This is a genomic window from Rhodoferax lacus (assembly GCF_003415675.1).
GTDB classification, from domain to species: domain Bacteria; phylum Pseudomonadota; class Gammaproteobacteria; order Burkholderiales; family Burkholderiaceae_C; genus Allorhodoferax; species Allorhodoferax lacus.
In genome coordinates, this window is the sequence record NZ_QFZK01000001.1 from 626708 (window position 1) to 683086 (window position 56379).

The 56379-nt window shown below is 60.3% G+C and carries 53 protein-coding genes, 3 tRNA genes and 1 riboswitch (2 of these 57 only partly in view); of the genes, 18 read left to right on the forward strand and 38 right to left on the reverse strand.

The window, feature by feature from the left end; translation table 11 throughout:
• The 9 genes from DIC66_RS02855 to uvrC form a co-directional block, all read right to left on the reverse strand.
• Positions 1-664, reverse strand: partial view of a nitroreductase gene (locus DIC66_RS02855; RefSeq protein ID WP_117173804.1) — the 5' portion only. Its footprint begins 23 nt before the window's first position; the window shows 664 of its 687 coding nt (coding positions 1-664); it begins with the start codon at positions 662-664; its stop codon lies off the left edge, out of view.
• A complete protein-coding gene (locus tag DIC66_RS02860; RefSeq protein ID WP_199534645.1) occupies positions 661-2256 on the reverse strand; it encodes a methyl-accepting chemotaxis protein in 1596 nt (531 codons plus the stop codon). Before DIC66_RS02860 ends, DIC66_RS02855 begins: the two co-directional genes overlap by 4 nt.
• A 144-nt stretch (positions 2257-2400) precedes the next feature.
• A complete protein-coding gene (locus DIC66_RS02865) occupies positions 2401-3165 on the reverse strand; it encodes a ParA family protein (RefSeq protein WP_117173805.1) in 765 nt (254 codons plus the stop codon).
• An 86-nt stretch (positions 3166-3251) separates the two neighbouring features.
• Positions 3252-3327: transfer RNA gene (locus DIC66_RS02870), tRNA-His, on the reverse strand.
• A gap of 32 nt (positions 3328-3359) precedes the next feature.
• Positions 3360-5294: a peptidylprolyl isomerase gene (locus DIC66_RS02875; protein ID WP_117173807.1), complete on the reverse strand. Its 1935-nt coding sequence runs from the start codon at positions 5292-5294 to the stop codon at positions 3360-3362.
• Positions 5295-5405: 111 nt separating this feature from the next.
• Positions 5406-5481: transfer RNA gene (locus DIC66_RS02880), tRNA-Val, on the reverse strand.
• Positions 5482-5497: 16 nt separating this feature from the next.
• The gene (locus DIC66_RS02885; protein ID WP_007874140.1) at positions 5498-5770 is read right to left on the reverse strand and encodes an HU family DNA-binding protein; all 273 of its coding nucleotides are present in this window, start codon (positions 5768-5770) and stop codon (positions 5498-5500) included.
• A 168-nt stretch (positions 5771-5938) separates the two neighbouring features.
• Positions 5939-6514 (reverse strand): CDP-diacylglycerol--glycerol-3-phosphate 3-phosphatidyltransferase, encoded by a 576-nt coding sequence (pgsA, locus tag DIC66_RS02890; protein ID WP_117173809.1) that lies wholly within the window; start codon positions 6512-6514, stop codon positions 5939-5941.
• Positions 6515-6532: 18 nt separating this feature from the next.
• Positions 6533-8539 carry an excinuclease ABC subunit UvrC gene (uvrC, locus tag DIC66_RS02895; protein WP_117173811.1) on the reverse strand — a complete coding sequence of 669 codons (2007 nt, stop codon included), beginning with the start codon at positions 8537-8539 and terminating at the stop codon, positions 6533-6535.
• A gap of 31 nt (positions 8540-8570) precedes the next feature.
• Between uvrC and earP the strand changes: the two genes are divergently transcribed.
• The 3 genes from earP (at position 8571) to DIC66_RS02910 (ending at position 11382) form a co-directional block, all read left to right on the forward strand.
• Complete coding sequence (gene earP, locus DIC66_RS02900) at positions 8571-9704, forward strand: elongation factor P maturation arginine rhamnosyltransferase EarP (protein ID WP_117173813.1); 1134 nt, start codon at positions 8571-8573, stop codon at positions 9702-9704.
• Positions 9705-9827: 123 nt separating this feature from the next.
• A complete protein-coding gene (gene efp / locus DIC66_RS02905) occupies positions 9828-10382 on the forward strand; it encodes an elongation factor P (protein WP_117173815.1) in 555 nt (184 codons plus the stop codon).
• An 88-nt stretch (positions 10383-10470) separates the two neighbouring features.
• Positions 10471-11382, forward strand: coding sequence for a bestrophin family protein (locus tag DIC66_RS02910; protein WP_117174155.1), 912 nt, complete (start codon positions 10471-10473; stop codon positions 11380-11382).
• A gap of 31 nt (positions 11383-11413) precedes the next feature.
• On the opposite strand, the gene DIC66_RS02915 is transcribed toward DIC66_RS02910, so the two are convergent.
• Positions 11414-12367 (reverse strand): NAD-dependent epimerase/dehydratase family protein, encoded by a 954-nt coding sequence (locus DIC66_RS02915; RefSeq protein WP_117173817.1) that lies wholly within the window; start codon positions 12365-12367, stop codon positions 11414-11416.
• Entirely contained in the window at positions 12364-13590 is a 1227-nt protein-coding gene (gene kbl / locus DIC66_RS02920; RefSeq protein ID WP_117174157.1) for a glycine C-acetyltransferase, read from the reverse strand. Before kbl ends, DIC66_RS02915 begins: the two co-directional genes overlap by 4 nt.
• A 131-nt stretch (positions 13591-13721) precedes the next feature.
• Here kbl and DIC66_RS02925 point away from each other — a divergent pair, with 131 nt between their 5' ends.
• Positions 13722-14297 carry a helix-turn-helix domain-containing protein gene (locus tag DIC66_RS02925; RefSeq protein ID WP_420820476.1) on the forward strand — a complete coding sequence of 192 codons (576 nt, stop codon included), beginning with the start codon at positions 13722-13724 and terminating at the stop codon, positions 14295-14297.
• Between the two features lie 28 nt (positions 14298-14325).
• Positions 14326-15198 (forward strand): LOG family protein, encoded by an 873-nt coding sequence (locus DIC66_RS02930; RefSeq protein ID WP_117173821.1) that lies wholly within the window; start codon positions 14326-14328, stop codon positions 15196-15198.
• 21 nt (positions 15199-15219) lie between these two features.
• Here the strand turns inward: DIC66_RS02930 and DIC66_RS02935 are convergent, their stop codons facing one another.
• The 8 genes from DIC66_RS02935 to DIC66_RS02970 are packed head-to-tail and all read right to left on the reverse strand — an operon-like array spanning position 15220 to position 24163.
• Positions 15220-16425, reverse strand: a complete 1206-nt coding sequence (locus DIC66_RS02935) for an MFS transporter (RefSeq protein ID WP_117173823.1) — start codon at positions 16423-16425, stop codon at positions 15220-15222.
• 2 nt (positions 16426-16427) lie between these two features.
• The gene (locus tag DIC66_RS02940) at positions 16428-17855 is read right to left on the reverse strand and encodes a DNA recombination protein RmuC (RefSeq protein ID WP_117174159.1); all 1428 of its coding nucleotides are present in this window, start codon (positions 17853-17855) and stop codon (positions 16428-16430) included.
• Positions 17856-17864: 9 nt separating this feature from the next.
• Complete coding sequence (locus DIC66_RS02945; protein WP_117174161.1) at positions 17865-18857, reverse strand: 2-hydroxyacid dehydrogenase; 993 nt, start codon at positions 18855-18857, stop codon at positions 17865-17867.
• Positions 18858-18888: 31 nt separating this feature from the next.
• On the reverse strand, positions 18889-20097 hold the full coding sequence (pncB, locus tag DIC66_RS02950) for a nicotinate phosphoribosyltransferase (RefSeq protein ID WP_117173825.1): 1209 nt from the start codon (positions 20095-20097) through the stop codon (positions 18889-18891).
• Complete coding sequence (locus DIC66_RS02955; RefSeq protein ID WP_117173827.1) at positions 20094-20771, reverse strand: ABC transporter ATP-binding protein; 678 nt, start codon at positions 20769-20771, stop codon at positions 20094-20096. The genes pncB and DIC66_RS02955 overlap by 4 nt, the downstream gene beginning before the upstream one ends.
• The gene (locus DIC66_RS02960) at positions 20764-21600 is read right to left on the reverse strand and encodes an ABC transporter ATP-binding protein (RefSeq protein WP_117174163.1); all 837 of its coding nucleotides are present in this window, start codon (positions 21598-21600) and stop codon (positions 20764-20766) included. Before DIC66_RS02960 ends, DIC66_RS02955 begins: the two co-directional genes overlap by 8 nt.
• A complete protein-coding gene (locus DIC66_RS02965) occupies positions 21593-23458 on the reverse strand; it encodes an ABC transporter permease (RefSeq protein WP_117173828.1) in 1866 nt (621 codons plus the stop codon). Before DIC66_RS02965 ends, DIC66_RS02960 begins: the two co-directional genes overlap by 8 nt.
• A 9-nt stretch (positions 23459-23467) precedes the next feature.
• Positions 23468-24163 (reverse strand): nitroreductase, encoded by a 696-nt coding sequence (locus tag DIC66_RS02970; protein ID WP_117173830.1) that lies wholly within the window; start codon positions 24161-24163, stop codon positions 23468-23470.
• A gap of 280 nt (positions 24164-24443) precedes the next feature.
• Between DIC66_RS02970 and DIC66_RS02975 the strand changes: the two genes are divergently transcribed.
• The gene (locus DIC66_RS02975) at positions 24444-24992 is read left to right on the forward strand and encodes a phasin family protein (protein WP_117173832.1); all 549 of its coding nucleotides are present in this window, start codon (positions 24444-24446) and stop codon (positions 24990-24992) included.
• 217 nt (positions 24993-25209) lie between these two features.
• Here DIC66_RS02975 and DIC66_RS02980 read toward each other — a convergent pair whose 3' ends face one another.
• Positions 25210-25668 carry a DUF2076 family protein gene (locus DIC66_RS02980; protein WP_117173834.1) on the reverse strand — a complete coding sequence of 153 codons (459 nt, stop codon included), beginning with the start codon at positions 25666-25668 and terminating at the stop codon, positions 25210-25212.
• 85 nt (positions 25669-25753) lie between these two features.
• The gene (locus DIC66_RS02985) at positions 25754-26653 is read right to left on the reverse strand and encodes a patatin-like phospholipase family protein (protein ID WP_199534646.1); all 900 of its coding nucleotides are present in this window, start codon (positions 26651-26653) and stop codon (positions 25754-25756) included.
• Positions 26654-26748: 95 nt separating this feature from the next.
• On the opposite strand from DIC66_RS02985, the gene DIC66_RS02990 reads away from it, so the two are divergent.
• Entirely contained in the window at positions 26749-27237 is a 489-nt protein-coding gene (locus DIC66_RS02990) for a DUF1499 domain-containing protein (RefSeq protein WP_117173838.1), read from the forward strand.
• A gap of 30 nt (positions 27238-27267) precedes the next feature.
• On the opposite strand, the gene clpA is transcribed toward DIC66_RS02990, so the two are convergent.
• Positions 27268-29589: an ATP-dependent Clp protease ATP-binding subunit ClpA gene (gene clpA / locus DIC66_RS02995; RefSeq protein ID WP_117173840.1), complete on the reverse strand. Its 2322-nt coding sequence runs from the start codon at positions 29587-29589 to the stop codon at positions 27268-27270.
• 77 nt (positions 29590-29666) lie between these two features.
• Positions 29667-30038, reverse strand: coding sequence for an ATP-dependent Clp protease adapter ClpS (gene clpS / locus DIC66_RS03000; RefSeq protein WP_117173842.1), 372 nt, complete (start codon positions 30036-30038; stop codon positions 29667-29669).
• Positions 30039-30244: 206 nt separating this feature from the next.
• Between clpS and DIC66_RS03005 the strand changes: the two genes are divergently transcribed.
• On the forward strand, positions 30245-30697 hold the full coding sequence (locus DIC66_RS03005; protein ID WP_117173844.1) for a DUF192 domain-containing protein: 453 nt from the start codon (positions 30245-30247) through the stop codon (positions 30695-30697).
• Positions 30698-30711: 14 nt separating this feature from the next.
• Here DIC66_RS03005 and DIC66_RS03010 read toward each other — a convergent pair whose 3' ends face one another.
• From DIC66_RS03010 to cysS, 7 genes are all read right to left on the reverse strand, one after another.
• Positions 30712-31404 carry a DUF1345 domain-containing protein gene (locus tag DIC66_RS03010; RefSeq protein ID WP_117173846.1) on the reverse strand — a complete coding sequence of 231 codons (693 nt, stop codon included), beginning with the start codon at positions 31402-31404 and terminating at the stop codon, positions 30712-30714.
• Between the two features lie 100 nt (positions 31405-31504).
• Positions 31505-31597: transfer RNA gene (locus DIC66_RS03015), tRNA-Ser, on the reverse strand.
• A gap of 37 nt (positions 31598-31634) precedes the next feature.
• Positions 31635-32903, reverse strand: a complete 1269-nt coding sequence (locus tag DIC66_RS03020) for an aspartate kinase (RefSeq protein ID WP_117173848.1) — start codon at positions 32901-32903, stop codon at positions 31635-31637.
• Positions 32904-32907: 4 nt separating this feature from the next.
• The gene (gene tilS, locus DIC66_RS03025) at positions 32908-33900 is read right to left on the reverse strand and encodes a tRNA lysidine(34) synthetase TilS (RefSeq protein WP_117173850.1); all 993 of its coding nucleotides are present in this window, start codon (positions 33898-33900) and stop codon (positions 32908-32910) included.
• An 18-nt stretch (positions 33901-33918) separates the two neighbouring features.
• The gene (locus DIC66_RS03030) at positions 33919-34896 is read right to left on the reverse strand and encodes an acetyl-CoA carboxylase carboxyltransferase subunit alpha (protein ID WP_117173852.1); all 978 of its coding nucleotides are present in this window, start codon (positions 34894-34896) and stop codon (positions 33919-33921) included.
• Positions 34897-34945: 49 nt separating this feature from the next.
• A complete protein-coding gene (locus DIC66_RS03035; RefSeq protein WP_117173854.1) occupies positions 34946-35593 on the reverse strand; it encodes a DNA-3-methyladenine glycosylase family protein in 648 nt (215 codons plus the stop codon).
• A complete protein-coding gene (cysS, locus tag DIC66_RS03040; protein ID WP_117173856.1) occupies positions 35590-36984 on the reverse strand; it encodes a cysteine--tRNA ligase in 1395 nt (464 codons plus the stop codon). Before cysS ends, DIC66_RS03035 begins: the two co-directional genes overlap by 4 nt.
• A gap of 192 nt (positions 36985-37176) precedes the next feature.
• Here cysS and DIC66_RS03045 point away from each other — a divergent pair, with 192 nt between their 5' ends.
• The 5 genes from DIC66_RS03045 (at position 37177) to DIC66_RS03065 (ending at position 41457) form a co-directional block, all read left to right on the forward strand.
• Positions 37177-38280, forward strand: a complete 1104-nt coding sequence (locus tag DIC66_RS03045) for a tetratricopeptide repeat protein (protein ID WP_117173858.1) — start codon at positions 37177-37179, stop codon at positions 38278-38280.
• Positions 38281-38376: 96 nt separating this feature from the next.
• Entirely contained in the window at positions 38377-39585 is a 1209-nt protein-coding gene (locus DIC66_RS03050) for a L,D-transpeptidase family protein (RefSeq protein WP_233505756.1), read from the forward strand.
• Complete coding sequence (locus DIC66_RS03055; protein WP_117173862.1) at positions 39585-40151, forward strand: peptidylprolyl isomerase; 567 nt, start codon at positions 39585-39587, stop codon at positions 40149-40151. The genes DIC66_RS03050 and DIC66_RS03055 overlap by 1 nt, the downstream gene beginning before the upstream one ends.
• Positions 40152-40154: 3 nt before the next feature.
• Positions 40155-40661 carry a peptidylprolyl isomerase gene (locus DIC66_RS03060; RefSeq protein ID WP_117173864.1) on the forward strand — a complete coding sequence of 169 codons (507 nt, stop codon included), beginning with the start codon at positions 40155-40157 and terminating at the stop codon, positions 40659-40661.
• A gap of 16 nt (positions 40662-40677) precedes the next feature.
• Entirely contained in the window at positions 40678-41457 is a 780-nt protein-coding gene (locus DIC66_RS03065; RefSeq protein ID WP_117173866.1) for a UDP-2,3-diacylglucosamine diphosphatase, read from the forward strand.
• On the opposite strand, the gene DIC66_RS03070 is transcribed toward DIC66_RS03065, so the two are convergent.
• Entirely contained in the window at positions 41447-44167 is a 2721-nt protein-coding gene (locus DIC66_RS03070; protein WP_117173867.1) for a DUF349 domain-containing protein, read from the reverse strand. The two genes, DIC66_RS03065 and DIC66_RS03070, sit on opposite strands and share 11 nt — an antisense overlap.
• Before the next feature lie 697 nt (positions 44168-44864).
• Between DIC66_RS03070 and DIC66_RS03075 the strand changes: the two genes are divergently transcribed.
• The 3 genes from DIC66_RS03075 (at position 44865) to nrdR (ending at position 47570) form a co-directional block, all read left to right on the forward strand.
• Positions 44865-45674, forward strand: coding sequence for a lytic transglycosylase domain-containing protein (locus DIC66_RS03075; protein WP_117173869.1), 810 nt, complete (start codon positions 44865-44867; stop codon positions 45672-45674).
• A gap of 17 nt (positions 45675-45691) precedes the next feature.
• Positions 45692-45820, forward strand: a riboswitch (ZMP/ZTP riboswitch).
• Positions 45821-45862: 42 nt separating this feature from the next.
• Positions 45863-47107 carry a serine hydroxymethyltransferase gene (glyA, locus tag DIC66_RS03080; protein WP_117173871.1) on the forward strand — a complete coding sequence of 415 codons (1245 nt, stop codon included), beginning with the start codon at positions 45863-45865 and terminating at the stop codon, positions 47105-47107.
• Positions 47108-47120: 13 nt separating this feature from the next.
• Positions 47121-47570: a transcriptional regulator NrdR gene (gene nrdR, locus DIC66_RS03085; protein WP_117173873.1), complete on the forward strand. Its 450-nt coding sequence runs from the start codon at positions 47121-47123 to the stop codon at positions 47568-47570.
• 3 nt (positions 47571-47573) lie between these two features.
• Here nrdR and DIC66_RS03090 read toward each other — a convergent pair whose 3' ends face one another.
• The 7 genes from DIC66_RS03090 to DIC66_RS03120 all read right to left on the reverse strand — a co-directional run bounded on the left by DIC66_RS03090 (position 47574) and on the right by DIC66_RS03120 (position 54793).
• On the reverse strand, positions 47574-48137 hold the full coding sequence (locus tag DIC66_RS03090) for a GspH/FimT family pseudopilin (RefSeq protein ID WP_117173875.1): 564 nt from the start codon (positions 48135-48137) through the stop codon (positions 47574-47576).
• A gap of 122 nt (positions 48138-48259) precedes the next feature.
• Positions 48260-48784, reverse strand: a complete 525-nt coding sequence (locus DIC66_RS03095; protein ID WP_117173877.1) for a type IV pilin protein — start codon at positions 48782-48784, stop codon at positions 48260-48262.
• Positions 48781-52068 carry a pilus assembly protein gene (locus tag DIC66_RS03100; RefSeq protein ID WP_117173879.1) on the reverse strand — a complete coding sequence of 1096 codons (3288 nt, stop codon included), beginning with the start codon at positions 52066-52068 and terminating at the stop codon, positions 48781-48783. Before DIC66_RS03100 ends, DIC66_RS03095 begins: the two co-directional genes overlap by 4 nt.
• A 13-nt stretch (positions 52069-52081) precedes the next feature.
• Positions 52082-52636, reverse strand: coding sequence for a pilus assembly PilX family protein (locus DIC66_RS03105; RefSeq protein ID WP_158558826.1), 555 nt, complete (start codon positions 52634-52636; stop codon positions 52082-52084).
• A complete protein-coding gene (locus DIC66_RS03110) occupies positions 52633-53655 on the reverse strand; it encodes a PilW family protein (protein ID WP_117173883.1) in 1023 nt (340 codons plus the stop codon). The genes DIC66_RS03105 and DIC66_RS03110 overlap by 4 nt, the downstream gene beginning before the upstream one ends.
• 3 nt (positions 53656-53658) lie before the next feature.
• Positions 53659-54201, reverse strand: coding sequence for a type IV pilus modification protein PilV (pilV, locus tag DIC66_RS03115; protein ID WP_117173885.1), 543 nt, complete (start codon positions 54199-54201; stop codon positions 53659-53661).
• 10 nt (positions 54202-54211) lie between these two features.
• Positions 54212-54793, reverse strand: a complete 582-nt coding sequence (locus DIC66_RS03120; RefSeq protein WP_117173887.1) for a GspH/FimT family pseudopilin — start codon at positions 54791-54793, stop codon at positions 54212-54214.
• A 177-nt stretch (positions 54794-54970) separates the two neighbouring features.
• Here DIC66_RS03120 and ribD point away from each other — a divergent pair, with 177 nt between their 5' ends.
• On the forward strand, positions 54971-56092 hold the full coding sequence (gene ribD, locus DIC66_RS03125) for a bifunctional diaminohydroxyphosphoribosylaminopyrimidine deaminase/5-amino-6-(5-phosphoribosylamino)uracil reductase RibD (RefSeq protein WP_420820472.1): 1122 nt from the start codon (positions 54971-54973) through the stop codon (positions 56090-56092).
• Between the two features lie 58 nt (positions 56093-56150).
• Positions 56151-56379 carry the start of a riboflavin synthase gene (locus DIC66_RS03130; protein ID WP_117173891.1) on the forward strand. 419 nt of this gene lie beyond the right edge of the window, so 229 of the gene's 648 nt are visible here — the first part of the coding sequence; its start codon is at positions 56151-56153; the stop codon falls past the right edge of the window.

Below are 56379 nucleotides of genomic sequence, written 5' to 3' on the forward strand. Positions count from 1 at the left end.
CGTCCAGTTCGCAGCGCTCGGTCACGGTCTGGTTCACCGGAGCCAGAGGGTCGGCATAGCCCAACGCCATGCCGCACACAATGGTGCTGTCGGTCTCCAGACCCAGGTGGCGGCGCACCAGGCCGGGGTAGGACGCCAGCGCGCCTATGGCACAGGTGGAAAGGCCGCAGGACTGGGCCGCCAGCATCAGCCCATACAGCGCCATGCCCAGATCCATATAGCCGCCGCTGCCGAAATCGCTGCGGATGGTGACTACCAGCGCCACGGGCGCCTCAAAGAAGCAGAAGTTGCGCTCAAACTGCTGGTCCCGCGCGCCGCGGTCCTCCCGCGCTATGCCCAGTGCGCCATAGAGTGCGCGGGCCGCAGCCACCTGGCGGCGGCGCAGTACGCCAGGCATGGGCTTGGGAAAGTAAGCGTAGTCTTCCACCTCCTGCTGCCCTGCCTTGAAGGCTGCAATCAGCTCAGCGGACAAACGGGCCCTGGCATCACCCTGCACGGCAATAAAGGAGCCGGGTTGCAGGTTGGCACCGCTGGGCGCCTGCCGGGCCGTGCGCAGCACTTGCTGCAGCAAAACATCTGGCACTGGCGCGGCGCTGTAAGCGCGCACCGAGCGGCGCTGGCTGGAGAGAAGGAAAAAAGAATCCGGGTTGGGTGGCGTCGTCACTGCAGCATGGTAACGCGGGTACGCCCCAGTGCCAGACCTGCGGACTGGCCACCTTCCAGCTGGAACACCGCCACCGTGTCCACCAGCTCCCGCGCCTGGGACTTGAGGCTGCTGGCAGCGGCCGCCATTTCTTCCACCAGGGCGGCGTTTTGCTGGGTGGCCTGGTCCATCTGGGTTACGGCCTCTCCCACCTGGGCCACGCCCATGGCCTGCTCATTGCTGGCCGCGCTGATCTCGCCCATCAGGTCGGTCACGCGTTTGATGGAGCCCACCACCTCGCTCATGGTCTCACGGGCTTTTTCAACCTGTGCGCTGCCCTGCTCTACGCGCTCCACGCTGGCGCCAATCAGGCTCTTGATTTCGCGGGCTGCCTCGGCACTGCGTCCGGCCAGCGATCGCACCTCGGACGCCACCACGGCAAAGCCGCGGCCCTGGTCGCCCGCACGCGCGGCTTCCACTGCAGCATTAAGCGCCAGGATATTGGTCTGGAAGGCAATGCCGTCAATCACGCCGATGATGTCGGCAATCTTGCGTGACGATTCATTGATGCCCTTCATGGTGTCCACCACCTGGGCCACCACCTCGCCACCCTGCACGGCCACCGTGGAGGCACTCATTGCCAACTGGTTGGCCTGCCGCGCACCATCCGAATTCTGTTTGACGGTGGCACCGAGCTGCTCCATGGAGGCCGCGGTTTGCTCCAGCGCGCTGGCCTGCTGTTCGGTGCGGGCGCTCAGGTCGTTGTTGCCTTGGGCAATTTCAGCCGAAGCCGTGGCCACGCTTTCCGAGCCATAGCGCACATGCGTCACGGTCTTGATCAGGCTGGCCTGCATCTCCTGCAGGGAGCGCAGCATGTCGGCTGCCTCGTCTTTTCCGGTGCTGTGAATCTGCCCGGTCAGGTCACCCGCAGAGATGTGCTGTGCATGCAGGGTCGCCGAGCGGATCGGCTCCACAATGGAGCGGCTGAGCATGTAGCCCAAAAACCCGCCAACCAGCAAAGCCAGCACACCGCCACCTATCAAAATCTGGCGTCCGGTCTCTGCCTTTGCTTCGGCCACAGCTAGGCTACTTTCGAATAGCTCCTCCTGGCGCTGGTCCAGCTTGGCAATGGAGTCAATGTACACATCGGCCAATGGCTTCAGGTCTTTGCCCAGGGACTCCAGCACATCCTCACCCGCCGCTTTTCTTTTGAGCAGCTCCGCACGGGGCTTGCGGTAGTCTTCGCGGGCGGCATCAATCTTTGCCAGCAGGGCTTTGCCTTCTTCGGACTGCACCAGGTCAATCAGGCGTTTGCGGATGGTGTCTATGCGCGCGGAGGTCTTGTCCATTTCGGGCTTCCACACCTTGCTGGCTTCGGCGTTGGCATCGCGCAGTATGGCCTCGGTGCGCACCCAGTTCATCTCGGTAGTTTGACGCCACTCCTGGGCCAGCTTCGTTTTTTCGCTGTCGATGGTGCCCATGACACGGGTGGTGCCAGCGAGTTCCTGGAGTCGCCAGTAGCCAACCCCCACCATGACCAGCAGCAGCGCCAGCATGACGCCCATAACCAGGCTGATACGAAAGCCGATGCGCATCTTCTGCAGAGTGTTCATTTTTGTCTTCCTTCGCCACGCACCGCCGGGTATGTCATCCAGCGGCGTTGTCTTGTTTATGGCGTAAGTATGCGCCTGCGTGAGCCAGGCAAAAGTGAAAACATCGCTGAATTTTTGGCGCAGTTGCGGCCGGACCCGGCCCGCTCAGCCAATCGCGTCGTGCAATTCACACAAGGCCAGCGTGAGCTTGTGGTTGGGGTCCAGGTACACCATGGGCAGGGATTGCTCATGGGACTCGCGGATGCGCACCGACGACGGCAAATACGGTTGCAGCACCGGCAGGCCCTCGGCAATCAGTTCGCTCACCATGCGCTGGGGCAGGTTGGCACGTGGCTGGAACTGGTTGACCACGATGCCCTTCACTTCCAGGTCCGGGTTGTGGTCGGCGCGGATCTCCGCCACGTTCTCCAGCAGCGTGTAGAGCGCCTTGCGCGAGAAGTCGTCACAGTCAAACGGAATCAGGCAGCCGCTGGCGCCAATCAGGGCCGAGCGGGTGTAGAAGTTCAGCGCCGGTGGCGTGTCGATATAGATGCGATCGAAGTCTTCAGCGAGTTGCTCCAGCGCCTCGCGCAGCTTGAAGATCTTCTGGCGCGACTCCAGCTTGGTCTGCAACTCGTTGAGCTCGGGGTTGGAGGCCATCAGGCGCAGGCCTTCAAAGGGAGTGTCCACCACAAAGTCGGATGCCACCATGGGCTTGAAGCTGTAGCTCAGGCACCATTCAAAAAAGCCGCCCACGTCGGGTTGGTCGTCGGTGGCGCTGTCACCCATCAGGTAGCTGCTGGAGTTGCCCTGAGGGTCCAGGTCAATCACCAGTGTGCGCAGGCCCTGACTGGCGCTGATGGCGGCCAGGTTGCAGGTAATGGTGGATTTGCCCACGCCACCCTTTTGGTTGAATACAACAAGCGCCATCGTCCATGTCTCCTGTACTGAGCAAACCCGTTCGGGCAAAAAAAATCCAGTGCCACCTTGCGATGACACTGGAATATTCTATTTTCTGGGGTGGCTGATGGGGCTCGAACCCACGACAACAGGAATCACAATCCTGGACTCTACCAACTGAGCTACAGCCACCGTAGGAGGCAGATTATAACCTGCCAAAACCCTTATTCTGCGACTGGCGGCAGATTCAATCCATTTACTGGCTTGGCCACCGTGATCTGGGCCTTGTAACGCTTCTTCAGCACTTCGTAGTAGGCCTGGTTCTCTGCACTGGCCACCCATTGGGCGTATTGCGCGCGCTCCTGCTTGGCCTGGCCCTCAGCGGGTGCATTGCGTTCCATGACCTTGTTGATGCGCACCACAGCATACCCCTGGCTGCCCAGATCCACACCCACCCAGGCTGGCAGCTTGGCGGTGTCGGCGTGCATGGCCTGGTCCATCACGGCGGGGGGCACGGCCTGTGTTTGCTGGTCACGTGACACCACCACCGCAGCAGCCAGTTTGGCAGCATCGGGCTGCGCGGTCCAGGCCTGGAGCTTGGCGGCGCCGTCCTTCTTCGCCAAATCGGCTGAGCGGGTTGCGATCAGTCGATCGCGCACGGCCGTACGCACATCATTCAACGGCAACACACGGGCCGGTGCGTACTGCGTGACGCGCGCAGACACCAATTGGTTGGGGCCGATTTCAATGGCTTCGGTATTGCGCTTCTTCTCCACCGAGTCAGGATTGAAAACCGCCGTCAGCAATTTGGCATTGGCCAGTGCGCCCTTGGCATCGGGCAGCGGCCTGCGCTGCACGTTGCTGGCGGTCTTGATTTCGAGCTTGAGCTTTTCTGCAACCGACTTGTAGGTGTCGGACTGCTCGTAGACAGCATTGGTGAAGGTGTCGGCCAGTTCGGCGTATTTGCGCTGGGCCTGTTGGCTGCGCAGGTCGGCCTCGATGGTGGGCTTTACTTCTTCAAAGGTCTTTTGCTTGGGGGCCTTGATGTCCACCAGTTTGATGATGTGGTAGCCAAAGTCGGACTCCACCAGGTCACTGATGTCACCCTTCTTCATGGCGAAAGCCGCATCTTCAAAGGGCTTGACCATGGCGCCACGGCCAAAGAAGTCCAAGTCGCCACCGCTGGGCGCAGAGCCACCGTCCTGTGAATTTTTGCGGGCTACATCGGCAAAGCTGTCGGGTGCCTTGCGCACCTGTGCCAGCAAGGCCTCGGCCTTCTCCTTGGCCTTGGCGCGGTCGGCTGCAGGCATGTCCTTGGGTGCGTTGATCAGAATGTGGCTGGCGCGGCGTTCTTCCTTGCCGCTCAGGCGTGCCACGTTTTGTTCGTAATAGGACTTGAGCTCTTCTTCGTTGACCGTGATGGACTTCTTCACGCTGTCCAGGTCCAACACCACATACTCAAGGGTGGCGGACTCGGGCGCCTGAAACTGCTTTTGGTTGGCCTGGTAATAGGCCTCCATTTCAGCGTCGGTGGGGCTGACCTGGGCCTTGTAGTCGGCGGGCAGGAAGGTAGCAACCTGCAGCTCACGGCGCTCGAAGAAAGCGTTGAGCGCCACATTGGCCTGGCCTGCGGGCGCCAGCGCGGTGCTGGTGATGCCACCTTCGACCTGGCGCAGCGCCAGGTCTTTGCGTACACGGGCTTCAAAACCTTCGGGTGTCAGGCCTTGGGCTGCGGCCAACTGGCGGTAACGCTCCATGTCCAGTGTGCCGTCGGGCTTGCGCAGGGAGGCAATGGTCGGGTTCTGCTGCAACTCACGGGCCAGGCGTGCATCGGTGCTGGCAAAGTGGGAATCTGCCGCAGCGTCGGCAAGCACGTGCTCGCGCACCAGGCGCTCCAGCGTGACGTAGCGGGCTTCGGGCGAATCCAGCAGCTTCGGGTCCACATTGGGCTGGCTGCTGCGCACGCGGTCGACTTCACTCTTGTGGGTGGCGTCCCACTGGTCTTGCTTGACGGAAAAGCTGCCCACCTTGGCCACGGTGGCACCGCCCGCACCCTGGCCCTTGAAGCCGTCAATGCCCACCAGCACAAAGGCCGGAATGATCAGCAAGAACATGAGGAACATCATGATCTTCGTGTGCTTGCGAACAAAATCGAACATGCGCTTATCTCTCCATCAATTCAACAAAACTGTGTCGGCAAACTTGCATTCAAGTCAGCGTTCACTGCAACAAAAAAGGCGAACAAACTTGTTCGCCTTTGCTTGGGTGGGTGGTGGGTGATGACGGGCTCGAACCGCCGACCTACGCCGTGTAAAGGCGCCGCTCTACCAACTGAGCTAATCACCCCACAGATACAACAAACTCAGTTCAACGCATCTTTCAATGCCTTGCCTGGACGGAACTTGGGAACCTTGGCTGCCTTGATTTTAATCGCATCGCCGGTGCGCGGGTTGCGACCGGTGCGGGCGGCACGCTTTCCAACAGCAAAAGTTCCAAATCCTACGAGAGAAACCGAGCCACCTTTTTTCAGGGTTGTCTTCACGGCACCTATGGTTGACTCCAGCGCGCGGGTGGCAGCAGCTTTGGAGATATCAGCATGTTTTGCAATGTGTTCAATTAATTCAGTTTTATTCACAAAGGCCCCTTGTATGAATGCGATGTTGCTTGAAATGGTTCTCGTAGGACGCGGGCTTCAACAGCGACTGCGGCTTCGTATGATTAAAGCTACAGGACAATTCCGTGTCAATACGCCATGCAACATTTACTGCAGTGCGGACGCGAATTCTAATGGCTTTTACAGCCCTCATCTCGCTCTGGCGCGAATTTCCGGAAGTGCTTTTTGCAGGTAGTAAACCATGGACCACACCGTGAGTACTGCAGCCACCCAAATCAGTGCCATGCCCCACAGGTGGGTGTTGACCATGCCGAACAACACACCATCAAAGAGCAGGAACGGGATAGCCACCATTTGCACCACCGTCTTGATCTTGCCGATCATGTGCACAGCAACGCTCTTGGAAGCACCGATCTGTGCCATCCATTCGCGCAAGGCAGAGATGGCAATCTCGCGCCCGATGATGATGAGTGCCACAAATACATCGGTGCGCTGCAGATGCACCAGTACCAGCACGCAGGCGCACACCAGGAATTTGTCGGCTACGGGGTCAAGGAAGGCACCGAAAGAGGACGACTGGTTAAGCTTTCGCGCCAGGTAACCATCCAGCCAATCGGTCAGCGCAAACACCACAAACATGATGGTGGCCGCCAGGTTTTTTTCGCCCGCTGGCAGCATGGCGTCGGGCAGGTAAAACACCCCCACGATGAAAGGTATCGCGACGATGCGCGCCCAGGTCATGATGGTGGGAATGGTCCAGAACATGGCGCAATTGTGGCATGCCTAATGCAGCGCCCTGTAGATATCTTCGGCCAGTTCGCGCGAGATGCCCTCTACTGTTGCAATGTCCTCGGCACTGGCCAGGGCCACACCGCGCACACCGCCAAAACGCTGCAACAGTTTGGCGCGACGCTTGGGGCCAATGCCGGGAATTTCTTCCAGCTTGCCACCGCCCACACGCACCTTGGCACGCGCAGCGCGCATGCCGGTGATGGCAAAGCGGTGCGCTTCATCACGTATCTGCGCCACCAGCATCAGGGCAGCCGAATCGGCACCCAGATAGACCTTGTCGCGGCCATCGGCAAACACCAGTTCTTCCAGGCCGACCTTGCGGCCCTCGCCCTTTTCCACGCCCACGATCAGGGACAGGTCCAGGCCCAGCGCTACAAACACCTCGCGCGCCATGGACACCTGTCCTTTGCCACCGTCTACCAGCACCAGGTCCGGCAGGCGGCCGGTGCCTGCGGGCACGGTGCCGCTGTGCTTGGCCTCGTTCAGGGCTTCGGCCAGTTTGCTGTAGCGGCGCGTGAGCACCTGGCGCATGGCGGCGTAGTCATCACCGGGCGTGATGCCGTCGATGTTGTAACGGCGGTATTCGGCGTTCTGCATCTTGTGGTGGTGAAACACCACGCAGGAGGCCTGGGTGTTTTCACCCGCCGTGTGGGAAATGTCGAAGCATTCGATGCGCAACTCTTCCAGGTTCTCCACCGCCAAGTCCAAGGCTTCAGCCAATGCACGGGTGCGCGCCTGTTGCGAGCCTTCTTCGGCCAGCAGGCGCGCGAGTTGCAGGCCCGCATTGGTTTGCGCCATGTCCAGCCAGGCGCGGCGCTGCTCGCGCGGCTGGTGAATGGCTGAAACCTTGACACCGATCTGCTCAGACAGGGCCTGCAGCAAATCCTTGCCCACCGGGTCGCTGACCACCAGCACCGAGGGCATGGGCACATCGATGTAGTGCTGGGCCAAGAAGGCCTCCAGCACCTGCACCTCCACACTGGGCCGCAGTGCGCCCTCGCCCTCCTCGGTGTCTTCCAGACCCACTGCCTCTTCCACATGCGTGGGAAAGTAAGGCCGGTCCCCCAGGTGACGGCCGCCGCGCACCATGGCCAGGTTCACGCAGGCTTTGCCGCCCTGCACTTTCACGGCCAGGATGTCCACATCGCGGTCCGAGACGTTGTCCACCGACTGCTGGTGCAGCACATTGGAGAGCGCTGCCACCTGGTTTCGGATTTCTGCGGCCTGCTCGAACTCCAGTTTGTCGGCGTGCGCCATCATGCGCAGCTCCAGTTCCTGCATGACCTCGCGCGCGTCGCCGCGCAGGAAGCGCTCGGCATTGGCCACGTCTTCGGCATAGTCGGCGGCATTGATATGGCCCACGCAGGGCGCCGAGCAGCGCTTGATCTGGTAGAGCAAACAGGGCCGCGTGCGGTTGCTGAACACCGGGTCTTCGCAGGTACGCAGGCGAAATACTTTTTGCATCAGCAAAATCGCTTCCTTGACCGCCCAGGCACTGGGGTACGGGCCAAAGTAGCGGTGCTTTTTCTCCACACCGCCGCGGTAATACGAGACGCGGGCAAACGCATTCGGGTTGGGCACCATGCGCACCGTAGACCTTGGGCCCGGCGCCTCAGCGGCGATGGCCGCGGCCTCTGCTGCAAGGTGTTTGGCTGTAGGTGCCTGGCCCGACATCTTCAGATAGGGATAGCTCTTGTCGTCCCGAAACAGGATGTTGTATTTGGGGTTGAGCGTCTTGATCAGGTTGTTTTCCAGCAGCAGCGCTTCGGCTTCACTGCGCACCACCGTGGTCTCCAGCCGCACGATCTTGCTCACCATGTGGCCGATGCGGGTGCCGCCATGGTTCTTCTGGAAGTAGCTCGACACCCGTTTTTTGAGGTTGATGGCCTTTCCCACGTACAGCACCTGGCCCTGGGCGTCAAAGTAGCGGTACACGCCAGGCAGGGGCGGCAGGGCTGCTACGTCACGCAGGAGGTCTTCGGAATGCTCAGGAATCATAGGCTCGTATTGTCCATGGACAATAGTGACCATGCTCTGGGATATCTTTTGCCGCGTGATCGACAACTATGGCGACATAGGCGTGAGTTGGCGCCTGTGCGCCGACATGGCCGCGCGCGGTGAGCAGGTGCGCCTGTGGGTGGACGATGCCAGTGCGCTGCAGTGGATGGCACCAGGCGCAGCAGAGGGGCTTTGGCCCGGCGTGCACGTGCTGGACTGGGCGCCTAGCGGTGACAAGGCTGTGCTGGCTACTTTGCCCACCGCCGATGTCTGGATAGAAACCTTTGGCTGCGAGATTGCGCCCGCCTTTATCGCCCATTTCGCGCATGCCACGGCCGAGAGAGGTACCAGGCAGCCGGTGTGGATCAACCTGGAGTACCTGTCGGCCGAACCTTATGTGGAACGCAGCCACGGCCTCCTCTCCCCTGTGATGCAGGGCCCGGCCAAGGGCTGGCACAAATTCTTTTTCTACCCCGGCTTTACCGAGCTCACCGGCTCTCTATTGCGCGAGCCGGGTCTGATGCAGGAGATGGCTCTCCATGCCGATGCCAAGCTGCGCGCAGACTTTTTTACCCGTATCGGCGTGAGGCCTGAGGCGGCCACACAGGACGAGCGTCTGGTGTCCCTGTTCTGCTATGAGCCACCCCTGCTGCAAGCCCTGCTGGACCAACTGGCTGTGTGCGACACGCCCGTGCACCTGCTGGTCACAGCGGGCCGCGCCACCCATGCGGTGCAGGCCTTGTGGGGCCAGCAGACCCTGCGTGGTTCATTGCGCATCGACTACCTGCCCGCGCTGACCCAAAAAGAATTCGACCAGTTGCTCTGGCACTGCGATATCAACTTCGTGCGGGGCGAAGACTCGGTGGTGCGCGCCCTCTGGGCTGGCAAACCCTTTGTCTGGCACATCTACCCGCAGGATGACCTGGCCCACGCCGCCAAGCTGGAAGCCTTTATGCAGCAGATGCAGTGGGGGCAGTCCGTGTGCCACTTGCACCGGGCCTGGAATGGCCTGCTGCCTACGGGCCGGCAGGACCCGGCCCTGTTGCCATTGTCAAAGGAAGCTCTGGGGCAATGGCAACAGGAAGTGCAGGCTGCGCGTGCGCGGCTGCTCAAATTGGACGACCTGTGCAGCCAGCTGGTCCAATTCGCGTTGAAAAACCGTTAAAATACAAGGCTTTGCTGATCCTGCCTGGTAATTCCTGGGCGGCAAATCACGCCCCGCCGCGGAATGCGGCATACCTCTAGCTGATGGCCCGTGGCCTGCAGCTGCAACTGCTACCAGACATTTATGAAAATCGCTCAAGAAATCCGCGCCGGTAATGTGATCATGCACGGCAAGGACCCCATGGTCGTTCTGAAAACCGAATACAGCCGCGGTGGCCGCAACTCCGCCACCGTGCGCATGAAGCTCAAGAGCCTGATTGCCAACTTCGGCACCGAAGTCGTGTTCAAGGCCGACGACAAGATGGATCAGGTCATTCTGGACAAGAAGGATTGCACCTACTCCTACTTTGCCGACCCCATGTATGTGTGCATGGACAGCGAGTTCAACCAGTACGAAGTCGAAGCCGAAAACATGGGCGACGCACTGAACTACCTGGAAGACGGCATGGAACTCGAAGTGGTGTTCTATGACGGCAAGGCCATCTCGGTCGAACTGCCCACCGGCGTGGTGCGAGAAATCACCTGGACCGAGCCCGCCGTCAAGGGCGATACCTCCGGCAAGGTGCTCAAGCCCGCCAAGATCGCCACCGGTTTCGAAATCGGCGCGCCAATCTTTGTGGCCCAGGGCGACAAGGTCGAAATCGACACCCGCACCGGCGAATACCGCAAGCGCGTCTAACCCACGCGAGCGCTGGAACCTATAAGCCCCGGACTCTGATGGCCCCACCTTGGTGGGGCTTTTTTTTGCCTTTAACTTTGCCTTCACCGTGATCATTCGTCCCCGCCCCCATTGGATTCGCCTGCTGCTGGTTCGCAGAGGGTCCCTGGTGCACCGCATTTACGGCCAACAGTTGTTTATCTTCGCCCTGTCCTGCGCCGTGGTGGCCGCACACGGCCAGCTGTTCCTTTGGAAGGTCACGCTCACGGCCAGCCCCTTTTCGCTGATGGGCGTGTCCTTTGCCATCTTTCTGGGCTTTCGCATCAACGCCAGCTACGACCGCTTCTGGGAGGCGCGCAAGCACTGGGGAAGCGTGCTGGTGGATGCACGCAACCTGACGCGCCAGGCCCTGAGCGCCATTGCGCCGCAGCGGGAAGTCCGGCCCTTTGTACTGGGGCTGATCGGCTTTGCCAGCACCATGCGCAACCAGTTGCGCGGCCAAGCCGCCACTGCCCACACCGAAGGGCTGCTGCCCGAGGACCTGCGTGCACGCTTGGTGGGCGCCCGTTCGGCCCCCACTTTGGTGCTGCTGTGGCTGGGGCAGTGGCTGCGCGCCAGCCGCGAGGCCCAGCAACTCGAACCCGTGATTGCCCACAAGATGGAAAACTCGCTCGATGGCCTGTCGCTGGCCCTGGGCAGTTGCGAGCGCATTGCCAACACGCCCCTGCCCTTTGCCTACTCGGTGATTCTGCACCGCAGTGTCTACCTGTATTGCGCGCTGCTGCCCTTTGGCCTGGTGGACACCATTGGCCTGATGACACCGCTGGTGGTGAGCTTTGTGTCCTACACCTTCTTCGCCCTGGAAGCCCTGAGCGACGAAATCGAAAACCCGTTCGGAGTGGAGCCCAACGACCTGGCCCTGGACGCCATGGTTTCAGGCATCAATGCCAGCCTGCGCGAGATGCTGGGCGAAGTGCCGCCACCCGCACCTCTGCCCGATGCCAACTTTGTGCTGACCTGAGGCACAACCGGTCGGGCCTGATTGCGCCAGCTCAGGCCGCTGCGAGCGTGCGTCCCAGGTTCTCCAGCATGTCCGCCACGATGGCATCGAGGTCAAATTGGGCTCGCCAGCCCCAGTGCTGTTGCGCAGCGCTGTCGTCAATCGAACGCGGCCAGCTGTCGGCGATCTGCTGGCGGAAGTCTGGCGCATAGGCGATCGTGAACCCAGGAATGCGCTTGCGGATGGCGGCGGCCATTTCTTCGGGAGTGAAGCTCACGGCGGCCAGGTTGTAGGAGCCGCGCTCCTTCACGCTGTCCGAGGGTGCATCCATGAGTTCCAAAGTGGCGCGTATGGCGTCGGGCATGTACATCATGGGCAGGCGCGTCTGCGGCCCCAGGAAGCTGGTGTAGCGGCCTGTCTTCAGGGCCGAATGGAAGATGTCGATGGCGTAGTCGGTGGTGCCGCCGCCGGGCAGGGTCTTCCAGCTGATCAGGCCGGGGTAACGCAGGCTGCGCACGTCCACGCCGTGGTTGCGGTGGTACCAGGCGCACCAGCCCTCGCCTGCCAGCTTGGAGATGCCGTAAATCGTGGTGGGTTCCATCACGGTTTTTTGGGGTGTGGCGTCACGCGGCGTGGTCGGGCCAAAGGCGGCAATCGAGCTGGGCCAGAACACGCGCTCGAGCTTGTGGCTGCGGGCCAGCTCCAGCACGTTGAGCAGGCCCTTCATGTTCAGGTCCCAGGCCCACTGCGGATGCTGCTCGCCGCGAGCCGACAGGGCTGCGGCGAGCAGGTAGATTTGCGTGATGCCATGGCGCTCCACGATCTCGGTCAGTGCCGAGGCCTCGGTGGCATCCAGCATCTCGTGCTGCACACCCACCACCCGCCCCTCGGGCGCCAGGTCGCTGGTGACCACGGCCGCCTGGCCGTGGCGCTCAGCCAGGGCCACGGTCAGCTCGGTGCCGATCTGGCCATTGGCACCGACGATCAAGATCTTGGGTGTGCTCATGGCTGGGCCGCTCCAATCAGGCCCAGCTCACGCCCGGCCTGGGTAAAGGCGGCCACGGCCTGCTCCAGGTCGGCGCGGGTGTGCACGGCACTCATCTGCACGCGGATGCGCGCTTGGCCCTTGGGCACCACGGGGAAGAAAAAGCCCACCACGTAAATGCCCAGTTCCAGCATGCGCGCGGCCAGCTTTTGCGCCACCTCGGCGTCGTACACCATGATGGGGACGATGGCGTGCTCGCCGGGCTTGATGTCAAAGCCAGCGGCGGTGATGGCCTGGCGGAAGTAGCGGGTGTTGTCTTCCAGTTTGTCACGCAGTGCGGTGGAGGCCTCCAGCAAGTCCAGCACCGCCAGCGACGCGCCCACAATGACGGGTGCCACGGTATTGGAAAACAGATAGGGCCGCGAGCGCTGACGCAGCAGCTCCACCACTTCACGGCGCGCGCTGGTGAAGCCACCCGAGGCGCCGCCCAGCGCCTTGCCCAGAGTGCCGGTGATGATGTCCACCTTGCCGAATACACCACGCGCCTCATGTGTGCCGCGTCCGGTCTTGCCCATGAAGCCGCTGGCATGGCATTCGTCCACGCCCAGCAGCGCGCCGTACTGGTCACACAGGGCGCGTATGCGGTCGAGTTGCGCCACCGTGCCGTCCATGGAGAACACACCATCGGTAAACACCAGAACATGGCGGGCACCCGCCGCACGGGCTTCCTGCAAGCAGCGCTCAAGATCGGCCATGTCGTTGTGGGCATAGCGGAACTTCTGGGCCTTGCACAGGCGTATGCCGTCGATGATGGAGGCGTGGTTGAGTGCGTCGCTGATGATGGCGTCCTGCTCACCCAGCAGGGGCTCGAACAGGCCGCCGTTGGCATCAAAGGCTGCTGCATAAAGAATCGTGTCCTCCATGCCCAGAAAGCGCGAGAGGCGCGCCTCCAGGGTTTTGTGCAGGTCCTGCGTGCCGCAGATAAAGCGTACCGAACTCAGGCCATAGCCGTGGGTGCGCAGCGCTTCATGGGCTGCTTCGACCACGGCAGGATGGGAGGACAGGCCGAGGTAGTTGTTGGCACAGAAGTTCAGCACTTCGCGCTCGCCACCATCTGCGGTCTTGATGCGGATATGCCCGCCCTGGGGCGTGGCAATGATGCGCTCGGCCTTGTAAAGCCCGGCGGCACGAATGCCGTCCAGCTCTTGGCTGAGATGGATATAGAAGTCGGCGGAAGTCGTCATGGTGTCACCTTGGCTGAAGTAGAGTCTGGCACAATGGTTCGGTACATTGCGCATATTGCAATATATCGAATATTTTTCCATCATATCGAACAATACAACCCACTGCAACACCATGGCAAGCCGCAAACCCACTGACGCCGATACCGAGCCCCCCCCGCGTGGGCGACACGCTGGCGGCGCTGCGCCAGTCGCAAGCCCTGTCCCTGGACGAGCTCTCGCGCCGCGCCGGCGTGTCCAAGTCCATGCTCTCGCAAATCGAGCGGGCCCAGGCCAACCCCACGGTGGCCGTGGTCTGGCGCCTGGCCAATGCATTGGGCGTGCCGATTGGCGAGTTGCTGGGCAGTGCGCCCGCGGCACCCGCTGCACCGGCCATCACCCTGGTGCCCACACAGTCCACGCCCTCGCTGCGCAGCCCGGACGGCCTGTGCGAGCTGCGCATACTCGGGCCGGTGGAGATGGCCGGGCAGTTCGAGTGGTATGAGCTGAAACTGCAGCCCGGCGGCGTGCTGGATTCGCAGCCGCATGAGCCGGGCACACGGGAGCACCTGACGGTGGCCTCCGGCAGCATGGAAGTGCAAGTAGCCGAGACAAAGCAGAAGCTCAAGGTCAGCGAAACGGCGCGCTACCACGCCGACAGCGCACACAGCATCCGCAACACCGGCAAGACCGCGGCCAGCGCCTGGCTGGTTGTGATCCACCCGACTTGAACACCCAAGCGGGTGCACAATAAAGCCAATGGAAAATACACAAAACCTCACCGAACAACGCATTGCCGACGCCTGGGCAGACCTGAGTGCCGTGCCGCACACCGGCATCGCACTGCAGGCCGATGCCTACCGCATGGCCTTTGCCGACCCCGAGTTCCTGCTGCGCCGCGAAACCCGCGGCATCCGCATCCAGCTGGAGATGCTCAAGCCCGACCTGGACCAGACCGAGCAAGGCGTCAACGACACCGTCGTCGTCTTCGGCAGTGCCCGCTTCATGGCGCCCGAAGATGCCAAAGACCTGCTCGAGAAAGCACAGGCCACCGGTGATGCAGCCCAGATCGCCCTGGCACAACGCCATGTGCGCAATGGCAAACACTACGACAACGCACGTCTGTTTGCCCGCTTGGTAGCAGCCCACAGCCTGAAGTGCGCACCGGAAAACCGCCTGTTCATTTGCACCGGTGGCGGCCCCGGCATCATGGAGGCGGCCAACCGTGGCGCCTTCGAGCTCGGTGCGCCCACCCCAGGCCTGAACATCACGCTGCCGCACGAGCAAAAGGCCAATGACTATGTCACGCCCTCGCTGAGCTTCAAGTTCCACTACTTCGCCATCCGCAAGATGCACTTCATGATGCGGGCCAAGGCGTTGGTGGCCTTCCCCGGAGGCTTTGGCACACTGGACGAGTTGTTTGAAGTCATCACCCTGGTGCAGACGCAAAAGGCCAAACCGGTGCCCATCATCCTGTTTGGCACGGACTACTGGAAGCGCCTGATCAACCTGGATGTGCTGGTGGAAGAAGGCACGATTTCCGCGCAGGATCTGGAGCTGATCCGGTACACGGACGATCCGCAGGAAGCCTGGGACATGATCCGCCGCTTCTACGGCCTGCCACAAGCCTGACCGCGCCGACCCTGCCGCCCCTCAGGCAGCAGCAGGCCGCAAGTGCCAGGCCGCGCGTGAGCCCAGGGCCACGGCAGCACCCACGGTCCAGAACACCGCCGACACACCCACCACCGTGCCTGCGGTACCAAAAAGCAGGGGCATGAGCACGCTGGACATGTTGATGCTCATCAGCCGCAGGCCCAGTGCCTGGCCATGCAGGGCGTGTGGCGTGATCTGGTGCAGGGTGCTCATGATCATGGGCTGCACCGAGCCCAGCACAAGCCCCAGCAACACCGAGCACAAGCCCATGGCCAGGGGGGTGTGCATCAGCGGGTACAGGCCAAAAAGGAGTGCTGTGACCAGCATGGCGCCGCTCACCACCACCCACTCGCGCAAATGCACCGCCAGCAGCGGCATGGCCACGCGCACACAGGCCGCGGCAATGGCAAAGCTACCCAGGATGGCGCCTATGACCGAGGCACTGAAAGCCCGCTCATGGCCGAGCACCGGCACCACAAAGGTATGCACATCCCAGCAGCTTGACAGCAACCAGTTCACCAGCAGCAGGCGCCGCATGGAGGGCTCGCGCAGCAGATGCCAGACCTGCGGTTTGGGCACGCCGGCCGGGTGCACCACCGGCGGGAGTTCTTGGGTGTCGCGTATCCAGAACCAGGTCAGCAAGGGCAGAAGCGCCATGCACAGAAAGGCGGCCTGGAAACCATGGATGTCCGCCGCCGTACCGCCCAGCCAGACACCGGCATGGTCAATCAACAAGCCTGCTGTGACGGGGCCAAAGAAGTTGGAGACCGCAGGTCCTATGGCCAGCCAGCTGAACACGCGCTTCAATTCGGTGGCGTCATGGGCGGCACGGCCCACATGGCGCTGCAAGGCAATCGATGCCGCGCCGGTGGCACCGCCCAGGCACAGGGCGCTGAGGCACAACACCTCGAAGCGCGGCCAGAGCGCTGCCAGCAGCGCCCCCGCCACTGCCGCCAGCAGTGCCGCGCCCACCGGGCGCTTGAGGCCGTGCTGGTCGGCGTAGCGGCCTGCCGGAATCGCCAGAAATACCTGCATCAGCGAAAACAGCGCCAGCAGGCTACCCACCGACAGGGCGCCATAGCCCAGCTTCAAGGCAAGCAAGGGTGCAGCCATGCGGCTGCCCGCCATGGCGCCATGCAGGCACATCTGGCCGGCGATCAGGCGGGCCAGGGCCCAGGACGTGGTTTTGGGGAGGGGCTGGTCCATGCTCAAGCAGGGTCGCCTGCATCGGCTCCTGCATCAGGCGCCAGGTCCAAATCACGGTCCACCGCAATCAGCGTCTGGGCCTGGCTATCGGGCAGGGCTTCGACTTTTTTCAGGGCCCGGTCCATGGCGCGGCTGCGCACCTGCGCGTTGTCCAGGGTCTTGAGCACGGTCTCGGTCTGCGCCTTCACTTTGGCCAGCACGTCGCCAAACTTGGCAAACTCGTTTTTCACCGCACCCAGCACCTGCCAGACCTCGCTGCTGCGCTTCTCCAGCGCCAGGGTGCGAAAGCCCATTTGCAGGGAGCTCAGAATGGCCAGCAAGGTGGTGGGTCCGGCCAGCGTCACGCGGTGGTCGCGCTGCAGGCTTTCCATCAGGCCGGGGCGGCGCAGCACCTCGGCATACAGGCCTTCGGTGGGCAGGAACAGGATGGCAAAGTCGGTGGTGTGCGGTGGCTCTACATACTTCTCGTTCATGTTTTTCGCCTCCAGCCGTATGCGCAGCTCCAGTGCCTTGCCCGCCGCCTCGGCGCCCAGCGCATCTGCCCTGCCCTGTGCGTCCAGCAGGCGCTCGTAGTCTTCGTTGGGGAACTTGGCGTCTATGGGCAGCCACAGCGGCGCGCCGTTATCTGAGCGGCCCGGCAGCCTGATGGCGAAGTCCACCACGTTCTTGCTGCCCGGAATGGTGGCCACTTGGGCTGCGTACTGGTCGGGCACAAACACCTGCTCCAGCAGGGCTTCGAGTTGCGCCTCGCCAAACATGCCGCGCGTCTTGACGTTGGTGAGCAGGTGCTTGAGATCGCCCACGCCCTGGGCCAGCGTCTGCATTTCGCCCAGGCCCTTGTGCACCTGCTCCAGCCGTTCGGCCACTTGCTTGAAGCTCTCCCCCAAGCGCGCCTGCAGGGTGGACTGCAGCTTCTCGTCCACGGTGGCGCGCATCTCGTCGAGCTTGGCGGCGTTGGTGGTTTGCAGCTGCGCCAACTGGGCTTCCAGGGTCTGGCGGATCTCGGCCATGCGCCGGGCGTTGGACTCACTGAGTTGGCCGAGCTGCAGGGTCAGGGTGTCGGACAGGGACTTTTGCAGCAGGGCCAGTTGCTGGCCAAAGGCGTCAATCTGGCTGTTTTGCGTGCGCGTGGCTTCTGCGCCCTGCGCGGTCAGGGTCTGCTGGAAGGTGGCAATGTTCTGGGCCAGTTCCTGTCGGGCGCTGCGTGCGGATTCGGCCATCTCCTGGCGCAAGGCGCGCTCCAGGGACTGGGTGTTGGCAGCCATGGCAGCCAGCAGGCTGCGTTGGGCTGCGTCCTGTTGTTGCTGCAGTTGCTGTAACTCAAGGCCGGGCTGGCCGTCCGCGCTGCGCAGGGCCAGCCACAGCACCACGCCGCTGTTCAGCAGCACCAACAGCAACAGGCCCCAGACCAGCAGGGAGTTCAAGGGCATGCCATCCATCTAGGCGCCCTTTTTCGTCAGCACTTCCGGGTTCAAAGCGGTCACCGGCTTGTGGTGCAAAAAAAAGCCCACCAGGTTGTCCACCGCCAGTGCAGCCATGGCGCGGCGCGTGCCGATGGTGGCGCTGGCGATGTGCGGGGTCAGCACCACATTGGGCACGGTCAGCAAGGCCGGGTTCACGCTGGGCTCGCCTTCAAACACGTCCAGACCGGCTGCGGCAATACGCTGGGTGCGCAGGGCCTCGGCCAGTGCCGCATCGTCCACAATGCCGCCGCGCGCAAGGTTGATCAGGGTGGCGGTGGGCTTCATCAGCGCCAGTTCTGCAGCGCCTATGGTGTGGTGCGAGCTGGCGGAGTAAGGCAATACCAGCATCACATGGTCGGCAGTCTTGAGCAGCTCCTCCTTGCCCACAAAGCGGGCCTTGATGCTGTCCTCGGTGGCGGCGTCCAGGCGCGAGCGGTTGTGATAAATCACCTGCATGCCAAAACCCAGGGCAGCACGCCTGGCAATGGCCTGGCCAATGCGCCCCATGCCGATGATGCCCAGGGTGGTGCCATGCACCTCGGCACCGGCGAACAGGTCATAACGCCAGTGCGTCCACTTGCCGGCGCGCAGAAAGTGTTCGCTCTCGGTCACGCGCCGGGCCGTGGCCATCAGGAGGGCAAAGCCGAAGTCGGCCGTGGTCTCGGTCAGCACGTCGGGCGCATTGGTGCCCAGCACACCGGCCGCGGTCATGGCGGGCAGGTCAAAGTTGTTGTAGCCCACGGACATGTTGGCGCAAATCTTCAAGTCGGGGCAGCCAGAGAGCAAGGCGGCATTGACTTTGTCGGTGCCGGTCATGAAGGCGCCTACCTTGCCCTGGAGCCGCTGCTGCAGTTCTTCAGTTGACCAGGAGGCATCGGCCTGGTTGGACTCCACGGTGAAGTGCTGGCTGAGCTGCTCCACCACTTCGGGGAAGATGGCGCGGCAAATGAGGATGGCGGGTTTGGTCATGGTTGTAGAGGGAGAGTTCAGGGCCTGGAGTTCAGGCCGGTTGGGCAATTTCAAACACCTGGCGCAAATAGGCCAGGTAGCGTTCGTCGTCGCACATGTTCTTGGAGGGGGTGTCGGAGAGCTTGGCCACCGGCTGGCCGTTGCAACGCACCATCTTGATGACGATTTGCAGCGGCTCGTAGCCCAGGTCATTGGTCAGGTTGGTGCCAATGCCAAAGGCCAGCTGGCAGCGGCCACGGAACTGCTGGTACAGCGCAATGGTGCGCGGCACGGTCAGACCGTCGCTGAAGATCAGGGTCTTGGTGCGGGGGTCCACCCGGTTCTGGCTGTAGTGCTCCAGCATGCGCTCGCCCCAATCGAAGGGGTCGCCGCTGTCGTGGCGCGCGCCGTCAAAGAGCTTGCAGAAGTACATGTCGAAGTCGCGCAGGAAGGCCGTCATCCCATACACATCGCTGAGCGCAATACCCAGGTCGCCCCGGTACTCCCGCGCCCAGGACTCGAAGGCGTAAATCTGGCTGTCGCGCAGGCGCGGCCCCAGGGCCTGGCAGGCCTGCAGGTATTCATGCGCCATGGTGCCCAGGGGCGTGAGGCCCAGCTTCATGGCCAGCCAGACATTGCTGGTGCCCGCCAGCTGCCCCGGCACGCTGCGGGAGTGGCCCGGGCTGTGGTGGGTGCCCAGGCGCGCCGCCAGCACGCGCATGACCTCCTCATGCCAGGCACGCGAGAAGCGGCGGCGGGTGCCGTAGTCGGCAATCTTCAGGTCGCTCAGGCCCTCTTCGCGCAGCTGGCCGATCTTCACGTCCAGGCGCTTGCGCCCTTCCACAAAATCGGGCACCGACTGGGTATTGCGGAAGTAGACCTCGTTGACGATGGCCAGCACCGGAATCTCGAACAGGATGGTGTGCAGCCAGGGCCCGACGATGGCAATGCTGATGTCGCCCGAGGGCAGCGGCGTAACAGTAATGTATTTTTCGTTGAGCTTGAAGAGGCCCAGAAAGTCCACAAAGTCGCTCTTGATGAAGCGCATGGAGCGCAGGTAGGCCAGCTCGCTGTCCTGAAAATGCAGGCTGCACAGCGAGCGGATTTCCTCGCGGATCTCGTCCACAAACGGCGCCAGCTGGGCACCCGGGTTGCGGCACTTGAAGCGGTATTCCACCTGGGCGCCGGGGAACTGGTGCAACACCACTTGCATCATGGTGAACTTGTAGAGGTCGGTGTCCAGAAGGCTGGTGATGATCATGGTGTGCGGTGTTGGCCAAGTTGCCCGGCCACCAGTGTAATGACTCGGTCTGCATGCGCTGCCAGCAGAGCGTTTTGTTCGGCCACCAGCAAGGACATGCCCTGTTTTTTGAGCTGCAGCAGGGCCTGAACGATGGACTCCACCAGCACCGGTGCGATGCCTTCGCAAGGCTCATCCAGTAGCAGCACGGTGGGTGATGTCATGAGGGTGCGCGCAATGCTCAGCATCTGCTGCTCGCCGCCGCTCATCTCCAGCGCGCGGCGTTTTTGCATGGGTTTAAGGGCGGGAAACAGCGCAAAGACCTGGTCGAGCTGCTGCTTCTCGCCTGCCACCTGGGCCATCGATGCCGCGGCAGTGGACGCAGGCGGGCGGGCTGCGACCAGCAAGTTCTCCAGCACCGTCAACTCGGCGAACAGGCGCCGGTCTTCGGGCACAAAGCCCAGGCCCAGACGGGCGCGGGCATGTGCGGGCAAATGGGCAATGGGCTGGTGCTGTAAAACCACCTCGCCTTGCACCCTTGGCCCCAGCCCGATGAGGGATTGCAAAAGCGTGGACTTGCCCGCACCGTTCAGGCCTTGCAAAAGCAAGAGCTCGCCCTGCCCCAGATGCAGCGAGACATCAAACAGGGCCTGCGCCGCGCCATACCAGGCGCTCAGGTTCTTCACTTCAAGCATCGATTCCCCGAGGTTCGGGTTGACTGGATGGACCGGGCTCAGTCGGCGTTGCAGTGTGGCGAAACGACTGGCCCAGGTAGTTGCGGCGCACATCCGCATGGGCGGCCACTTCAGCCGCAGTGCCGGAGGCGACAATGCGCCCTTCCATCAGCACCAGCACCCGGTCGGCCACGCCAAACACGGCGTCCATATTGTGTTCGGTGTAGAGCACCGCCATGCCCGCCCGCCCAGCAACAGCCCGTGTGAGCCCGTGCACCAGTTGCATCAGGGCAGCTCGCTCGGTGGCGGCCAGTCCGGCGGCGGGCTCGTCCAGCAACAGCAGTGTGGATTCGGTGTCAGCCAAACCCGCCAGTGCCATGGCCAACTCCAGACGCTTCTTCGCGCCATAGGGCAATTGGCGCGCATCCAGGGCAGCTTGCTCCGACAGGCCCACAGAGGCCAACAAAGCCAGTGCCGCCTGTGGCGCCTGGGTATCCAGCAACTGCAGCGGATTGCGTACCGAGGCACCTGGCAACAGCAGCTGCACATTCTGCAAAACCGTCAGCGCTTCAAATGTCTGAGCCACCTGAAAGGTGCGCGCCATGCCCAACCGCAGGCGCTGGGCTGGCGTCAGTGGGTCCACACGCTGGCCCCTCCACAGCACCTGACCAGCGCTGGGCGCATGCTGACCCGCGATGCAGGCAAAGGTGGTGGACTTGCCAGCCCCGTTGGGCCCAATCAGGGCCACGCACTCGCCGGGCAGCACTGAAAAATTGACACCACGCACGGCCTGCACGCCGCCAAAGTGCCGGGCCAGATCGCGCACCTGCAGACCCAGCCCCTCAGCCATGGGCATCCCCTCCATGGGCATTCCCTTTTGGGCCTTGAACGCGCAGCCCCAGAATGCCGGACGGCGCCCAGACCATGATGCCCATCACCAGCAGGCCCAAGGCGCCGCGCCAGTAGTCAAAATTGCGCCCGAGTTCGCTGCCCGCCAGCACCAGAACCGCAGCACCCACCCAGGCGCCCCACAACTGGTGCAGACCGCCCAGCAACACCACCAAAAGCATGTCCAACGAGGTGCTGACCGACAGCACCGATGGAAACACCGAGCCCTTGTGCGCCGCAAACAGGCCGCCCGCCAGGCCGGCCAGTGTGGCGCTTTGCAGAAGCACCTGCCACTTGATGCGCTGCAGGGGCAATCCACTGGACGCGGCGCGCAGCGGTGCGTCACGCAACGCCTGCAGCGCCGCACCCAAGCCCGAACGTGCAAAGCGCCGCAAGGCTGCCACGCAGGCCAGGGCCACCAGCACCAGCCACACCAGGAACGCGGGGCGACTGGTGTCGCCTACCAGTTGCAAACCAATCAGGCCGTTGTCGCCACCGCTCACTGCCACCCATTGGCTGGCGCTGGCCCACAGCACCTGTGCCAGGGCCAGTGACAACATCGCCAGATAGACGCCACTGCTGCGCACCAGCACGCCACCCATCACAGCCGCGAGTGCCAAGCTGGCACAAGAAGCCGCCAGCAGGGCTGGCACCAAGCCCCAGCCCCACGCCAGGTGCACCCAGGCTGCCGCATAGGCACCCAGGCCAAAGAAGGCGGCGTGGCCAAAGCTGACCAGGCCGCCCAGGGCCATCATGGACTGCAGGCTCACACCCACGATGACCAGAATCAGTCCATCACCCAGCAGCGACTGCCAATAGTCCGACGCCCACCAAGCCACGGCCAGCAGGCCAGCCAAGGCCAGGCTAACGCCTTGAAAAGCCCTGGCATTGCGGGGCCACAGGTGAAAGCGCATGCCCTGCTCCTGGGGCAGCGGCGCCAGAGCCCGGCCCAGCAAGCCCTGCGGCCGGATGGCCAGTACCAGGCCCATGGTGACAAACACCAGCACCAGCGTAGCCTGCGGAAACAGGGCCGTGCCAAAGGAATGCACCAGCCCTATCAGAACGGCCGCCAGAAAGGCACCACCCAGGCTGCCCAGACCGCCGGTGACCACCACCACAAAGGTCTCCACCACAATGTTCAGGTCCATTTGCAGGTTGGCAGGTTCGCGCGGCAGTTGCAGGGCACCGCCCAGCCCGGCCAGACCGCAGCCCAGCAGCACGGCAATCAGCATCAGGGGCTTGGGGTTGACGCCCAGGGCCGACAGCATGCCGCGGTCGAGTGTGGCAGCGCGCAGGCGTGTGCCCCAAAGCGTGTGCTGCAAAACCAAATGCAGGCACAGCCAGACCAGCGGGCCCAGGGCAATGGTCAGCAACTGGTACTGCGGGAAAAATCCCGTGCCTATTTCCACAGACCCCTTGAGCCCGGGAAAGCGTGGCGCAAACACTTCGTCCGGCCCGAAGGCCCAGCGCATGCCGTCATGCAGCGCCAGCGAGAGGCCAAAGGTGGCCACCAGCTGGTACAGCTCAGGCACGCCATACAGGCGGCGTAGCAGCAACCACTCGGCCAGGGCGCCAACCACGGCCGCACAGGCAGCCCCCAGCAGCATGGCCAGTGCATAGAGGCACGCACTGTCCGCCCAGGTGGGAAACCAGTCCACCAGCCAATGGGCGGCAAACAGTGCCCCGAGCATGAAAAAGCTGCCATGGGCGAAATTGACGATGCGGGTAACACCAAATATCAGCGTCAACCCGGCAGCCATCAAAAACAAGGTGCTGGCATTGCTCAGTCCGTCCAGCAGTGCAATCGCAAAGGCTGCCATAGAGGCTTATCAGTCCAACCAGTGGGTAAAGTCCTTCACTGGCACGCGGGGTGTATCAAAGGTGTTGACCAGCGCTGTTGCATCGGCATAACCCAGCGCCATGCCGCATACCAGCATCTCGTCGGCGCCAGCACCAATGAGCGGCTTGATGATGCTGTGAAAGCCGTTCCAGGCAGCCTGCGGACAGGTGTGCAGACCCAGGCCCCGTGCGCTGACCATGATGTTCTGCATGAAGGCGCCGTAGTCCACCAGCGAACCCCGCCCCATGGCACGGTCTACGGTGAACATCAGCCCCACTGGTGCGTCAAACAGGCGGAAGTTGCGCTGATGTTGCAGATGCATCTTGTCTTTGTCGGCCTTGCCGATGCCCAGCAGGCCGTACAGGCCCCAGCCGTTCTCGCGGCGGCGGTCAATGTACGGGCTGACCCATTTTTGGGGATAGTAGTCGTACTCTTCCTTGTAACGCTCGGCCAATGTCGGGTCCGCACGCATGGCTTCATGGGCGGCGCAGACCTGCTCCACCAGGGCATTGCGGGTAGCACCCTGCAGCACATACACCTTCCAGGGCTGGCAATTGGTGCCTGAGGGCGCGCGGCTGGCCACCTGCAGGATGTGCGCGATGTCGGAGCGGGCCACCTCCTGCGAGGTAAAGGCACGCATGGAGCGGCGCGAACAGATGGCTTGGTCTACCGCATTGAGCGTCATGTAACAGTCTCCGTAATTGGTGTGTGCGAAAGGCAGGTGCCGATTTTGCCAGCCGCTGCAGCCACTCTGGCCGCCCGTGTCTCCCGCGTGACGACTTCCGGGTTTGCGGCATTCTTTAGAAAAGCACCTCTAATCATGCTGCAATGCAATAAAGAGTGCTTGCAATCGCACAGGCCCTGACTACAATTCGAACCATGCTGCGGTGCAACATGGATCAACCAAGGGACGCGCGGTAGCAGATATAAAAATCGCATCACATCTTTTTATTTGGAGAATCTCAATGTCCGCACTCACCGTTGAACAAGTTGTAGCCGCTCAAAAAGCCAATATCGAAACCCTGTTTGGCCTGACCAACAAGGCTTTCGAAGGCGTTGAAAAAATCGTCGAACTGAACCTGACCGCCTCCAAGGCTGCCCTGTCGGAAGTTGCTGGCCACACCCAGTCGGTTCTGAGCGTCAAGGATGTGCAAGAGCTGATCGCCCTGCAATCCGGCCTGCTGCAGCCCCTGGCTGAAAAGACTGCTGCCTACAGCCGTCACCTGTATGACATCGCCACCAGCACCAGCGCTGAATTCACCAAGGCCGCTGAAGGCCAGGCCGCTGATGCCCAGAGCAAGTTTGCCGAACTGGTGGACAGCGCTGCCAAGAACGCGCCTGCCGGTTCTGAAGCAGCGGTTGCCATCATGAAGAGCTCGGTGGCTGCTGCTACCAATGCCCTGGAGTCTGTGCAAAAGGCTGTGAAGCAGGCCACTGAAGTGGCCGAAGCCAACTTCCAATCGGTGGCTGCATCCGCTACCAGCGTTGCCAAGCCCACTGCCAAGAAGCGCTAATTCGAAATTGGCCGCAAAAAAATTGTTGTTTATGTGTGCCGATTCCTGAAGCCAAGGGAAAACCCTGAGATAATCTAATTCATCAGGAACTCTTAGTTTCTACCAGTTGTCTCCTCGGGTCCTTTCGAAACCATCAGGTTCAGGGATCCCTTCAGGGCCTCGTTGCAAAACGGGGCCTTTTTTTTGGCCGATCACAAACAGCCGGTTGCGCCCGGGGTTAGCGGAAATAGACCACTGCGGCGGACACTGCCAGTATCGCCAGCCAGATCTTCCCGGAGTGCCTTTCTATGAAGCGCAGCCCTCGGCTTTCAAAGTCCAGGTCCTTGCTGGCTTGGGCCTGCTTGAAAAAGTCATAGAGCTTTTTGTCCAGGGTCTGTATGCGGCTGGCGTGCGCTGTCTCTCCCCAGCCCGTGGTGCCAGGATTGAAAAAATCTGCTGAAGCGGTCTTGGGCGCTGCCGCAACCAGCTCTGGTGCGGGCAGCGCAACCGGGCTCCCTGACGCTGCCAATGCACTTTCCAGAATGAGCACGCGTTGCACCAGCAAATAAACGGCATCTGGCTGCCGGCTTGCGGCGCTGCCGATCAACTTGAGTGCGGCCTGGTCCTTGGGTGCATTCCTGGTGTCCACCAACTCACGCAAGAACGCCATGAGTCGATCACGCTCACCTAGTGTCATACGGGCTCCAGCTGACAAAACAGGTTTACATTTTATAGCGTCAACCTGAAAGACCACAAGGGCAGTAGTCCCCAGGCCCCCTGCCTCAATGTGTCTTGGCAGCTATGGCGGTGCGCAGTTGAGGCAATGCCAACAGCATGGCTTGGCGCCCGGCTTCAATCGATCGCTTGCGGGAACCGAAATCGGCGCTGGAGATGCCGGTCAGCACCGGGCGGACCACCACATCGGCATCACGCAGCTCAAAGGTGTTGATGCTTTTGCCCATGATGGAAAAGGTCTGCAGCAGGATGTCAAGGGTCCCAGCGGCCAAGTTGCCCTCTGGTGGACTGGAGATGTCCACGGCAATCACCAGTTCAGCCCCCATCTTGCGCGCGGCTCGCACCGGTACGGGTGACACCAGGCCACCATCCACATATTCACGCCCGGAGATTTTGACCGGCTGGAACACGGCTGGCACCGCACTGGATGCGCGCACTGCCGTGCCGGTGTCGCCCCGCTGAAACAATGTGTCCAGGCCGGTGTTGAGGTCGGTGGCCACAATGCCCAGGGGCAAAGGCATGTTCTCGATCAGGCGCGAGCCGACCTGTCCATTGACGTAACGCGCCAGCGCATCACCTCGCAGCAGTCCTCGGCTGAAAATCGGCAAAGTCCAGTCCGCAATAGTGGCTTCCTCCATGGTTTCCGCTACCTGCTGCAGTTGTGTACCATTTTTTCCACTGGCATAGATTGCCGCCACCAGACTACCCGCCGAGGTACCCGCCACCAGAGTCGGGCGGATGCCGGCCTCTTCCAGCACCTGGATTACGCCCACATGTGCAAAGCCACGGGCTGCGCCGCCACCGAGGGCCAAACCAATGCGTGGCGGAAGTTTGGCCACGGGGATTCCGGGGTCCACAGGCGGCGGTGTGATGACGGGAGGCGAGGAACAACCCGCAAGAATCAGGGCCAGCAAACTGGCGAGAACGGTAGTGCGAAAAGTGGTCATGTATATCGGTTCAAGGCCAAGGGCCAACATCCGCTATTCTGGCTGCAAAGGATGGGCAATCGGCCTGCATCCGCTTTTTGCTGTTTGGAGCCTCCATGAAAGTCCTGGGATTCATTGCCTTTTTTATTCTCGTACTGACAGCCGCGCTGGTGCTGATCGGTCAATTGGGTTTTCTGCATGGCCAAGCGCCGACAGACCTCGGCGTACGTGACGGGCGTCTGAAGCCCCCTTCCGACACGCCCAACAGCGTGAGCAGCCAGGCAGAGCTCTACCCCACGCAACCGCAGCGCGCCTATGCCAGCATTGCGCCCTTCGCCTTCAAGGGCACGGGCGAGCAGGCGATGAATACACTGGCCAACATTCTGAAAAATACCGAGCGTTGCGTCCTCGTCAACCAACAACCTGGCTACCTGTATGCCCAGTGCAGCACCGCTCTGATGCACTTTACGGACGACGTGGAGTTCTGGCTGGACACCACAGCAGGCGTGGTTCAGGTGCGCTCGGCCAGCCGCTTGGGCCGGGGCGACCTGGGCGCCAATCGCTCACGGGTGGAAAAAATAAGGGCCCAGTTCATTCAGAACTGAGCCCTCGGGGCTGACACAGCTGGCAGTTGCTTAACCGGCCGTAGCCTCTTCCGGCTTGGACTTGCCTTCTTTCTTGGGCAGCGGCTGGATGTCCAGCAGGACTTCGGTCTTGCTCTCGTCCTTGTCGTCCAGGTCTACCGTCAGACGTCCGCCATCCGTCAGGCGGCCAAACAGCAGCTCATCGGCCAGGGCACGGCGTATGGTGTCCTGGATCAGGCGCTGCATAGGGCGTGCGCCCATGAGCGGATCGAAGCCCTTCTTGCCCAGGTGCTTGCGCAGCTTGTCGGTAAAGGTGACGTCCACCTTCTTCTCGGCCAGTTGCGTCTCAAGTTGCAGCAGGAACTTGTCCACCACCCGCAGGATGATGTTCTCGTCCAGCGCCTTGAAGCTCACAAGGGCGTCCAGGCGGTTGCGGAACTCGGGCGTGAACAGGCGCTTGATGTCGGCCATTTCATCACCCGATTCGCGCGGGTTGGTGAAGCCGATGGTGGCCTTGTTCATGGTCTCGGCACCGGCATTGGTCGTCATGATGATGATGACGTTGCGGAAGTCGGCCTTGCGTCCGTTGTTGTCGGTCAGCGTGCCGTGGTCCATCACCTGCAGCAGCACGTTGAAGATGTCCGGATGTGCCTTCTCGATCTCGTCGAGCAACAGCACGCAATGCGGCTTCTTGGTCACGGCCTCCGTCAGCAAACCACCCTGGTCAAAGCCCACATAGCCCGGGGGCGCACCGATCAGGCGGCTCACGGCGTGGCGCTCCATGTACTCGCTCATGTCAAAGCGGATCAGGTCAATGCCCATGATGTAGGCCAGCTGCTTGGCGGCCTCGGTCTTGCCCACGCCCGTGGGGCCGCTGAACAGGAAGGAGCCAATGGGCTTGTCGCCCTTGCCCAAACCAGAGCGGGCCATCTTGACGGCGGAAGCCAGCACGTCAATCGCCTTGTCCTGGCCGAACACCACGTTGCGCAGGTCGCGCTCCAAGGTCTTGAGCTTGCCGCGGTCGTCATTGGAGACGTTGGCTGCGGGAATGCGGGCAATCTTGGCCACAATCTCTTCGACCTCGGTCTTGCTGATGGTTTTCTTGCGCTTGCTGGGCGGCAGGATGCGTTGGGCCGCACCGGCCTCGTCGATCACGTCAATGGCCTTGTCGGGCAAGTGGCGGTCGTTGATGTACTTGGCGCTCAGTTCAGCTGCAGCTTGCAGGGCAGCCACAGCGTACTTCACGCCATGGTGCTCTTCAAAGCGGGACTTCAAACCCTTGAGGATTTCCACGGTCTGCTCCACCGTGGGCTCCACCACATCCACCTTTTGGAAGCGGCGTGACAGGGCGGCGTCTTTCTCGAAGATGCCGCGGTATTCGGTAAAGGTGGTGGCACCAATGCACTTGAGCTGACCTGAACTCAGGCCCGGCTTGAGCAGGTTGGATGCATCCAGCGTTCCGCCCGAAGCCGCACCCGCACCGATGAGGGTGTGGATTTCGTCGATGAACAGGATGCCGTTGGGCTTGTCCTTGAGGGACTTGAGCACACCCTTGAGACGCTGCTCAAAGTCGCCACGGTACTTGGTGCCCGCCAGCAGCGCGCCCATGTCCAGGGAATAGACCACGGCCTCGGCCAAGATCTCGGGCACGTCGTTTTGCGTGATGCGCCAGGCCAAGCCCTCGGCAATGGCCGTCTTGCCCACACCGGCCTCACCCACCAGCAGCGGGTTGTTCTTGCGGCGGCGGCACAGGATCTGGATCACGCGCTCGACCTCGTACTCGCGGCCAATCAGCGGATCGATCTTGCCGTCCTTGGCCAACTGGTTGAGATTGACGGTGTACTGCTCCAGCGGTGAAGATTTTTCGTTCTTCTCGGCCCCGCCCTCTTCGGCTTCATTGGGTGCCTCGCTGGATTTGGCAGCTTCCGGCGGATCATTCTTCTTGATGCCATGGGCAATGAAGTTGACCACGTCCAGACGCGTCACACCCTGCTGGTGCAGGTAGTACACAGCGTGCGAATCTTTCTCGCCAAAGATAGCTACCAGCACGTTGGCGCCGGTGACTTCCTTCTTGCCGCTGCCCGTGGATTGCACGTGCATGATGGCGCGCTGGATGACGCGCTGGAAACCGAGCGTGGGCTGGGTGTCCACCTCGTCGGTACCGGCCACCTGGGGCGTGTTGTCCTTGATGAAATTGGCCAGCGACTTGCGCAGGTCGTCGATGTTGGCTGAGCAGGCGCGCAGTACCTCGGCGGCGCTGGGGTTGTCAAGCAACGCCAACAGCAAATGCTCCACAGTGATGAACTCGTGGCGTTGCTGACGCGCCTCCACGAATGCCATATGCAGGCTAACTTCCAGTTCTTGGGCAATCATGTGATTTCCTTTGCCTTGCGTTGATGAATAACTGTAAACCGTTTTGAACGACAGAGTTGCAAGGTCTGGGGTTCCCCTCAAAAATCAACCGGCTCGCTTAAACATTTCAGCGGATGCCCGGCCTTGTGTGCAGCCTCCAGCACCTGGTCCACTTTGGTGGCTGCCACGTCCTTGGAATACACGCCACACACTGCTTTGCCATCCAGATGGATCTTGAGCATGATGGCTGTGGCGGCTTCCAGGTCTTTACCAAAAAACTCCTGGATTACCACCACCACAAATTCCATCGGTGTGTAGTCATCGTTGAGCATGACCACCTGGTACATGCCGGGGGGCTTGGTCTTTAACGGAACCCGCTCGAGCACCACAGAGCCGCCCTCATCCCGGTCAGGTACGCGCACCGGGTTGGGGGGTGGAGTTGGAGGTTTCTTTGTAGCCATGCGTTCCATTCTATCGGGCACCCTGTTTCACTGCACCACCCACACGATCTGGTGACGTTTTGATGACTATCAAGGCATAAAAATAAAAAATTGCCCAGGTCAAATGGTCTGGCAGCCGCTATGTTGGGGCATCTTGCTTGCACGGGCGGCACGCCGCCGAAACGGGAGTCGCGCTACATTACCGAACAGCAGCCCCCTTCTGACAAAATTCAAACATGAAATCTTTCTTTCGCACTTGCCTGCCTGTCGCACTCTGGTTTGCCGTGGGTTTTGCCACGGCCCAGGAAACACCCCAAACCCAGTTGCAGCGCATCACCCTGTCGGTGGGCATCCACCAGATCGATACACAAGTGGCCCTTACGCCGGAGCAGCACCAAATTGGCCTGATGTACCGCACGGAGATGCCGCAGGGCGAGGGCATGCTGTTTGTGTTCCAAAACCCCAGCCAGCAATGCTTCTGGATGAAAAACACGGTCCTGCCCTTGACGGCAGCCTTTGTGGCCGACGACGGCAGCATCGTCAACCTGGAAGACATGAAGCCACAGACCACCGACTCGCACTGCTCTTTGAAGCCCGTGCGCTATGTGCTGGAAATGAACCAGGGCTGGTTCACCAAGAAGGGCATCAAGCCGGGAATGAAACTTGCCGGTCGGCCCTTTTCAAAATAGCCAAACGCCGCCGGTCAAAAGAACCCGGAGGCAATGTTGATGGTCAGTGCCACCAGGGTGGTATTGAAGAAAAATGCCAGCACGCAATGCAGCGTGCCGGTTCTGCGCATTTTGTGGCTGGTAAAACTCACATCGGCTGTTTGGCCTGACGTTCCAATGGAACACGCAAAATACAAAAAATCACCGTAGTCCGGTGGCTCTCCCCCGGGAAACTCAAGGCCACCGTGCTCGCCACGAATCGCAGTCACATAGTAGTCATGGGCATAGTGAATGGCAAACATGGTCTGCGTGAAGGCCCAGGATGTAGCAATCGTCATCCCGGCGAGCGCGATATGGGCATAACGCGTCTGACCCTGCAGTTCCTTGACCATGGCCAGCTCCGCCACGATGGCGCCGATGCAAAAAAGGGCAGCCGTCACCACCAGCAGGAGCACAGTGGCATTGCCTTCGTCCTGCATCAGTGCACGCAGGCGCATCTGCTCGTGGGATGACCAGAACATCATCTTCATTGCCAGTACCAGATACAACAGCGCACCGACATTCCAGCCCACGATGGCCCTCGTCACCGGCAGTTGCAGCAGTGAATAGGGCAAGCCCACCGCCATGACAACGCCCACCAGTGCACTGAAAAAAAGGCGAGGCCGCGCCAGGAGCAGGCGAATGGGTAGCGGCTTGGACTTGTGGGGATGAACTGGCAGGTCGGTCATGGGCGGTGTCCCGGGTCATCAAACAGGCTAGCAGGCAGCACAGCAGACAAGCGTTGAGGGAAGAAAAAAGGCCTCTGCATTGCAGAGGCCTTTTCAACTTTGGCGGAAACGGAGGGATTCGAACCCTCGATGAGGCTCTACACCCCATACTCCCTTAGCAGGGGAGCACCTTCGGCCACTCGGTCACGTTTCCTGACGACTCAAATTATCGCACGACTTGGCGGTTTTTTTCAGACCAGCGGCTGGTCCAGGTCAAAAGCTTTGTGCAAAGCGCGCACGGCCAACTCCATGTACTTCTCGTCGATAACAACCGAGGTCTTGATTTCGGAAGTGGAGATCATCTGGATGTTGATGCCCTCTTCGCTCAGCACGCGAAACATCTTGCTGGCAATGCCAACGTGGCTACGCATGCCGATACCAACGATGGAAACCTTGCAGATCTTGGTGTCGCCCAGCACTTCTTTGGCACCCAGTTTGGGCAGCACCTGGGTCTTGAGCAGGTCCACGGCCTTGGCGTAGTCACCGCGGTTGCAGGTGAAGCTGAAATCGGTTTTGCCTTCCTTGCTGACGTTCTGGATGATCACGTCCACATCGATATTGGCATCGGCAATCACGCCCAGGATCTGGTACGCAATGCCGGGGGTGTCAGGCACACCCAGGATGGAGATTTTGGCTTCATCGCGGTTGAATGCAATGCCGGAAACAACGGCTTGTTCCATGTGTTCGTCTTCCTCAAAGGTGATCAATGTGCCGGATGCGGCTTCTTCGTTGATGTCAATATCCCAGGACGTGAAGCTGCTCAGCACGCGCAGGGGAACTTTGTACTTGCCGGCAAACTCCACCGAGCGGATCTGCAGGACTTTGGAGCCCATGGATGCCATTTCCAGCATCTCTTCAAAGCTCACGGTTTTGAGGCGGCGGGCTTCGGGCACCACGCGCGGATCGGTGGTGTAGACGCCGTCCACATCGGTGTAAATCAGGCATTCGGCAGCCTTCATGGCGGCTGCAACGGCCACGGCCGAAGTGTCGGAGCCACCACGACCCAGGGTAGTGATATTGCCTTGGTCATCCAGGCCCTGGAAGCCCGTAACGATGACAACGCGCCCGGCATCCAGGTCAGCGCGCACCTTGACGTCTTCAATCGACTCGATGCGGGCCTTGGTGTAGGAGCTGTCGGTGCGAATGGGTACTTGCCAGCCGGCATAGCTGACCGACTCCATACCCTCAGCCTGCAGGGCTATGGCCAACAAGGCACTCGACACCTGCTCACCGGTGGCTGCCAGCATGTCCAACTCCCGGCCATAGGCATCGCCTGGTTTGCTGGGGGAAAGCTCCTTGGCAAGACCGAGCAGGCGGTTGGTTTCACCGCTCATGGCGGAGGGAACCACCACCATCTGGTGACCTGCGCGCGCCCATTTGGCAACGCGTTTGGCGACATTGCGGATGCGTTCCGTAGAACCCATCGACGTGCCGCCGTATTTGTGAACTATCAAAGCCATTGGATCAATTTCTGTGGGGCAAAACCACAGGATTGTACCAAGCGAGTACCGCGCCCCTGCGCTCCACAAAGCCGCTTCCCACTTTGATGTGGATGCGGTGCCCACGTGTGGTGCAGGCAGCAAGCTGATCCTGCAGTTCACGCAATTGCACGGTGCTGGGAATCACCGCAAAACCGGACTTGAGCCAAAAGCGCAAGGCATTGGCCTGTCGGGGTCGGCTCAGGCCCTGCAAGCCGACAAGGGTCGGCAATCCGTCGCGCTCGCGCTGTACGTAGGCCAGGTCCTCTTGGGCAATTTCATCCAGCAAGGACTGCGCTTGCGCTGCATGCGCCGCACTCCGGGCGAAGGTATCCCGGAACTGCGGAAACGCGGATTGCAGAGCGGGGGTAATGAGTGAGCGGATGCGGTTGCGGGTAAAGCGCGCATCGGTGTTGGTGGGGTCTTCAACAAAAGCAATCTGCTCGCGCGCCAGCCAGTCACGAATCCCAGAGCCGGCGACCTCCAGAAAGGGGCGGTGAAAGTTGACCCCACCCCGCATCCATTCGGCCCCCATGGCGCTCAGGCCCGCCAATCCGGCGCCACGACTCAGGGCCAGCAGCAAGGTCTCCACCTGATCATCAGCGTGTTGCGCAACAGCGATGGACGGCAGGGCTACTGCACCAGGATCACCTTGGATACCCTGGGCCAATTCCAGCAAGCCCTGGTAGCGGGCAATGCGGGCTGCGTCCTCGGGGCTTTGTCCGCTGGCATGGGCGGCATGGACGGCCTTTACCCGCAGCGGCACTTGCAAGGAAGCGCACAACTGCAGGCAATGCGCCTGAAACTCGCTGGCCGCTGCTTGCAAGCCGTGGTTGATGTGCAGTGCGACCACCTGTCCGGGCCACTGGCGCGCGCACAGTACCAGCAGTGCGCTGGAGTCAGCCCCGCCACTCAAGGCCACACCCAGTGGAAGAAGCGGATGAAAGGCGCGCATCGCCTGTTCCAGCGACTGCGTCATGGCTTCTCTTCGGTCTGATTACTTGGAACTGGCTTTGGTGTCGGTAAAACGGCCGTAGCTCTTCAGACGCTCATAGCGGCGGTCCACCAACTCCTTCACCTTGAGGTCGGCCAGTTGCCGATACGCATCGGCCAGCGCACGCTTGAGGAAGGCGGCAGCCTGCTTGGTATCGCGGTGTGCGCCACCCACGGGCTCATTGACGATCTTGTCAATCACACCCAGTGCCTTCAGGCGATGGGCGGTGATGCCCAGGGCATCGGCCGCGTCTTGTGCCTTGTCGGATGTCTTCCACAAAATCGATGCGCAGCCTTCCGGGCTGATCACCGAGTAGATGGAGTACTGCAGCATGATCAATTGGTCAGCCACCGAGATGGCCAGCGCACCACCCGATCCGCCTTCGCCAATGATGGTGGTGATGATGGGTACTTCGAGTTGCGCCATCTCGAAAATATTGCGGCCAATGGCCTCGGACTGCCCGCGCTCTTCGGCATCAATGCCGGGGTAGGCTCCGGGCGTGTCCACAAAGGTGAACACCGGCAGCTTGAATTTTTCGGCCAGCTTCATCAGGCGCAGCGCCTTGCGGTAGCCCTCGGGCTTGCACATGCCGAAGTTGCGCAGGCCACGCTCCTTGGTGTCACGGCCTTTTTGCTGACCAATCACCATGCAGGGCGTTCCGTTGAAACGTGCCAGTCCGCCCACGATGCTCAGGTCATCGGCAAAGTGCCGGTCGCCGTGCAGTTCGACAAAATGGGTGAAGATTTCGGACACATAGTCCAGCGTGTAAGGACGTTCGGCGTGGCGGGCAATCTTGGTGATTTGCCATGGCGTCAGGTCGCTATAGATGTCCTTGGTGAGCTGCAGGCTCTTTTTTGCCAGTTGCTCGATTTCAGACGAAATGTCTACGGCAGACTCGGTCTGCACATAGCGCAGCTCTTCAATCTTGCCCTCCAGCTCGGCAATCGGTTGCTCAAAATCCAGAAATGTCTTTTTGGCCAACGCGTTTCTCCTCTGAAAGAACCTGTGCCTGCGGGGGCAGGCGGTTCAGTTAATACTCGACCGGCACAGGGTCCAACGACCGCCAAATATACCAAGTTGCCACGCTGCAATAGGGAGCCCAGGCTGCGGCCACCTCTCGGGCGTCACTGCGGCTCACCACATCGCCCGAAAAATAGCTCTGGCTGATCCCGGTGATCAGGCCCGGGTCGTCCAGCGGCAGCACATTGGGGCGCATCATGTGGAAGATGAGAAACATCTCGGCAGTCCAGCGGCCAATGCCGCGTATGGCCACCAGTTCATCCACGATTTCGTCATCCGGCATCTCTGCCCAGTTGGCAACGTGCAGTGCACCGTTGTCAAAGTGCAGTGCCAGATCCACCAGGTACTCGACCTTGCGTGCACTGAGGCCAGCCGCGCGCATGTCGTCCACTTTGAGGCGCAGCACATTGGCTGGCGTGATTTTGCGTGGCAAAGCAGCAAACCGTTCCCAAACCTTTTGGGCCGATGGCACTGAAATCTGCTGACCCACAATGCTGCGTGCCAGGGTCACAAAAGCATCACCGCGGGTTTGCAGGCAGGCGTCACCAAACTTGGGAATCAGCTTGCGCATCACCCGGTCTTTTTTTACCAGATGCTTGCACGCCTCCTCCCAATACGCCGGTGTGACCGGCACGACACCTTCTACTACCGCCATCATTGCTGGACTTCCCACGTCGTGCCTGCAGGAGAGTCCTTGAGCACGATACCCTCCTCCAGCAACTGTTTGCGAATGCCGTCTGCACGGGCAAAGTCCTTGGCCGCTTTGGCGTGGGCACGCTCCTCAATCAGCGCCGCGATACGGTCTTCCGACACCAGGGCACCGGCCTGCAGATAGGTCTTGGGATCCTGTTGCAGCAGCCCGAGGCAGTGGCCCAGGCCCCGCAGCAGGGCAGCCAGACTGGTGGACTTGCTGCGGTTGATTTCAGAAGCCAGGTCAAACAGCACGGCGATGGCTTCGGGCGTGCCAAAGTCCTCGTCCATGGCCGCCTTGAAGCGCTGGGCATGGTCGGAGCTCCAATCGACGGCTTGCACGCTGTCGGGTGGCGACAGGTCAAGTGCCGTGTACAGGCGCTTCAAGCCACTGCGCGCATCATCCAGATGCGCGTCGCTGTAATTCAGGGCAGTCCGGTAATGGGTGCGCAGCAAAAAGAATCGAACCGTCTCGGCCTCGTACTTCTCCAGCACCTCACGGATGGTGAAGAAGTTGCCCAGACTCTTGGACATCTTTTCGTTGTCCACACGCACAAAACCGTTGTGCACCCAGAAGCGGGCCAGGGGTTTGCCGCTGGCTCCCTCGCTCTGGGCAATTTCGTTTTCGTGATGCGGAAACTGCAAGTCCGCCCCGCCCCCATGGATATCGAATGTTTCACCCAGCGTCTGGCAGCTCATGGCCGAGCATTCAATATGCCAACCGGGCCGCCCCAAGCCAAAGGGATAGCCCAAGGCGGCAGCATCCCATTTGGCGTCTTCGGGCTCGGTGGCCTTGGCGGCCTTCCACAGCACAAAGTCCAGAGGGTCTTCCTTGCCATCCTGCACTGCCACGCGTTCACCTGCGCGCAACTCGTCCAGCGACTTGCCGGACAGCTTTCCATAGCCGGGAAACTTGCGCACGGAATAATTCACGTCACCGGAGCTGGCCTGGTAAGCCAGGCCTTTGTTTTGAAGCTGGGCGATCAGGTCCAGCATTTGTGGAACGTATTCTGTGGCGCGCGGCTCCAGTGTCGGGCGCTCAATGCCCAGGGCATCTATGTCCTGGTGCATGGCCACGATCATCTCGTCGGTGAGAGCACGTATGGTCATGCCGCGGCCCAGCGCACGCTGGATGATCTTGTCATCAATGTCCGTGATGTTGCGCACATAGGTCACGCGGTAACCACTGCTTTTGAGCCAACGCTGCACCACGTCAAAGGCCATCATCATGCGGGCGTGGCCAATGTGGCACAGATCGTAAATCGTCATGCCACAGACGTACATGCGTACATGGCCGGGTTCGGAAGGAGCAAACGGCTCCATGGCACGGCTCAGCGTGTTGTAAATGCGCAAACTCATAGGGATCGGAATTCGGTCTGACCTTGGTGCTCTAACGGCGGGAGGTTAGCTTGTGTTTTTATGTGGAAGGCAGTAACTGCACCAATCGAACGATTCAGTGTGCTCAGATACAATGGGTACCAGTATAAAGCGCCCTCCGTAAAAAAAGATCCTGACTGTCAGGCACCCCGCACGATAAGCACCCGAGGTTGTATGAAGCAAGTGAGTTCCCCTCTATTTTCGACTCTGCGATTGATCGCCACCATTGGACTGCTGTGCGGCCTGTCGGCTCGTGCAGATGAGTATTCCGATGTGTCCCAGTTGGCGCGCACCGGCAAGCTGTCCGAGGCACTGAGTCGGGCTGATCAGTACTTGGCAGCAAAGCCCAAAGACCCGCAGATGCGATTTATCAAAGGCGTTATCCAGCGCGATACCGGCAAGACTTCCGAGGCCATTGCCACCTTCACGCGGCTGACCGAAGACTTCCCCGAGTTGCCCGAGCCCTATAACAATTTGGCTGTGCTCTACGCCGGTCAAAGCCAGTTTGACAAGGCACGCGGAGCCCTTGAAATGGCTATTCGCACCAACCCGAGTTATGCCACCGCGCACGAGAATCTTGGCGACATCTATGCCAAGCTGGCCAGCCAGGCCTACAACAAGGCCTTGCAGCTGGACAACAGCAACCAGGCTGTTCCTCCCAAGCTGGCCCTGATCCGCGAAATTTTCAGTACCGGTAAAGTGCCCTACACCGCGGTCGCAGCATCCTCTGCTGCGGCGCCACCGGCAGCGGCGCCTGTTGCGGCAGCACCCGTGCCAAAGCCTGCGGCTCCTGCAACACCACCACCGGCAGCAGTAGCGGTGTCACCGGCTTCGCCCACACCGGCCAAGCCGGCGCCTGCAACAGCAGTTGCCTCAGCACCTGCTGTTGCACCCGCACAGGCCACGGCAACCAAGGTTGCTGCGGTAGCCGATGAAGCAGCTACCAAAGAAGTGGAAGCGGCAGTTGCAGCTTGGGCACGCGCTTGGTCTGCACGGGACGTAAATGGCTATCTTGCAGCCTATGGCAAAGACTTCAATCCTCCTGGAAACCAGAGCCGCAAGAGTTGGGAGGAAGAGCGCCAGTTGCGCATTTCAAGCAAGGCCAGCATAAGCGTCAGGGTGGACAAACTGCGTGTGAGTGTGAATGGCAGCCATGCCACGGCCAAGTTCCGCCAGGACTACAAGGCTGGCGGACTGGCCGTCAACAGCAGCAAGACGCTGGACTTCACCAAGGTGGGAGACCGTTGGCACATCGTCAAAGAGACTGTAGGTAACTAAATTTGTTCCGTCGACTTCTGTTGCAGCCTGAAAAACAGGCCTAGCCCAGGTATGGCCAAACACATGGGTCGTTGCTGGGCCTTGCTATTGGCAACGATGACGCTGCTCTGCGCCCCCTACCCGGTCTTCGCAGCCAAAACTGGCCATAAGCGTGCGGATACCAAACAGGCAGCCGATGTGCTGCAGTCATCGTCTGGCGAAGGGCTGGCTGAAGCCCGCCTGTTGGAGGTCTATCGCCTCATGGCGAGCGGCCGCAGCCAGGAGGCCCTGGGGCGTGCCGGCAAGCTGGTGCATGACCACCCAAATTTCCAACTCGGGCAACTGGTCTATGGGGATTTGTTGGCAGCACGGATTCGACCCGTCAATGCCCTGGGCGATGTACCCGCGGATTTGGCCCGTGCTGGCGCTGGCGCGCTGGATGAATTGCGAGCCGAATCACGCCAGCGTGTACAGGCACTGAATTCGCCACCACGACAGGGAACCATTCCATCCCAATTTCTGGAAATATCCCAGAAGACCAAACACGCGATTGCAGTTGATGCCTCGCGCTCGCGCTTGTACCTTTTTGAAAACGGGCCAGGTGGCCTGACCCTGGTGGCGAACTACTACACGTCAGTGGGCAAGGCGGGGGTATCCAAGACTTCGCAGGGCGATCAACGCACGCCCTTGGGCGTCTACTACATTACCAGCCATCTGGATGCAAAATCGCTCAAGGACTTTTACGGTTCTGGGGCTCTGCCCATCAACTACCCCAACATTCTGGACGCCAAGCGTGGCAAGACAGGCGGCGGCATCTGGCTGCACGGCACGCCGCCCAACCAGTTTTCACGCGCGCCGCTGGCAAGCGACGGCTGTCTGGTCATGGCCAACCCGGACCTGCTGCACCTGATTCAAACTGTGGAGGTTGGCAGCACACCTGTGGTTATCGCCCCGCAATTGCAGTGGGTTGACCCGCGCGCAGTCAAAACTGAGAGCAAGCCCTTTGATGACACCCTGCAAGCTTGGCGCAAAGCAAAGGTAGAGGGTAATCTGGAACGGGTCATGTCGTTCTACACGCAGGATTTCAACAGTTACGGTAAGACATTCGGCCAATGGTCGGATGTGCTGCGCACCGAACTGTCCAAAACCCAGGGGAACAACATTGAACTCAAGGACGTGTCCTTTTTGCACTGGACCGACAGTGCCGACACCATGGTGGTGACCTTTGGCGAAGTCCTTATGGGCAAGCGGACCGGCTGGACCAAGCGACAATACTGGACCCGGCAAAGTGGCCAGTGGAAAATATTTTTTGAAGGAATACTCTAATGAATATCTCGCGCATCAGTCGCCGCACGGTTGTTGGCCTCTGCGCAGCCCTCGTGCTCAGCACAGCGGCATGGGCCCAGGCTGCAAGCCAGGTCAAATTCCAGACCAGCATGGGCGATTTCACCGTAGAGGTCTACGCGGACAAGGCACCCAAAACCGTTGAAAACTTTTTGCAATACGTGAAAGACAAGTTCTACAACGGCACCATCTTCCACCGCGTGATTGGCAACTTCATGGTGCAGGGCGGCGGCTTCACAGCCGACATGAACCAGAAGCCCACCCGCGATCCCGTACCACTGGAAGCCAAGAACGGTCTGAAGAATGACCGCGGCACCATTGCCATGGCGCGCACCGGCAACCCCAACTCTGCTACGGCCCAGTTCTTTGTCAATGTGGTGGACAATACTGGCCTGAATGCACCCTCGCCCGATGGCTATGGATACACCGTATTCGGCAAGGTCATTGCGGGCATGGACACCATCGACAAGATTCGTGCCGTGCCCACAGGGCGACAGGACGTTCCGAATACCACCATTCTTATCAACTCAGCCATACTGGTTAAATAAATCATGAGCAACCCAAAAGTAGAACTCCACGTCAAGGATTACGGCGTCATCACCTTGGAACTGGATCAGGACAAGGCACCCAAGTCGGTTGCCAATTACCTGGCCTACGTAGCCAAGGGCCATTACAACAACACGATTTTTCACCGCGTCATTCCAGGCTTTATGGTGCAAGGCGGCGGCATGGAACCCGGAATGGCACAAAAATCCTGCGATGCGCCGATTGAAAACGAGGCCAACAATGGCCTGAAAAACGCCAACTACACCGTTGCCATGGCGCGCACCGGCGACCCGCACTCGGCCACTGCCCAGTTCTTCATCAACGTGTCGGACAACGGCTTCCTGAACCACACATCACCCACCGCCCAAGGCTGGGGCTATGCCGTGTTTGGCAAGGTCGTGGCGGGCACCGAAGTGGTCGACAAGATCAAGGCCGTCAAGACCTCGCGCAAGGGCCACCATGATGATGTGCCCGTAGCCGACGTCGTGATTGAAAAAGCCGTGCTGGTCTAACTGCAAGCCCATAGGGATGGAACTTCTGGCTCCACCCCATTGGCAATGTGCGGATTTCATTTCCGATCTGCATTTGCAGGCATCGGAAATGCCCACCTTTTCGGCCTGGGTGGACTATATGCAGTCCACCCAGGCCGATGCACTTTTTATCCTGGGTGACCTGTTTGAAGCCTGGGTCGGTGACGATGCAGCACGGGTTACTGGCTCATTCGAAGCCGAATGCGTTTCCGTCTTGCGCCAGACTGGCGATCGCCTGGCGCTCTTCATCATGCAGGGCAATCGTGATTTTTTAATGGGCCCGGCACTCATGCAAGCCTGCAATGCCACCGCCCTGCCCGACCCCAGCGTTTTGACATTTGCCGGCCAACGCTGGCTGCTCAGCCATGGCGATGCCCTGTGTGTGGACGATCTGGAATACCAGGCCTTTCGGCAGCAGGTGCGCAGTGCTGACTGGCAAGATGCTTTCCTGTCCAAACCACTGGACGAACGCCAGCAAATTGCGCGTGGCATTCGCCAAGCCAGCGCGTCCAGGAAATTGACGGGCGCTGCTTACTCCGATGTGGACAGCCCCACTGCGCTGGCTCTTCTGCATGCATCCAAGACACAGCACTTGCTGCATGGCCACACCCACAAGCCAGGCCAACACCTGCTGGCCCCCGGCATGGTGCGCACGGTGCTGAGTGATTGGGACCTCAGCGCAACACCGCCACGCGCCGAAGTCCTCAGAATAACGGTACAAGCGGGAGGCACATCCGTGCCCATCCGCCTGCCAGCCGTTTCGCTACCTACCGTTTGAGCAGAGCCTTCACCGCGTTTTGGAGGCGGCGCGCTTCTTCTGCACCGTAGCTACCACTAAACACCAGCGCAGCATCCTGTCCCCAGGTCTGGGCGGGCGCCAGATCATTACGACGGGTGAGCAATTGCAATTGCAGCATACGGCGCGCGTTCAGATGTTCAGCTGGCGTAGGGACTTCTGCTGCCATCTCCAGACGCAGCAAGGCCTCGGCCGGACTCACGCCCTTGGGATCAACTTTCAGCGAACCACCAAGAGCCTGTTGCCATGCACCACGGGTGGCTGCATTGATGCGAGGACCCAATTCCTGAGCACTGGGCAGCAAGGCCGCATCGCGCTTTTCCCAGGCTGTCAGCAAATTCGTCAGGGCCTCACCATGGGCCTGCGCTGCCAGCTTCTTGAGAGCAAACTGCGCATGTTCCAGCGCATCACGCTGGGCCCTGAAGGCCGCATCTCCAAGCCGGGGCGTCTCCTGCCAGCTACCACCACGCGGACGGTCATCGCCACCACGGGCGTTGAAGTCCGACTTGCCGTCACGTCCACCACGGGGTGCGTCCTTGCGGTCATTCCACTTGCCCGCGCGCCCTGCGGGCAGTGCTGGAGCTTCTTTTTTCATACCAGGCCGGTCATCGCCGCGCACAGCAACAACGGGTTTGGGCTTGGCAACAACTGGAGCGGGCGAAAGGGCGGCAAGCGGTTCCGCAGATTCACTGTCACCGCTGGATTCTGTGGCTTGTGCGTCAGCAGTAGTGCTGGCGTCTGCTGCCTGGTCTGGTTCTGTAGCTGGTGCATCGCCGCTGGCAGCACTGGCAGCCTTGGCGGCATCTTCCTGAACGCCAGCATCCTTGACTTGCGCCTGTGCCTGTGCCTGACCACTCAGTGCGGCCTCCAGACCGGCTACAGCCGCGCGGATAGCTTGGGCATCGCCTGTTGCATTTGCCGCTTCCAAGGCCTTGGCTGCATCCAGCACGGTGCGGTCATGCGAATTCAGGCTGGACTGGGCCTTTTCGCGTTCTTGGGTCTTGCGATTGAAGGCATCATCCACCGGTTTGCGGAACGCATCCCAGAGCTTTTGCTCCTGGCGTCTGTCCATGGGAACGGCGTGGGCCTCAGCCTGCCAGCGTTGCTGCAGTGCCTTGACCGCGTCCACGCGCAGCACGGGTGCGGCGCCCAGAACTTTGGCCTCTTCAATCATGGCTTGGCGGGCGATCAGGCTTTGGGCCTGCAGGGCTTCCAGCGGTGCTGCGGCATTGGAAATGGCCTGCTTCCACAGCGGCTGCAATTCGGCAAACACCTTTTCGCCGACATGGCCGCCATCGCGCCAACGGTCGCCAAACTGATGCAGGATGCGGCTAAAGCCCTTCCAGTCGTCATCCAAAGCCGTGCGGTTGGCGGCAGCCCAGGCATTGATCTCTTCAATAAGGGCCAGGCGTTGCGCCTTGTGTTCTGCGGCCTCGGCCTTGACCTTTTCAAGCCAGCCCTCGACAACCTTGTGGGCCTCGTTGCAGGCTTCATCAAAGCGCTTCCACAGGGCGTGGTTGGGCACCCCACCCTGGTCGGTCTGCTTCCATTGCTCACGCAAAGTGCGCAGGTTTTCCTGCATCTTGCGTCCACCAATGGCCTGGCCTTCCGGGCGCTTGAGCAGGCCTTCGGCCTTGGCCACCAGTTCCTCACGCAACTGGTCAGCACGCCAGCGCTGCCAGCCTTCCAATTCCCCGGCTGCAGCCAGGGCCGCATGTGCCTGGCTATCCAGGCCTGTGTCTATCAGTTTGCCAAACTCTTTCAAGGCTTGGCGAAGCGCAGCCGCAGCGCCGGCGCTGGCCTTGCCGTGGCCCTCACCCACTTCAGCCTCCAGTTTGGAGAGTGCGTCCTTGACCGCAGCCATTGCAGCGGCACGCACTTCAGGATCGACTGGAGCCTTGCCGGGCTTGGCTACGGGTTCCAAAGGAATGCCACGCGCAACACGCAGTTCGTCGGCCCACACCGGCACCGGTGGCAGTGCCGCAGCAGCGTCACCAGAGGCCAGCAGCGCCTGCGCCACGGCTGCCTGGAAAGCGTCCCACACCACCAGCAACTGGGCACGCGAGGCATCCAGCAGGGGTGGAAATTTCAGGTCCACACTGGGCCAACCAGCGTTGGAGACCAAGCTTGCCGCCTGCGCCTGCCAATGCTCGACGTCCGCACGCAAGCTCTCAAGAGCCTGCTCGGCATCTTTCCAGGGTTTGGTGGAAAGCACTTCTATACGCTGTGCCAACAACACAGCAGCTTCACGCTGCACCTGCACCTGGTGCTGAAGGTCTTCAATGCTGCGCACCCGCTCAGCGAGTTCGAGCTTCAGGGTCGCCAGAGGTTCTTTGCTCAATGGAGCGCCCGCCTTGGCCGCATCGCGTTGCCACGCCAGTGCATCGGCAATATTAAGTTTGGTCACAGCCAGCAGGGCTTGCGCTTTGGCGGCCCATTCAGCGCCCAGTGCTTCCTGGCCTTTGGAGCGACGGATCTCATCCAGACGCTCCCGCACCAGCTTGGCCGCACCTTTGTCCTTGACACTGAGTTCCTTGAACACATCTGCCAGTTCATCAGAAGATGGCTTTGCGGCCAGCCAATCGCGAACCCGCGCTGCCCGCTCACCTGCAGTTGGAGCGGAAAAAGCACCCTTGGTCAATGCGTCCAGTTGGGAAATATCGGTATGTTTAGCGGAATGAGAAGACGTCACAGTAGGCTCGGGTCAAGGTAAGAGGGAGATAGCCTGCTATTTTCGCCGCTAAATCCATGCTTTCCCTGATTTTTCCTTGGGCTCGACCAGCGTTTGCCAAAAGAAAGCCCGGATTGCGGCATTTCTGGCGCAATCCGGGCTTGGTGACGGACGTACCGTCCTGTGTCACCTGCTGTTGCCACACCAGAAGTTGGATGTCCCGGTGCAGGCCCAAGGCAAGCGATTGCCTTGATGGATGTCGGGGCCGCTTTATCACCTACCCATACCGTAAGGACTGGCTACTGCCGACACATGTCCGTTGGACGGACGACTGAGATTAGGTGCAGTCCGCAGGCATTGCAAATTACGGTATTTATGAATAAGCGGCTTGCGATTGGAAAATTTCCAACGCCAACCGATGGCTCGGAAAGCCGCACGGGCCCTGCATTTGCACTTTTTTAAGCATATAAATGCATATTAAAGATGATTGATATGGTTGACGGGTTATATTGAGGCATCCTAGAATCCGCCCATCCTTGAACTCTACAGGGATTACCCGCATCCGCTGCCGAACTCGGCATATTCAAATCGCTGCACATGTCTAGAAGACGCCGCAGGATATTGATAGCGTACCAACCCAAACGTGGTGCCCACCCTGTGCCCTGGCAATTCTGCTGGAGCGAATGGACCCGGGGCTCCCGCCTAAGAAGGAAAAGCTATGACAGCGACCGAAAAATTCACCCGTGGGCTTCGCGTATTTGTAAGCGACATTGCCCAGGGATTTTTTGAAATCACACACAACGGTTTTGCCCTGCTGGGCTTGGCCGTCATGTTTGCAACCATTACTCTTACCGCCCGGCCCGAACTCCGCGAAGCCGGCGAAGCCCAGCTCATCACTTGGTTGCAAGACCGTAAGGCCGCCATCAACGGCTTTGTCAGCAGTCCTGACGCAGTGGACCGTGCCACCGCGGCCGATCCCAAAAGCCTGCCCAAGCAGCAAGCCGCCATTACTTATTGGTTAAGCCGCAAATACAGCATTGCACCCGAACCCCTGAGCGCTCTGGTGGCCGAGGCCTATGAAACCGGTGCCAAGACCAAGTTGGACCCAACCTTGATTCTGGCCGTCATGGCCGTGGAGTCGGGCTTTAACCCCTTTGCCCAAAGCAATGTGGGCGCCCAAGGCCTGATGCAAGTCATGACCAAGATCCACAGTGACAAGTACGACAACTTTGGCGGCCGTTTTGCAGCCTTTGACCCACTCACGAATCTGCGGGTAGGCGTGAAGGTGCTGCAGGAATGCATTACCCGGGCCGGTTCTTTGGAGGGCGGCCTCAAGTTTTATGTAGGTGCAGCCAATATGGAGGAGGACGGAGGCTATGCCGCCAAGGTTCTGGCAGAGCATGAACGCCTGAAGCAGGTTGCAGCCGGTCGCTCCGTACCGGTGTTTGCACAGCAAATTGTGCCCGTCAAGTCCGCACCCGCCATCAAGCCTGACACCGAAACGGTTGTGAGTCTCCTCAACTCCTGATTGGCTTCCGTTAAACTCGCCCTGCACGCGACTGGCGATAGGCCCTGATCCAAAAGGATACGGGGCTGATGTGGGACACCACAGGGAAGCGTTGCCGCACGGTGGTTACAAGCCGTAGCGATCAGCCGTTCGCCTGGGCAGCCCTGTGTCACCTCACACCCACAGGCCCATTGTCTTAAAGGACTGCCATGTACGACCGCAACATCCTGGTTGAACAAACCGACCCTGAACTGTGGAAGGCCATCCTGGCCGAAAACGCGCGCCAGGAACACCACATTGAGCTGATTGCCAGCGAGAACTACGCTTCTCCCGCCGTGATGGCAGCACAAGGCAGCCAGCTCACCAACAAGTACGCCGAGGGCTATCCCGGGCGCCGCTACTACGGTGGCTGCGAATATGTGGACGTGGCCGAGCAACTGGCCATTGACCGTGTCAAGCAACTCTTTGGCTCAGACGCCGCCAACGTGCAAGCCCATTGCGGAGCCTCCGCCAACGAAGCCGTCTTCCTGGCCTTCCTCAAGCCCGGCGACACCATCATGGGCATGAGCCTGGCCGAAGGCGGCCACCTCACCCACGGCATGCCCCTGAACATGAGCGGCAAGTGGTTCAACGTGGTGAGCTACGGCCTCGACGCCAACGAGGCCATTGACTACGACGCCATGGAGCGCCGCGCCCATGAGACCAAGCCCAAGCTGATCATTGCCGGCGCATCCGCCTACAGCCTGCACATCGACTTTGAGCGCTTTGCCAAGGTGGCCAAAGATGTAGGCGCGCTGTTCATGGTTGACATGGCCCACTACGCCGGCCTGATTGCCGCAGGCATCTACCCTAACCCCGTGCCCCATGCCGACGTGGTGACATCAACCACCCACAAGAGCCTGCGCGGCCCGCGCGGCGGCATCATCCTGATGAAGGCCGAGCACGAGAAGGCCATCAACAGCGCCATCTTCCCCGGCCTGCAGGGCGGTCCGCTGATGCACGTCATTGCAGCCAAAGCGGTGGCCTTCAAGGAAGCGCTGGAGCCAGGCTTCAAGACTTACCAGCAACAGGTGCTCAAGAATGCACAGATCGTGGCAGAAACCCTGACCCAACGCGGCCTGCGTATCGTCAGCGGCGGCACCCAAAGCCACGTGATGCTGGTGGACCTGCGCTCCAAAGGCATTACCGGCAAGGAAGCCGAGGCCGTGCTGGGCAGCGCCCACATGACCATCAACAAAAACGCCATCCCCAACGACCCCGAAAAGCCCATGGTGACCAGCGGCGTGCGCATTGGCACCCCTGCCCTGACCACCCGCGGCTTCAAGGACGAAGAAGCACGCCTGACTGCTAACCTGGTGGCCGACGTGCTGGACAACCCGCGCGACGCGGCCAACATTGAAGCTGTGCGCGCCAAGGTGCATGCGCTGACCGCGCGCTTCCCGGTCTACAAGTAAGAGTGCCATCACGATGAAGTGCCCGTTTTGCAGCAACCAGGACACCCAGGTCGTGGAGACCCGGGTGTCTGAAGACGGGGACTTCATCCGCAGGCGCCGCCAGTGCGGCTCTTGTGAAAAGCGCTTCACCACCTATGAGCGCCCGGATGTTAATTTCCCAAGCATCGTCAAGAAAGACGGCCGACGCATAGAGTTCGAACGAGCCAAACTGCTGGCCTCCATGAAGCTGGCCCTGCGCAAGCGGCCGGTCAGTACGGAGCAGGTGGATGCTGCGATTGAGCGCATTGAAGAAAAACTGCTGAACCTGGGCCTGCGCGAAGTGCAATCCACCCGCATTGGCGAACTGGTAATGCGGGAACTGAAAAAACTGGACAAAGTGGCCTATGTGCGCTTTGCCAGCGTGTACCGCAACTTTGAAGACATTGATGAGTTCAGAACTCTGGTGGACGAGGTCAGCAAGTAAAAGTTAGCTGCAATTAGCGACTACCGATTTGACGCTACGGATATTTCCGGGCCCGCTGAGCTTGATCTGACGTGCGGTCACTTGGGTTACTGACTGCCTGCAGACTGTGAAAGTCTCATCCAGGATATAAAGCCGCACTGACCTTGGAAGTCCTTCACCCGTAAACGAGACGTAGCCTTCAACACGACCATTGTTTGTAAGGCTCACATTGCCAGGCGACAACAGTTCCGTGTGTATCAAGGTCTCCCCCGCGTCAAGCGTTGCGTTGTTATTGACGTCGTGAAAAATAATCCAGCCTTGATGCCACCCGCCTTTGCTGGCACACCCCAATCCCGTTGATGACTTGCAAATCACCACCCTGGCATTGCGATGGATAGCCTCGTTTCTTGCCCGGTGAAGACTGGTAAAGAGCGCACCGGCGACACTGCGTTCCCTCATGTCTGACACCAGCGCGCTGAGGGATGGCATTGCCACCGCAGCCAAGATGCACGCAATAGCAAGCGTGGTCAGCATTTCGACCGGGGTGACGCCTTTTTGCTGTCCTGTGTAATTTGGCTTGTGCGACATCGTGCGCGGAGATTGCCGCAAGCACGGTGGCAAAGCTTGATGAGAAAATGATCGCTACGAGCGAATGGTGCACGCGTTGTTCATACCGACCCCGCGCCTGGCCTGATCCTGTGGGGACGGCCTTACCAGGCGGACGTACCCCACAGACGCTTGCCTGATTCAGTCACGCAGATACTGCCATCCCCTTGTTGTGTGCTGCCAGACACCGGTGTGGCCATCAGAACAAAGGTCTGTGCACCAGAGACTGTGGCGGAACTTCCGGCTGCGCTGCAGGACGTGCTGGACGCCAGCCTCACCAACGACAAGTCATACCTGCCATCGTTGGTAAGTCCAGAGCTGCGCCCCAAACCGCCAGCATTGGTTCCAGAATAGTTCGCGGTTACGCCAGATGTGCCGAAGGCATAACTACTGGAGTTGAGATATATTTTTTCTTGCAACGCGGCCAACTGCAGCAGTTCAGCCTGCGCTGCAACGCGCGAACCACGGACAATATGTTGCCGGTAGCTCGGCAAAGCGACCGAAGACAAAATGGCAACAATGGCGACTGTGATCATCAACTCCACCAGGCTGAAGCCGCCCGACTGGAAGCTGGACACCTTGTTGCGATTGCTTTGTCCTACTTGCACCGCACGCGTACGAATCATCATGGTTGCACCAACTCGCGCCACGAAATTCGTCCGGTAATGGCACGCGTTCCACGCTGGCTGCCACCAGAATCCACCGTGGCCTTGGGTGAGACATAGGTCTGCGTTGTATCGGCACCATTGCTGTCGGTGGTCCGGATGCTGGTCGTCCCAGCCTCGGTATTGCTGGTCTGTGTCATGGTAATAACGTAACCATCTGAGTAGGTTATCGTCGTTATGGCACCACTTCTAACCACCTTGGCCGTAGCACTCGAAACGGTAGAGACAGTCGTGGTTGCCTTCGCGATCGCTTCCAGATTATTCGAGGTCAATCTTCCAAGGCGGGGATCGCCCGCAACAGCATATCTGGGGCAGTACGGATAGGTGCAGGTAATGGGATCCATCTTTGCCAATTTGGTCCAGCCCCGCCAGCCGTAACATATGTCAAATGATTCGTAATAGGGCCAGTAGATGTTGTATTCCGCCAGCACATAGGTGAACTGGTCTCTTTTTACTGTCCAACCATATTCTGGTCGACCTGCAACTACTTGCTCCAGTGCCCCGACCGGCGTGTCGGCCCGGATTACCTGGAAAGTCAAAGCCCCGTTGTGACGCACACCGGACGCCCGCGAATTATTCGCGTCATTGAAGCTATAGCCCTTGGTTCCATTTCCCGTCGCCGTTACACCAGATGGAGGTATGGCGGGATGGAACATATTGCCATCGCCCGCAGAATCCCCCAAAAGCACACATGCCGTAGAGGTAGGGTGCAAGCCGGTTCTGACATCGGCTGGTAAACCATTGACACCACCCCACCAATCCTTCTGAAAAAAGGCATAGGTCGGCAGGTTTACTGCAAAGCTACCAATGTTTGCACGCGTATAGGTTGGTGCAAAGCTGGATAGCAAGCTCATTGCCGTGATGCTCGGACTGGTCTGGTAATTTTTGATATTGGTGTAGCCAGCATCCACGTTGGCGCGATAGGAACTATCACCAATATGAATTTGGGCCGCTGGACTCAGATACTGGTTTTGCACAAGCACTTTGAATGGTGTGGACGTTGATGGTATGGCCTTGCTCAGATTAAATTTTGCATCACCGGGGTCAAGGAAGTTCATACCGGTGGCATCGTAGTCACTGTCATAGGAGTGGTAATCAACCTGAAACTTGCAATCGCGTCCTGAACAATTTGACAAACTCGGGCCATAAAAAAAGTCAACATCAAAGTCTCCGCCGGAAATACCCGGGTCAGGAACAACTGTCGTTGTCGTAACCGTCCGTGCATTCACGACGGGCCTGGGCATATCAACATCAGGGTTCTGATTGAATAGGACCTTGGTGGTCGTGGCCGCTTGCACCAGCACGGGTTGCGAACTCACACCAATGGAATAAAAATAGCCCACAGGTACGCCATCAGCTGTCAAGATGGGGCTTCCATTGCTTGTGGCGGGTGATGTCTCCACGTCACCGGTTCGCCATACCTGCCGGTCAGCATCGGTTATCTGGCCGTCTTCGTTGAAATCCAGAAACGGGCGGTTTTCGGCAACGCCACCCGACAAGCTATTCAGTTCCATCAGGTAGTTGGAGCCTTTGACAGACTGCGCTCCGGCGATGGGTGTACTGGACGCCGTTGGGTTGTAAGCGATGAAATGAAAGCGCCCATCATCAATAAGGCTGCCACTGCCCACCACGCGCTCTCCCGCTGGCAGTGGTGTGATCCACCCTCGGCTGTGTGGATTGCTTGCGGTCCCGGTGGACCAGTCGGGCGTTTGTGGAGACGTAATCGTCCTTGTATACCGGCTGCATGCGCCGCCTACCAATTTGAAGCAGCGTGTGGTAAGTGTCTGTGTCAGCATGGCTGTGTTAGTGGCCGGGGCACTGTCCCAGATGCCGTAGGCCGCATACACCGTGCTGCCGTCCGTACTATCGGCCGCAGTCAGCATGGAACCCGTTGCAAAATTCACCATATATCCGCCGTTGGGGTGGACACGAACGCTGGGCGCCATCGTGATGGGCTGGGCCGGCGTCCTGGCAGTGTCATAGACCAGCTTGCTGGCTCCAGAATTTACGTCAAAGCGCCACATGCGGCCCAGCAAATCTCCGGCGAAGACATAGTCAATACTGCCGTCACCGTCGGAATCGACTACAGCTGGCGTAGAGAGGCCATTACCAGTCTGGCTATCGGTAGCAATGGGGCTTCCCATCAAGGCACCAGTATCTGCGTTGATGATGTACAGGTAGGCTCTGCCGTCCGCACCCAGATACCCGTTGCCCACAATCACTGCATCAATGTCCTTCACCTTCCCCAAAATAGGGTTGGAGTAGGTGTAGCCCAGATTGGCATAGGAATAGCTATCGACGTAATTGATCGTGCTGGTCGTAATTTCCCACTTGATATGGCTTGCCGCCGTGGCTTCATCGCCAGGCGCAAGGCCCGCGTCGCCGGTGATGTCCAGCGCATACAGGCCACGGCCACCAGCACCCAGCGCACCTACCAAAATGCGCTTGGCCCCCGCTGATATGTAGCCCACACTCACGGAGCCATCCACAAAGTAGTCATGCGCATAGCTGGTATCCGCCAGAGCACTCATTTTGGGTATCAGCATGGACGGAACGTAGGCCCAACGCTCCTGCCCCGAGGTGCTTGAGTTGAAAGATGCATCAAAGGCATGCAGCATTCCATCATTGCTTCCTACAAACAGCGTTGGCAGTGGCGCTGAAGCCGTCTTCGCTCTGCCACTTGCCAGCCTTGAATCCGAGACATAGAAAGGCCTTGAGTGCACAATATCGCCAAGTCTTGAGATGCGGGCACGCAGTGCGCCCGAAAGTCCGTCGGTTTCGAGAGACCGGTCCCCACGCAGATAGTCCAACACCTGCTGGCTGCTCGCCACACCCGTTTCCGCCGTACTTCGGCTCAAGTAGCCCTGCTGCGTCGCACTGAGTGAGTTCAGAGAAAACGGCACCTTGCTGCCGTCACTCTTCATGGTGACGATGGTGCGGGCACTGGTTCTTGCATCCAGCAATTCGGCCATATTCAGCTTGGGTGTGGATGCGATCGCTCCATATTTGTCAATGCCAAACGCCAGTACGTTTCCGCTCCAACCGTCTCGCTCGTAGAGGGTGCGAAAGATGTTTTCGGCGTTGCTGCTCAGGTCAGGGTTGGTGGGTCTGAGTTGAGCAACGTAGCCCACCGGTTCCTGGGAAGGCAGAAATGCAGAGAAGGCAAGTGCCGTCTTGAAGAGCATGGCCACGGTTGCCAGCAATAGCAGGGTGGCAAGCCAGATGGGTTGTATGGTGCGTTGGTTCATGGAAATGCCTCGCCTACGGTGGATTGCAACTCTTTACGCTGTAGTAGCTCGCCAGGGTCTTGCTGGCACCACTACCGCCGGTACCACGGCCAAATATCTGGTAGGTGTTAACCTTATTGCAGACACCATCGCTATCCAGACTCACATTTGGCAAGGTGCTGTTTTGCGACATGAGCTGTATCACATAGCTGCTGGTGCAAGACGCATTGGAATCAACGCAGATGGCATTCGCAGACGAATACATGGTGGTCAGGGGCGATGCCACGGCGGCGGCGCTGGAACCAAGCGGGTAGAGAGCGGGCGAAGTACTGGCAGAGTAGCTGTCAAACCCGGGATCGAGGTAGTTGGAGCCAATGACAAGCCATTTCTCAGCCGTTGTGATCGCAAGCTCGGCGTTGTTCAGCGCGTTGTTGTCAAACTGAATGTTGCCCGCCAGTTTGAACTGCGTATTGGAGGTGCCAATGGCAACAATGCCCAACATCATGATCAACACCAGAATAACCAGGGCCAGGACCAACGTGGCGCCCTGCTCGCGCTTTAGCCTCCGGGTTCCAAACATAGGATTCATAGCTTTGGAACTCCATTGCGCAGTTGGACAACGGTGCTGAACAACTGCCGCCGGAATCCGTCTTTCACGTTATAAGGCTGGTTACCCATGGCAAAGGTTTGGGTATTGACATAGCCTGATTCCGCAGTGGAATTGCGAGCCAGCAGCCATATACGCACTGAGGTCACGTTGCCCCAATTGACCGTTGCATTGGCAGGTTTCGTATCCGAGGCAGTTCCGGGAATGGAGTCGTAAAACTGAACGTCAGTCGCGTTGGGCATGATCCCGTACTGCACTTGCATGCGTTCTATGCCGCTGGCCACCAATTCCCGCTCCATGGTTCCGTCAGCCTGCATCGCCAGCCGCCACAGCGCGGGAACCAGCGGACTTTCGGCAGCCGTTGTAGTAAAGGGGCTGATGAAATAGACAAAGGTGTTAACGCGAAACGTGTCCACTGGCAGGCCAGCACCTACGGATATCGGCGCCACTGGTGTCGAAGTCGTCTTGAACATCTGCCCCTGCGCATAGGCGGACTGAAAATAGACGGTATTCTTGTCCAGTGTGGATGCCGGTGCATTGCCGAGGTGGCGGATGACCAGCACGTCGTTACCTGCCTCGTAGTTGGCAGAAGGTATGCAGTTCGATGCACCCGAAAAGGGATTGCTGTTGTCAGCGCCCCAGATACCCTGGCCTATGTTCGTCACAAAGCCACCAACAGTGCTTCCTGCATCCGAACAGCCGCTTTGCGGGTCAGTCCAAGGTGCAGGGCTACCGGGCTGTGCCAGGGTGTACCCCAAATATCCTGCATGCCGGAGTTCGTCTTTGAGCGACGACAGCGCATAGCGGCCATTGGTCGCCATTTCGGAGGTGCGGTCATTGGAGCGCGAACTGCCGGAGGCACTTGCCAAGATACCAACCAGCGAGGAAATAACCACCAAGCCCACGGTGATAGCCACCATCAACTCAACCAGTGACAAGCCCGCTTGCGCACCCGGACGCTTTTGGCCGTGGGCCGTGGGGAGTGAATAGCGGCATTTCATGGCCTAGTTGAAGATGGTCCGGGTGGCCTTGTAAGTCAGCACCTCACCCGTGCCCGAAGCGCTCACTGCGGATGCGTCGTAAGTGGTGTCGGTCTGACGGTCTACCCAGGTCAGTGAGATGGTGTAGGTGCTGGGATTGCCGCCGGTGGTTTGCGCAACAGAGCATGTGCTCTGCGGAAGAGCCACAGCCACAGCAGCCTGCCATTGCAGCAGATCGTAAGTTGCCAAAGCGGCCGGCTGGCACAGGGCTCCAGCGGGACCGCAGGCATTGCTCACAGCTGCTGCAGGCGAGGGACAGGTATAGACATAGTTTCCAGCGACTGCGGCCGCCTTGTTGACCTCCATGCGTTCGGCCAAATCAGAGGCCAGGATCACCGCCTGGGTTCTGAACTGTGCATTCTGGTTCAGCTTCAGGGCGAAGGACTGCAATCCGAATGTCCCAACCAGTGCCAGCGATATCAAGAGTATGGTCACCAGCACCTCGATCAATGAAAACCCATGACGGCGGTAGCGTGGTGCGGGTGCGGGTGCGGGTAGCTTGCGCATACAGCGTCGTTTAATGGGCTTGCACACTGCCCGTAGCAGCCACAGTGAGCGTTTTGTCGACCGCTCCCGACCAAGTACCACCCACTGTCAGGGTTGCGGCCATCGCACCGGCTCCCCCTTGCGTGCCATTGGCATTGAAGCGGACCCCATAAGTGGCAGCTCCATTGTGGGCAGACAGGGTCAGTTGCGTGGCCAAGGGTGCACGGACATAAAGAGGGTTGGGAATGGTTGCAGTTGCTGCATCGCAGTTGTCCGTGCCGTCGCTGGTGGTGTCCACACAGACCAGCCAACCACTGGCCCAACTGGGGGAGGACGTGGCGCAGCCTGTGTCATTGGCATCCGTGGCATCCGTTGCGCTGCGGGCACACACCAAAACGCGTGCATTGCGCTTGACGGCCTCTGCCCGCGCCAAGTTCAGGTCACTGGCAAGCATGTTGATTGCCGACTTTTGCCGCAGGGTGTTTGCCATGGAAACCAGCGAGGGTGTTGCCAGAGCCGCAAGAATTCCCGCAATGACCAGAACCACCAGCATCTCAACAGCGGTGAGGCCCTGACGGTATCGGGTCTTGGGTTGGTACAGCTTTGTTTGCATCTTGAATATCCTGGGCTGCAGACTATCCAAGCCCTATTCATTAGCCAAGACACATCCAGTGCCAAAGGACGGGCGGCGCCATGCGTGCGCCAAACGGCGCTGCCCGCATCTTGGCCGTGCCGATGCGGTTAACCTATGCCTCGCATGCCCGCCCGGTCACGACTGATAGAAATGAATATGCACATGGAACGCGCACTCGAACTGGCCCAACGGGCTACAGGACTCTCGGACCCCAACCCGCGGGTGGGCTGCCTCCTCGTGGGCGCGGATGGCACCGTCTTGGGCCAAGGCCATACCCAAATGGCCGGTGGCCCGCATGCCGAAGTCATGGCCCTGCGGGATGCCCGTGAACGCGGCAATGCCGTGCAAGGCGCCACAGCCTACGTAACCCTGGAGCCCTGTTCCCACCAGGGCCGCACCGGCCCCTGCTGCGATGCCCTGATTGCCGCCGGCATACAGCGCGTGGTGGCCACCCAGACTGATCCCAACCCGCTGGTCTCCGGTCAGGGCTTTGCCCGTCTGCGGGCCGCAGGCCTTGCGGTAGAGCTGTTGCCTGCGGACCACCCGCAGGCCATCGCGTCGCGCGAACTCAACATCGGTTTTTTCAGCCGCATGGTGCGCAAAACCCCCTGGGTGCGCCTGAAGATTGCCGCCTCCCTGGACGGCAAGACCGCCCTGCCCAACGGGGCCAGCCAGTGGATCACCTCAGCCGAGGCACGCACCGATGGACATGCCTGGCGTGCACGCGCCAGCGCCGTGCTGACCGGCATAGGCACGGTGCTGCAAGACCGGCCCCGGCTTGACGTGCGCCTGGTGGAGACCTCGCGCCAGCCCCATCTGGTGGTCGTGGACAGCGCGCTGCAAACTCCGCTGGACTCTCCCGTCTTCCTGCCGGGCAGAACCCTGCTGATCTACGCCGCACAGGAGGACGAGGCAAAAGCCGCGGCTCTCACGGCCCAGGGCGCCACCGTCATTTACCTGCCCGGACGGGCTGCAGACGGCAGGCCCACCGGCAAGGTGGATCTGGCTGCCCTGCTGCGCGACCTGGGCCAGCGCGAAATCAATGAACTGCATGTGGAGGCCGGGCACAAGCTCAATGGCTCGCTGGTGCGTGAAGGCCTGGTGGACGAATTTTTGGTCTATCTGGCGCCCAAGCTCCTGGGCCAAGGCGCAGACATGGCCCATTTTGGGCCGCTGACCGAACTCTCACAGGCCCTGAACCTGCGCTTTTTGTCCAGCACGCTGGTGGGGCCGGACATGCGCCTGCTGGCGCGCGTTACCGGTCGTGACGATTTTTAATTCGCAGGGATTGGGCCCTGACCCGGGTCAAAGGCCCAATCCCTGCGAAAATACCGGCATGTTTACCGGAATCATCACCGGCGTAGGGCGCATCGCCGCCGTTCGCGCCATAGGCTCTTCAACACACGGCAAGCGCCTGACCATCACCTGCCCCGCGGACTACCTGCAGGATGTCGGCTTGGGGGACAGCATCGCGCTCAACGGCGCCTGCATGACCGTCACCACGCTGGACACCGCGAACCGGCAGTTCACCGTGGATATCTCAGCCGAATCGCTGGACAAGACGG

Bases quoted from the DNA above. Each gene is read 5' to 3' on its own strand.
- DIC66_RS02860 (WP_199534645.1), bottom strand. From the start codon at position 2,256: ATGAACACTCTGCAGAAGATGCGCATCGGCTTTCGTATCAGCCTGGTT.
- DIC66_RS02865 (WP_117173805.1), bottom strand. From the start codon at position 3,165: ATGGCGCTTGTTGTATTCAACCAAAAGGGTGGCGTGGGCAAATCCACC.
- DIC66_RS02875 (WP_117173807.1), bottom strand. From the start codon at position 5,294: ATGTTCGATTTTGTTCGCAAGCACACGAAGATCATGATGTTCCTCATG.
- pgsA (WP_117173809.1), bottom strand. From the start codon at position 6,514: ATGTTCTGGACCATTCCCACCATCATGACCTGGGCGCGCATCGTCGCG.
- uvrC (WP_117173811.1), bottom strand. From the start codon at position 8,539: ATGATTCCTGAGCATTCCGAAGACCTCCTGCGTGACGTAGCAGCCCTG.
- earP (WP_117173813.1), top strand. From the start codon at position 8,571: ATGCTCTGGGATATCTTTTGCCGCGTGATCGACAACTATGGCGACATA.
- efp (WP_117173815.1), top strand. From the start codon at position 9,828: ATGAAAATCGCTCAAGAAATCCGCGCCGGTAATGTGATCATGCACGGC.
- DIC66_RS02915 (WP_117173817.1), bottom strand. From the start codon at position 12,367: ATGAGCACACCCAAGATCTTGATCGTCGGTGCCAATGGCCAGATCGGC.
- kbl (WP_117174157.1), bottom strand. From the start codon at position 13,590: ATGACGACTTCCGCCGACTTCTATATCCATCTCAGCCAAGAGCTGGAC.
- DIC66_RS02930 (WP_117173821.1), top strand. From the start codon at position 14,326: ATGGAAAATACACAAAACCTCACCGAACAACGCATTGCCGACGCCTGG.
- DIC66_RS02935 (WP_117173823.1), bottom strand. From the start codon at position 16,425: ATGGACCAGCCCCTCCCCAAAACCACGTCCTGGGCCCTGGCCCGCCTG.
- DIC66_RS02940 (WP_117174159.1), bottom strand. From the start codon at position 17,855: ATGCCCTTGAACTCCCTGCTGGTCTGGGGCCTGTTGCTGTTGGTGCTG.
- DIC66_RS02945 (WP_117174161.1), bottom strand. From the start codon at position 18,857: ATGACCAAACCCGCCATCCTCATTTGCCGCGCCATCTTCCCCGAAGTG.
- pncB (WP_117173825.1), bottom strand. From the start codon at position 20,097: ATGATCATCACCAGCCTTCTGGACACCGACCTCTACAAGTTCACCATG.
- DIC66_RS02955 (WP_117173827.1), bottom strand. From the start codon at position 20,771: ATGCTTGAAGTGAAGAACCTGAGCGCCTGGTATGGCGCGGCGCAGGCC.
- DIC66_RS02960 (WP_117174163.1), bottom strand. From the start codon at position 21,600: ATGGCTGAGGGGCTGGGTCTGCAGGTGCGCGATCTGGCCCGGCACTTT.
- DIC66_RS02965 (WP_117173828.1), bottom strand. From the start codon at position 23,458: ATGGCAGCCTTTGCGATTGCACTGCTGGACGGACTGAGCAATGCCAGC.
- DIC66_RS02970 (WP_117173830.1), bottom strand. From the start codon at position 24,163: ATGACGCTCAATGCGGTAGACCAAGCCATCTGTTCGCGCCGCTCCATG.
- DIC66_RS02975 (WP_117173832.1), top strand. From the start codon at position 24,444: ATGTCCGCACTCACCGTTGAACAAGTTGTAGCCGCTCAAAAAGCCAAT.
- DIC66_RS02980 (WP_117173834.1), bottom strand. From the start codon at position 25,668: ATGACACTAGGTGAGCGTGATCGACTCATGGCGTTCTTGCGTGAGTTG.
- DIC66_RS02985 (WP_199534646.1), bottom strand. From the start codon at position 26,653: ATGACCACTTTTCGCACTACCGTTCTCGCCAGTTTGCTGGCCCTGATT.
- DIC66_RS02990 (WP_117173838.1), top strand. From the start codon at position 26,749: ATGAAAGTCCTGGGATTCATTGCCTTTTTTATTCTCGTACTGACAGCC.
- clpA (WP_117173840.1), bottom strand. From the start codon at position 29,589: ATGATTGCCCAAGAACTGGAAGTTAGCCTGCATATGGCATTCGTGGAG.
- clpS (WP_117173842.1), bottom strand. From the start codon at position 30,038: ATGGAACGCATGGCTACAAAGAAACCTCCAACTCCACCCCCCAACCCG.
- DIC66_RS03005 (WP_117173844.1), top strand. From the start codon at position 30,245: ATGAAATCTTTCTTTCGCACTTGCCTGCCTGTCGCACTCTGGTTTGCC.
- DIC66_RS03010 (WP_117173846.1), bottom strand. From the start codon at position 31,404: ATGACCGACCTGCCAGTTCATCCCCACAAGTCCAAGCCGCTACCCATT.
- DIC66_RS03020 (WP_117173848.1), bottom strand. From the start codon at position 32,903: ATGGCTTTGATAGTTCACAAATACGGCGGCACGTCGATGGGTTCTACG.
- tilS (WP_117173850.1), bottom strand. From the start codon at position 33,900: ATGACGCAGTCGCTGGAACAGGCGATGCGCGCCTTTCATCCGCTTCTT.
- DIC66_RS03035 (WP_117173854.1), bottom strand. From the start codon at position 35,593: ATGATGGCGGTAGTAGAAGGTGTCGTGCCGGTCACACCGGCGTATTGG.
- cysS (WP_117173856.1), bottom strand. From the start codon at position 36,984: ATGAGTTTGCGCATTTACAACACGCTGAGCCGTGCCATGGAGCCGTTT.
- DIC66_RS03045 (WP_117173858.1), top strand. From the start codon at position 37,177: ATGAAGCAAGTGAGTTCCCCTCTATTTTCGACTCTGCGATTGATCGCC.
- DIC66_RS03050 (WP_233505756.1), top strand. From the start codon at position 38,377: ATGACGCTGCTCTGCGCCCCCTACCCGGTCTTCGCAGCCAAAACTGGC.
- DIC66_RS03055 (WP_117173862.1), top strand. From the start codon at position 39,585: ATGAATATCTCGCGCATCAGTCGCCGCACGGTTGTTGGCCTCTGCGCA.
- DIC66_RS03060 (WP_117173864.1), top strand. From the start codon at position 40,155: ATGAGCAACCCAAAAGTAGAACTCCACGTCAAGGATTACGGCGTCATC.
- DIC66_RS03065 (WP_117173866.1), top strand. From the start codon at position 40,678: ATGGAACTTCTGGCTCCACCCCATTGGCAATGTGCGGATTTCATTTCC.
- DIC66_RS03075 (WP_117173869.1), top strand. From the start codon at position 44,865: ATGACAGCGACCGAAAAATTCACCCGTGGGCTTCGCGTATTTGTAAGC.
- glyA (WP_117173871.1), top strand. From the start codon at position 45,863: ATGTACGACCGCAACATCCTGGTTGAACAAACCGACCCTGAACTGTGG.
- nrdR (WP_117173873.1), top strand. From the start codon at position 47,121: ATGAAGTGCCCGTTTTGCAGCAACCAGGACACCCAGGTCGTGGAGACC.
- DIC66_RS03090 (WP_117173875.1), bottom strand. From the start codon at position 48,137: ATGTCGCACAAGCCAAATTACACAGGACAGCAAAAAGGCGTCACCCCG.
- DIC66_RS03095 (WP_117173877.1), bottom strand. From the start codon at position 48,784: ATGATGATTCGTACGCGTGCGGTGCAAGTAGGACAAAGCAATCGCAAC.
- DIC66_RS03100 (WP_117173879.1), bottom strand. From the start codon at position 52,068: ATGAACCAACGCACCATACAACCCATCTGGCTTGCCACCCTGCTATTG.
- DIC66_RS03105 (WP_158558826.1), bottom strand. From the start codon at position 52,636: ATGAATCCTATGTTTGGAACCCGGAGGCTAAAGCGCGAGCAGGGCGCC.
- DIC66_RS03110 (WP_117173883.1), bottom strand. From the start codon at position 53,655: ATGAAATGCCGCTATTCACTCCCCACGGCCCACGGCCAAAAGCGTCCG.
- pilV (WP_117173885.1), bottom strand. From the start codon at position 54,201: ATGCGCAAGCTACCCGCACCCGCACCCGCACCACGCTACCGCCGTCAT.
- DIC66_RS03120 (WP_117173887.1), bottom strand. From the start codon at position 54,793: ATGCAAACAAAGCTGTACCAACCCAAGACCCGATACCGTCAGGGCCTC.
- ribD (WP_420820472.1), top strand. From the start codon at position 54,971: ATGCACATGGAACGCGCACTCGAACTGGCCCAACGGGCTACAGGACTC.